Source organism: Acetatifactor aquisgranensis, from assembly GCF_943193215.1.
GTDB lineage: Bacteria > Bacillota > Clostridia > Lachnospirales > Lachnospiraceae > Acetatifactor > Acetatifactor aquisgranensis.
Window position 1 is genome coordinate 173,015 of the sequence record NZ_CALPDH010000002.1, and the last position, 57,671, is coordinate 230,685.

The 57,671-nt window shown below is 54.0% G+C and carries 49 protein-coding genes and 1 pseudogene (1 of these 50 cut by a window edge); 48 read left to right on the forward strand and 2 right to left on the reverse strand.

From position 1 onward, the window contains the following. Positions 1 to 646: 646 nt before the first annotated feature. From NFS35_RS02490 to recD2, 25 genes and pseudogenes are all read left to right on the forward strand, one after another. Entirely contained in the window at positions 647 to 2,863 is a 2,217-nt protein-coding gene (locus NFS35_RS02490) for an SEL1-like repeat protein (RefSeq protein WP_251205563.1), read from the forward strand. Positions 2,864 to 2,988: 125 nt separating this feature from the next. Further along, on the forward strand, positions 2,989 to 3,981 hold the full coding sequence (locus NFS35_RS02495) for an ADP-ribosylglycohydrolase family protein (protein ID WP_251205564.1): 993 nt from the start codon (positions 2,989 to 2,991) through the stop codon (positions 3,979 to 3,981). Between the two features lie 2 nt (positions 3,982 to 3,983). Further along, on the forward strand, positions 3,984 to 4,571 hold the full coding sequence (locus NFS35_RS02500; RefSeq protein ID WP_251205565.1) for a hypothetical protein: 588 nt from the start codon (positions 3,984 to 3,986) through the stop codon (positions 4,569 to 4,571). A gap of 197 nt (positions 4,572 to 4,768) precedes the next feature. Beyond that, complete coding sequence (locus NFS35_RS02505; protein ID WP_251205566.1) at positions 4,769 to 6,349, forward strand: glucose-6-phosphate isomerase; 1,581 nt, start codon at positions 4,769 to 4,771, stop codon at positions 6,347 to 6,349. A 101-nt stretch (positions 6,350 to 6,450) separates the two neighbouring features. Further along, complete coding sequence (locus tag NFS35_RS02510) at positions 6,451 to 6,642, forward strand: hypothetical protein (RefSeq protein ID WP_251205567.1); 192 nt, start codon at positions 6,451 to 6,453, stop codon at positions 6,640 to 6,642. Between the two features lie 200 nt (positions 6,643 to 6,842). Next, on the forward strand, positions 6,843 to 7,352 hold the full coding sequence (locus tag NFS35_RS02515) for a sigma-70 family RNA polymerase sigma factor (RefSeq protein WP_251205568.1): 510 nt from the start codon (positions 6,843 to 6,845) through the stop codon (positions 7,350 to 7,352). A 2-nt stretch (positions 7,353 to 7,354) separates the two neighbouring features. Further along, positions 7,355 to 8,587: a DUF4179 domain-containing protein gene (locus NFS35_RS02520; RefSeq protein ID WP_251205569.1), complete on the forward strand. Its 1,233-nt coding sequence runs from the start codon at positions 7,355 to 7,357 to the stop codon at positions 8,585 to 8,587. Positions 8,588 to 8,746: 159 nt separating this feature from the next. Further along, on the forward strand, positions 8,747 to 9,811 hold the full coding sequence (locus NFS35_RS02525; protein WP_251205570.1) for an acyltransferase family protein: 1,065 nt from the start codon (positions 8,747 to 8,749) through the stop codon (positions 9,809 to 9,811). 40 nt (positions 9,812 to 9,851) lie between these two features. Next, positions 9,852 to 10,841: a hypothetical protein gene (locus NFS35_RS02530; protein WP_251205571.1), complete on the forward strand. Its 990-nt coding sequence runs from the start codon at positions 9,852 to 9,854 to the stop codon at positions 10,839 to 10,841. A 198-nt stretch (positions 10,842 to 11,039) separates the two neighbouring features. Beyond that, the gene (locus NFS35_RS02535) at positions 11,040 to 12,431 is read left to right on the forward strand and encodes a hypothetical protein (RefSeq protein ID WP_251205572.1); all 1,392 of its coding nucleotides are present in this window, start codon (positions 11,040 to 11,042) and stop codon (positions 12,429 to 12,431) included. 109 nt (positions 12,432 to 12,540) lie between these two features. Next, positions 12,541 to 13,110 carry a putative ABC transporter permease gene (locus tag NFS35_RS02540; RefSeq protein WP_251205573.1) on the forward strand — a complete coding sequence of 190 codons (570 nt, stop codon included), beginning with the start codon at positions 12,541 to 12,543 and terminating at the stop codon, positions 13,108 to 13,110. A gap of 165 nt (positions 13,111 to 13,275) precedes the next feature. Continuing rightward, complete coding sequence (locus NFS35_RS02545; RefSeq protein WP_251205574.1) at positions 13,276 to 14,508, forward strand: helix-turn-helix domain-containing protein; 1,233 nt, start codon at positions 13,276 to 13,278, stop codon at positions 14,506 to 14,508. Between the two features lie 420 nt (positions 14,509 to 14,928). Next, positions 14,929 to 18,348, forward strand: a pseudogene (locus NFS35_RS29855) (UvrD-helicase domain-containing protein). A 66-nt stretch (positions 18,349 to 18,414) separates the two neighbouring features. After that, entirely contained in the window at positions 18,415 to 19,092 is a 678-nt protein-coding gene (locus tag NFS35_RS02555; protein ID WP_251205575.1) for an HD domain-containing protein, read from the forward strand. A 100-nt stretch (positions 19,093 to 19,192) separates the two neighbouring features. Further along, positions 19,193 to 19,777, forward strand: a complete 585-nt coding sequence (locus NFS35_RS02560) for an AAA family ATPase (protein ID WP_251205576.1) — start codon at positions 19,193 to 19,195, stop codon at positions 19,775 to 19,777. Next, positions 19,777 to 20,616, forward strand: coding sequence for an HAD-IIB family hydrolase (locus tag NFS35_RS02565; protein ID WP_251205577.1), 840 nt, complete (start codon positions 19,777 to 19,779; stop codon positions 20,614 to 20,616). The genes NFS35_RS02560 and NFS35_RS02565 overlap by 1 nt, the downstream gene beginning before the upstream one ends. 154 nt (positions 20,617 to 20,770) lie before the next feature. Next, positions 20,771 to 21,760, forward strand: coding sequence for an aromatic acid exporter family protein (locus NFS35_RS02570; RefSeq protein ID WP_251205578.1), 990 nt, complete (start codon positions 20,771 to 20,773; stop codon positions 21,758 to 21,760). 231 nt (positions 21,761 to 21,991) lie between these two features. Next, positions 21,992 to 23,380, forward strand: a complete 1,389-nt coding sequence (locus tag NFS35_RS02575) for a TrpB-like pyridoxal phosphate-dependent enzyme (RefSeq protein WP_251205579.1) — start codon at positions 21,992 to 21,994, stop codon at positions 23,378 to 23,380. Between the two features lie 149 nt (positions 23,381 to 23,529). Beyond that, positions 23,530 to 24,396: a DegV family protein gene (locus NFS35_RS02580; RefSeq protein ID WP_251205580.1), complete on the forward strand. Its 867-nt coding sequence runs from the start codon at positions 23,530 to 23,532 to the stop codon at positions 24,394 to 24,396. A 524-nt stretch (positions 24,397 to 24,920) separates the two neighbouring features. Beyond that, a complete protein-coding gene (locus tag NFS35_RS02585) occupies positions 24,921 to 25,607 on the forward strand; it encodes a PIN domain-containing protein (RefSeq protein ID WP_251205581.1) in 687 nt (228 codons plus the stop codon). A gap of 10 nt (positions 25,608 to 25,617) precedes the next feature. After that, a complete protein-coding gene (locus NFS35_RS02590; protein ID WP_251205582.1) occupies positions 25,618 to 26,427 on the forward strand; it encodes a hypothetical protein in 810 nt (269 codons plus the stop codon). Positions 26,428 to 26,625: 198 nt separating this feature from the next. Beyond that, positions 26,626 to 28,230, forward strand: coding sequence for a CTP synthase (locus NFS35_RS02595; protein WP_251205583.1), 1,605 nt, complete (start codon positions 26,626 to 26,628; stop codon positions 28,228 to 28,230). 182 nt (positions 28,231 to 28,412) lie between these two features. Next, the gene (purF, locus tag NFS35_RS02600; protein WP_251205584.1) at positions 28,413 to 29,837 is read left to right on the forward strand and encodes an amidophosphoribosyltransferase; all 1,425 of its coding nucleotides are present in this window, start codon (positions 28,413 to 28,415) and stop codon (positions 29,835 to 29,837) included. Between the two features lie 140 nt (positions 29,838 to 29,977). Further along, complete coding sequence (locus NFS35_RS29580) at positions 29,978 to 30,076, forward strand: DUF6219 family protein (protein ID WP_275564659.1); 99 nt, start codon at positions 29,978 to 29,980, stop codon at positions 30,074 to 30,076. Between the two features lie 36 nt (positions 30,077 to 30,112). After that, entirely contained in the window at positions 30,113 to 32,284 is a 2,172-nt protein-coding gene (gene recD2 / locus NFS35_RS02610) for an SF1B family DNA helicase RecD2 (protein ID WP_251205585.1), read from the forward strand. A gap of 29 nt (positions 32,285 to 32,313) precedes the next feature. On the opposite strand, the gene NFS35_RS02615 is transcribed toward recD2, so the two are convergent. After that, on the reverse strand, positions 32,314 to 32,514 hold the full coding sequence (locus tag NFS35_RS02615; protein WP_251205586.1) for a (2Fe-2S)-binding protein: 201 nt from the start codon (positions 32,512 to 32,514) through the stop codon (positions 32,314 to 32,316). Between the two features lie 163 nt (positions 32,515 to 32,677). Between NFS35_RS02615 and NFS35_RS02620 the strand changes: the two genes are divergently transcribed. The 4 genes from NFS35_RS02620 to NFS35_RS02630 are packed head-to-tail and all read left to right on the forward strand — an operon-like array spanning position 32,678 to position 36,769. Beyond that, positions 32,678 to 33,313 carry an endonuclease III domain-containing protein gene (locus NFS35_RS02620; protein WP_251205674.1) on the forward strand — a complete coding sequence of 212 codons (636 nt, stop codon included), beginning with the start codon at positions 32,678 to 32,680 and terminating at the stop codon, positions 33,311 to 33,313. Positions 33,314 to 33,372: 59 nt separating this feature from the next. After that, a complete protein-coding gene (locus tag NFS35_RS28945) occupies positions 33,373 to 33,504 on the forward strand; it encodes a hypothetical protein (protein WP_275564657.1) in 132 nt (43 codons plus the stop codon). Between the two features lie 32 nt (positions 33,505 to 33,536). After that, positions 33,537 to 35,576, forward strand: coding sequence for a glutaminase domain-containing protein (locus tag NFS35_RS02625; protein ID WP_251205587.1), 2,040 nt, complete (start codon positions 33,537 to 33,539; stop codon positions 35,574 to 35,576). A 56-nt stretch (positions 35,577 to 35,632) separates the two neighbouring features. Beyond that, positions 35,633 to 36,769, forward strand: coding sequence for a glycosyl hydrolase family 18 protein (locus NFS35_RS02630; protein ID WP_251205588.1), 1,137 nt, complete (start codon positions 35,633 to 35,635; stop codon positions 36,767 to 36,769). Positions 36,770 to 36,815: 46 nt separating this feature from the next. On the opposite strand, the gene NFS35_RS02635 is transcribed toward NFS35_RS02630, so the two are convergent. After that, the gene (locus tag NFS35_RS02635; RefSeq protein WP_251205589.1) at positions 36,816 to 37,118 is read right to left on the reverse strand and encodes a helix-turn-helix domain-containing protein; all 303 of its coding nucleotides are present in this window, start codon (positions 37,116 to 37,118) and stop codon (positions 36,816 to 36,818) included. Between the two features lie 83 nt (positions 37,119 to 37,201). On the opposite strand from NFS35_RS02635, the gene NFS35_RS02640 reads away from it, so the two are divergent. The 19 genes from NFS35_RS02640 to NFS35_RS02730 form a co-directional block, all read left to right on the forward strand. After that, positions 37,202 to 39,160 (forward strand): ADP-ribosylglycohydrolase family protein, encoded by a 1,959-nt coding sequence (locus tag NFS35_RS02640; protein WP_251205590.1) that lies wholly within the window; start codon positions 37,202 to 37,204, stop codon positions 39,158 to 39,160. 178 nt (positions 39,161 to 39,338) lie between these two features. Continuing rightward, a complete protein-coding gene (locus tag NFS35_RS02645) occupies positions 39,339 to 41,102 on the forward strand; it encodes a hypothetical protein (protein ID WP_251205591.1) in 1,764 nt (587 codons plus the stop codon). Continuing rightward, positions 41,102 to 41,617, forward strand: a complete 516-nt coding sequence (locus NFS35_RS02650; RefSeq protein ID WP_251205592.1) for a glycosylhydrolase-like jelly roll fold domain-containing protein — start codon at positions 41,102 to 41,104, stop codon at positions 41,615 to 41,617. The genes NFS35_RS02645 and NFS35_RS02650 overlap by 1 nt, the downstream gene beginning before the upstream one ends. Before the next feature lie 142 nt (positions 41,618 to 41,759). Beyond that, on the forward strand, positions 41,760 to 43,064 hold the full coding sequence (locus NFS35_RS02655; protein ID WP_251205675.1) for a pyrimidine-nucleoside phosphorylase: 1,305 nt from the start codon (positions 41,760 to 41,762) through the stop codon (positions 43,062 to 43,064). A 197-nt stretch (positions 43,065 to 43,261) separates the two neighbouring features. After that, on the forward strand, positions 43,262 to 43,555 hold the full coding sequence (locus NFS35_RS02660) for a YabP/YqfC family sporulation protein (protein WP_251205593.1): 294 nt from the start codon (positions 43,262 to 43,264) through the stop codon (positions 43,553 to 43,555). A gap of 78 nt (positions 43,556 to 43,633) precedes the next feature. Then, a complete protein-coding gene (locus NFS35_RS02665) occupies positions 43,634 to 44,857 on the forward strand; it encodes a sporulation protein YqfD (protein ID WP_251205594.1) in 1,224 nt (407 codons plus the stop codon). Next, complete coding sequence (locus NFS35_RS02670; protein ID WP_251205595.1) at positions 44,850 to 45,878, forward strand: PhoH family protein; 1,029 nt, start codon at positions 44,850 to 44,852, stop codon at positions 45,876 to 45,878. Before NFS35_RS02665 ends, NFS35_RS02670 begins: the two co-directional genes overlap by 8 nt. Before the next feature lie 91 nt (positions 45,879 to 45,969). Further along, positions 45,970 to 46,470, forward strand: a complete 501-nt coding sequence (gene ybeY, locus NFS35_RS02675; protein ID WP_251205596.1) for an rRNA maturation RNase YbeY — start codon at positions 45,970 to 45,972, stop codon at positions 46,468 to 46,470. 14 nt (positions 46,471 to 46,484) lie between these two features. Then, a complete protein-coding gene (locus NFS35_RS02680; protein WP_251205597.1) occupies positions 46,485 to 48,083 on the forward strand; it encodes an MATE family efflux transporter in 1,599 nt (532 codons plus the stop codon). Between the two features lie 119 nt (positions 48,084 to 48,202). Then, positions 48,203 to 48,937 (forward strand): hypothetical protein, encoded by a 735-nt coding sequence (locus NFS35_RS02685; RefSeq protein WP_251205598.1) that lies wholly within the window; start codon positions 48,203 to 48,205, stop codon positions 48,935 to 48,937. Positions 48,938 to 49,020: 83 nt separating this feature from the next. Beyond that, entirely contained in the window at positions 49,021 to 50,301 is a 1,281-nt protein-coding gene (locus NFS35_RS02690; RefSeq protein ID WP_251205599.1) for an aminoacetone oxidase family FAD-binding enzyme, read from the forward strand. Further along, on the forward strand, positions 50,301 to 52,109 hold the full coding sequence (locus NFS35_RS02695) for an NAD(P)/FAD-dependent oxidoreductase (RefSeq protein ID WP_408629621.1): 1,809 nt from the start codon (positions 50,301 to 50,303) through the stop codon (positions 52,107 to 52,109). Before NFS35_RS02690 ends, NFS35_RS02695 begins: the two co-directional genes overlap by 1 nt. A 196-nt stretch (positions 52,110 to 52,305) precedes the next feature. Then, a complete protein-coding gene (locus NFS35_RS02700; RefSeq protein ID WP_330639969.1) occupies positions 52,306 to 52,533 on the forward strand; it encodes a DUF896 domain-containing protein in 228 nt (75 codons plus the stop codon). Positions 52,534 to 52,600: 67 nt separating this feature from the next. Further along, the gene (locus NFS35_RS02705) at positions 52,601 to 53,206 is read left to right on the forward strand and encodes a 5-formyltetrahydrofolate cyclo-ligase (protein ID WP_251205601.1); all 606 of its coding nucleotides are present in this window, start codon (positions 52,601 to 52,603) and stop codon (positions 53,204 to 53,206) included. A gap of 225 nt (positions 53,207 to 53,431) precedes the next feature. After that, a complete protein-coding gene (gene larE / locus NFS35_RS02710; RefSeq protein ID WP_330639970.1) occupies positions 53,432 to 54,277 on the forward strand; it encodes an ATP-dependent sacrificial sulfur transferase LarE in 846 nt (281 codons plus the stop codon). Beyond that, positions 54,274 to 55,056 carry a nickel pincer cofactor biosynthesis protein LarB gene (gene larB, locus NFS35_RS02715; RefSeq protein WP_251205602.1) on the forward strand — a complete coding sequence of 261 codons (783 nt, stop codon included), beginning with the start codon at positions 54,274 to 54,276 and terminating at the stop codon, positions 55,054 to 55,056. Before larE ends, larB begins: the two co-directional genes overlap by 4 nt. 277 nt (positions 55,057 to 55,333) lie before the next feature. After that, the gene (gene larC / locus NFS35_RS02720) at positions 55,334 to 56,557 is read left to right on the forward strand and encodes a nickel pincer cofactor biosynthesis protein LarC (protein ID WP_251205603.1); all 1,224 of its coding nucleotides are present in this window, start codon (positions 55,334 to 55,336) and stop codon (positions 56,555 to 56,557) included. Between the two features lie 109 nt (positions 56,558 to 56,666). Continuing rightward, the gene (locus NFS35_RS02725) at positions 56,667 to 57,014 is read left to right on the forward strand and encodes a cupin domain-containing protein (RefSeq protein WP_251205604.1); all 348 of its coding nucleotides are present in this window, start codon (positions 56,667 to 56,669) and stop codon (positions 57,012 to 57,014) included. Between the two features lie 216 nt (positions 57,015 to 57,230). Next, positions 57,231 to 57,671 carry the 5' portion of a 4Fe-4S dicluster domain-containing protein gene (locus NFS35_RS02730; RefSeq protein ID WP_251205678.1) on the forward strand. It continues 1,056 nt past the right edge of the window, so the window shows 441 of its 1,497 coding nt (coding positions 1-441); it begins with the start codon at positions 57,231 to 57,233; the stop codon falls past the right edge of the window.

The window sequence follows — 57,671 nt, forward strand, 5'->3', positions numbered from 1 at the left end:
TAATATTATTAGGATTTCCAAAATGATTATTATCCGGGTTATCCATTGATAAAGAGGGGAATCTATTACTGCAGCCGGATGATTTCTGCCCAACATGGAACAGAATTTACAAATTCCCATTATGAGAATATCAAGAACACAGGATAAGTGCCAGATATTAGAGGAAGATTTTCGTATCAGAATGACTCGAAAAGTGAGGTGCCGCTTATGTGTAATTTAAGTAAGGGCGTGGAAGAGAAAGGAATCGAGAAGGGAAGACAGGAAGGAATAAGGGGTATGCATTCCCAATGCTTTCACTGGCTAAACCGACAGCGGCCAGGCTGACAACACCTGGGCGCGCAAGTGTTGTAAGCCCAGGTTTCAAACAACCATGGTTTACCTCGATATAACGACAGAACAGGAAAGGAAGGCACTGGCAATGTTTGAAGACGAATGTGACAAAGGAATAAGACCGAAATGGAAAGAAAAAGTGGTACACTTACTAGTTCCTGTGGTATACTACTTTTGGATTTTGTATCAATTTGGAAAGGCCGGGTAAGCGACAGGCCGGAGACACTTGAGTCAATATTGCAGTCGAGACATGGAATCGGAACATGATAAAGCATATGAAACACAAATCCGCAGTAGCGGACAAGGAGGTATCGGAATGAACGAGAACAGCAAATTGCCTGGCGGAAGCACGGACAGCGCCAGCTGCTTCTGCAGAGAAAGCGTCCTGGAAGACGGCTTTCACATAGAGGAGTGCCGCGCCGCCGCGGAGAGCGGCGACCCCGGCGCCCAGGGCGTATTGGGCGACTGCTATCAGTATGGCTGGCATGTGAAAAAGGACTACATAACTGCCGTTGCCTGGTATGAGAAAGCGGCAGCCCAGGGGAATCCTGCCGCGCAGCGCAGCCTGGGCTGGTGCTGGAGCCAGGGGAAGGGCGTGGGGCCAAGCCAGGAGAAGGCCATATACTGGTACACGAAAGCCGCAGAAGGCGGCGATGCGGACGCGCAGCACAATCTGGGAGTCTGCTATGACCACGGACAAGGGGTAGAGCGTGACCGGACAAAGGCCTGCGAGCTGTACAGGAAAGCGGCACAGCAGGGGCATGAGTGGGCCCAGTATAACCTGGGGGTCTTCTATATGTATGGATACGGCGGCCTGGAGCAGGACTGTGAGAAAGCGGCGGAATGGTACGCTAAGTCTGCCGAGCAGGGATTCTCCGACGCCCAGTGCGGCCTGGGAGCCTGCTATTATGAGGGGAGGGGCGTTCCGCAGGACTTCGGGAAGGCTGTGGAATGGTTCTGGAAAGCTGAGACACAGAAAAATCCGCAGGCGCTGAATTATCTGGGCATCTGTTTCGAAAAAGGGAATGGCGTGTGTCAGGACTGGGAAATGGCTATTGATTTCTATACCCGGGCAGCGGAGAAAGGCTATCGTTACGCCCAGTATAACCTGGCCCTGTGCTATTACCATGGGGGCGGCGTGAAACAGAATTACAGAAAAGCGTTTATATGGTTCCAAAAATCCGGACAGCAGGGCCTTGCCTCGGCCCAGTACCAGCTGGGGATCTGCTATGAGGAAGGAAAGGGTGTGGAACAGGATGAACGCAAGGCGGCGGAATGGTATCTAAAGGCGGCGGAGCAGGGGGACGCCGATGGAGAGTATGCTATAGGCCTGTGCTATGATTTTGGCACAGGGGTGGAGCAGGACAGCGCCCGGGCGTTCGCCTGGTATGAGAAAGCCGCCCTGCAGGGCCATGCGTACGCCCAGTGCAACCTTGCGTTCTGCTATAAGGACGGGGAAGGCGCGGAGCAGGACTACGGCAGGGCCGCAGAATGGTACCGGAAAGCGGCGGAGCAGGGACATGCCGGCGCCCAGACCAATCTGGCCTGGTGCTACGAAAAGGGGAAAGGCGTGGAGCAGAGCGATTCCCTGGCAGCGCTGTGGTGCCGGAAAGCCGCGGAACAGGGGAACCCCCAGGCCCAGTACAACCTTGCCATCTATTATGAGCGGGGGACGGGAGTGGAGCAGGACGATGCCCGGGCCGCCCTGTGGTATGGGAAAGCGGCGGAGCAGGGCCATGTGGCTGCCCAGTACGAGACGGCCTGCCGCTGCATGACCGGAAGAGGCATGCCCCAGGATGATGCCCGGGCTCTGGAATGGTTCCGGAAAGCGGCGGAACAGGGCCATGGGGAGGCGCAGTATGAACTGGCGCTTTGCTTCCACTTCGGAAAAGGGGTGGAGCAGGACTGTGAGGAGGCTGTCAAATGGTATCAGGAGGCGGCCGCCCAGGGCCATGTGAAAGCCCGGTACAATCTGGCCTGCTGTTATAAAAAAGGAGAAGGCGTAGGCCAGGACTACGCTGCCGCCAGGGAATGGTTTGAAAAGGCGGCGGAGCAGGGATATGCCGATGCTCAGTATAACCTGGGGATTCTCTACAGATACGGAGAGGGCGTGGAACAGGACAGCGCCCAGGCGGCCGAGTGGTACCGGAAAGCGGCACAGCAGGGGCATGCGGACGCCCAGAACAACCTGGGCTTCCTGTACAAAAAAGGGGAGGGCGTAGAACAGGATGTCACCCAGGCCGTCAAATGGTACGTCCATGCCGCCGTGCAGGGACATACGGAGGCGCAGCTGAATCTGGGCATCGCCTATATCACGGGGACAGGTATAGTTCAGGATGATGCAAAAGCCGCCATGTGGTTCGCCCGGGCTGCCAGCCAGGGATCCGACGTGGCCCAGTACAATCTGGGGCTATGTTACGAGATTGGCAGGGGAGTGGAACAGGATACGGACGAGGCGGCGGAATGGTACGAAAGGGCCGCCGGGCAGGGGAACGGGAAAGCCCAGGCAGCGCTGGAGCGGCTTGGGTACTGACGGCGAATCATAGGAAAAGCAACAGGCACTACAGCCATAGCCGCGTGGCGGACTGCCCGGTGGAGATATTGGATTTTTTGAAAAAATACATGGAGAACATTGCAAAATACCAGGAGGAAGACGGGATGGCAATTGAAATTCCGGGCGAAAGCTGTGCGGGAACATCTGCTCTTAATCCAAAAGATAGGATAAAATATGCAAAACGCGCGTTGGAGGGCATTGCTTTAGGGGATTGTTTCGGACAAACCTTTTTTGTGCCTGACGAGATAGCCTGCAAAAGGATAAATAACAGGGAGATTTTGAATGAACCGTGGCATTTTACGGATGACACCGTGATGGCGATAGGGATTTACCGTATCCTGGAAAAGTATGGAAAAATAAATCAGGATGAATTAGCCAAGGTTTTTGCCTCGAATTATGCGCTAGACTGGCATCGGGGATATGGAGGAACGGCGCATTCCATTTTGCGCAATATCGGGGAAGGGAAAGATTGGCGGGAAGCAGCCGCAGAAGTGTTTGACGGAATGGGCTCTATGGGAAATGGCGGAGCAATGCGCGTTGCGCCCATAGGCGCTTATTTTGCGGATGATTTGGACAAAGTTCTATACTATGCCAGGGCATCTGCAGAAGTCACGCATGCGCATATTGAGGGAATTGCAGGTGCGATGGCGGCTGCCGTGGCATCGGCGTTGCTCCTGAATAAAAAGCTGGGATGTTATTTCGGAGAAGGGGAAACTTTTGTGCGTGATATCGCAGATAAATTGCCGGAATGCGATACCAAATATAAAATATTGACTGCGGCTTCGGTTCCGAGGGAAAGCAGCATAGATTTTGCGGTTTCTGTGCTTGGAAACGGGATGATGCTGACGGCACAGGATACGGTTCCATTCTGTCTTTGGTGTGCGGCATATCATTATGATTCCATGGAGGAAGCATTGTGGACAGCCGTTTCCGCTTTGGGAGACAGGGACACGATATGTGCTATTGTGGGCGGGATGGTTTCTCTTTATGCAGATAAATTGCCGCAGCAATGGCTAAGTTACATGGAGCGTCCGGAAGACTCTCCGTTTTTCCCGCCAGAAAAGAATGGGTTTGTGCATCAAAACGAGGGCGGATGAAAATGAAAAAGGAAAGTTTTACATCGATATTGGTATTTGGCATGTTGTTTTTGGCAACGGGATGTGGAAGAAACGGCAAGGAACCGGAAGAATTGCTGGATGCGTTTCTTGCCGGTGAAATCCCGGCATTTTATGACGATAGCGGTGAAGCGTCCATAAATTTTGGCCAGCTGCCCATTGACGAGGAAGATTGGAACAGCTATTCTGTGGGAGAACGGATTGATTTGGACAATGACGGCGAGAATGAGCTGATTCTGGACGGCCCTTATGGAGGCATGTACATTGATGCAAGAGATGCGAAAGTATATGTATTAGCAGCCGGGGAGGGGATGGCAGGAGTTCTGTCCTACACTGAGTACGATAATGCCGTCTGGATTGTGCACAGTGATACTACCCATATGGGAAGGCGGATATATCGGCTGACGAGATATGATGGGGATGGCAATATAGCGGATGAATTTCAGCTGGGGGCAGAGTACTGGGATTCACCTGATGACAAATATGATGAAAACAGTGATTTTACCTATCGTGATGCGAAGATATCCATGGAAGAATATGAGACATTATTAAGTGAAATATTTAGTCGGTAATCGTGAAAAATCTGTATCCCCTGAGTTATTTGCATCTATTACTGCCGGCGGTTTGCGGAGATGATTTATGAAGTGGGCCAAATGATTTACCGGCTCCGCATGCAGATTTACCTACTTGAATTTATATCCATTTAATAGTATATTTTTGGTAGGGCATTTTGCTTTCAAATAAAAATGATAGGAGGAATAAGTCAATTATGATTACCTGGAAAAATTTAGATACCATTTCCGCGTATCAGAAGCTGCAGGAGGCGGCTCCTGTAAATCTTGCGGAGGTGATGGCTGGGGAGAAAGGCGCGGACCGCGTGAAGAAATACAGCGTTCCCATGGCTGCAGGACTTACGTTCAATTATGCCGCAAAGCAGGTGGATGACAAGATTCTGGAGGCCCTTGTGAAATTGGCGGAAGAGACGCAGCTTGCGGAGAAATTCGAGGCTCTCTACAATGGGGAGGTCATCAATACCGGAGAGAAGCGCAGGGTGCTCCACCATATGACCCGCGGACAGCTGGGCGGGGCTGTGGTGGCCGACGGCGTGGACAAGCGCGGCTTTTATGTGGATCAGCAGAAGAAAATCGCGGAACTGGCAGATAAGGTGCACAGCGGCGAGATTACCAATGGGGCAGGAGAGAAGTTCACTACTGTCGTACAGATTGGAATCGGCGGCAGCGACTTAGGCCCCCGGGCGATGTATCTGGCCCTGGAGAACTGGGCCAAGATGAACGGCACGTTCAAGATGGAAGCCAGATTCATCAGCAATGTGGATCCTGATGACGCTGCGGCCGTGCTGAATACGATTGACGTGGAGCATTCCCTTTTTGTGCTGGTATCCAAATCCGGCACTACCCTGGAGACGCTGACCAATGAGTCTTTTGTTAAGGATGCGCTGAAGAATGCGGGGCTGGACGCCTCCAGGCATATGATTGCCGTTACCAGTGAGACCTCTCCGCTGGCAAAGAGCGACGATTATCTGGCAGCGTTCTTTATGGACGATTATATCGGCGGCAGATTCTCCTCCACATCCGGCGTGGGCGGCGCGGTATTGTCTCTGGCGTTCGGCCCTGAAGTATTTGCGCAGTTTTTGGATGGCGCGGCAGAGGAGGACAAGCTTGCGGCAAAGAGAGATGTGCTGTCAAATCCTGCCATGCTGGACGCTTTGATCGGGGTTTATGAGCGCAATGTCCTGGGATATCAGAATACAGCGGTACTGCCTTATTCCCAGGCCTTGAGCCGTTTCCCCGCGCATCTGCAGCAGATGGATATGGAATCCAACGGAAAGTCGGTGAACCGCTTCGGCGAGCCTGTGGATTATTCTACCGGGCCTGTGATTTTCGGCGAGCCGGGCACCAACGGACAGCATTCTTTCTATCAGCTGCTGCATCAGGGCACAGACATCATCCCGCTGCAGTTCGTGGGCTTTAAGAAGAACCAGATGGGCAGGGATGTGGTGATTCAGGACAGCACAAGCCAGCAGAAGCTCTGCGCGAATGTGGCGGCACAGATTGTGGCGTTCGCATGCGGCAAGGCTGACGAGAACCGCAACAAGAACTTTGAGGGCGGAAGGCCCTCCAGCATCATCATCGGCGAGCAGCTGACCCCGCAGGCGCTGGGCGCTCTTTTGTCCCATTTTGAGAATAAGGTCATGTATCAGGGCTTTGTATGGAACGTCAACAGCTTCGACCAGGAGGGCGTACAGCTGGGCAAGGTCCTGGCGAAGAAAGTGCTTGCCCACGACACTGACGGCGCGCTGAAAGCATACAGTGATTTGCTGGATATTTAATACGAATGGGCCAATCGAATAAAGGCTTTACACTTTGGGCATAGATTGCTATAATGGTTATAGATGCTAATCAACAGCGTTTCTCAGAAAGAGGTGATTATATGCCATCAGGTATTGAGGTAACAAAGCAGGCCCTTGATGATTTCAAAAAGATTCAGGAATATATGTTATTGGCGAGAAAGGAAAATGCGACTGAGACATATGCAAAGCTTAAAAAAGAGTATCTGACAATAAAAGCATTGCTGAATGTATCAGGGGTGAACCTGACAGACATTGACGAAATCAAGGAATGACATTTCCCGCAACTGAATAGGGGTCACAGAACAAAGTGTAAAGTAAAAATCAGGGCTGCCCGGCAACGATGAAAGAAAAGCAATCGTTGCCGGGCAGTTTTTAAAAATATAGAGATAAGTGTAACCTTTTTTCTCCCGCATGCCTCTAACAGATGTAAACAAACATGTTTGGTACTTACAAAGCAAAGGCGGTGAAGACAATGGATTCTCTGGAAATCGGCCTGGTGAGGCAGGCACAGAAGGGAAATAGGGAAGCGATGGAACAGCTGTTCCTTATGGAAAAGGAATATCTGTACAAAATGGCTTTCCTGTACATGAAAAACAAGGAGGATAGTCTGGACCTGGTCCAGGAGTGCATCCTGCGCTGCATCGTATCGATAAAGGGCCTGAAGCAGCCGCAGTATTTCCGCACCTGGATGACCAGGATTCTAATCAACTGCGCTCACGAGGAGTGGGCCAGGCGAGGGAAGTATGACTGTGTGGAGGAAGAGGTATTTGCGGCAAGCGAACCGTTTCCCGGGGAAGAGAGGTTGGATTTGTATCAGGCAATCGACAGGTTGAATTTCCCATATCGGGATATCATTATCCAGCACTATTTTGCGGGGAATAAATTAAGCGAAATCGCGCAGATACTGAATATTCCCATAGGGACAGTGAAAGTGTACCATTCCCGGGCGAAGAGCAGATTAAAATGTATGTTGGAGGCATGAGTATGACGGAAAATAAGATTTGGGAAGAGATGGAGGTTCCACAGGAGCTTGACAGGATTATCCTGGAGGCGGTAGGAGAAGGGCACAGAAAGCTTGTGCAGAAAAGGAACAGAAAGCACCGGAGGGCAGCAGCCATATCCATGGCCACGGCAGCGGCCTGCTTCATAGCGGTGGCTATCGGATTCACCAACCCCGTGGTGGCGAGGGCTTACAGCAATATCCCGGTGCTTGGGAATATCTTCGCCTATCTTTATGATACTGCGGATTCCGGGATTCCCTATGCGCAGATTGGGGATGCCGCGGTGCCAGTAAAGGGGCAGGACGAGGTAGCTTGGGAGGATTCGGGGCAGAAAGAACCGAAACAGGAAGAGTCAGCGCAGGAAGAACCGGGACAGCAGGGGGGTGCTGTTCCTGAAGAGGAGGCGGACACAGAAAACCCTGTGCAGATTGCCATAAAGGAATATTTCTGCGACAGATACAGCCTTTATCTGTCATTTGAGGTGGTCAGCGAAGAGCCTTTTATGGAGGGCGTGCCAGACATGACAGGCAAAGAGGGCAGTATTTTTCTGTACGCTACGGAAAGCATTGCCATTGATGCGGGAGAACACTATGAGATTGGAAACGGGAGCTTGATTATAAAAGGTATTTTCACAGACGCACATACTTTTGTGGGAATCGGAAGAAGCGGAGATTCTTTGGGTGAATATCCTGTAGCGGACGGAATGGTCTATGAAATGGACTCCGCGTATATGAGAGTATTCACGGAAGAGATGGAAACGGATATCAGGGGAGAATGGAAAGCCTCAGCGGAAATCACCTGTACGGAAGAGAGCTTGATGACGGAAAGCCTGGAACAGGCAATCCGCGGCGATTGCGCCTTGAAAGAGGTGAGGGTACAGCCTTATGAGATTCAGGCAGTGATAGAAGAACCGAAAGGAACATCTCTGGCAGGGGAATATGTTGTCATAGAAGCTTTCGACGATAAGGGAAGACGCCTTGCTCCGGCTTCGTCCACCTATAACAGATTCGTGGAGGATGGAGAGAACAGTCAGGAGGTATGGATGTTCGAGAAGCCTGCGGATGCCCAGAAAGTGACGGTCTTCGCGGTGGACGAATTGAAGTGGATGGATGAATGGAAAGGCTATCTGTACTGCGATGAGCCCTGGAGCGGGGAGCAGATGGTCGAGTTTCTGAAAGAGAACAGTTTCGCCTATGGGGAGGTGGAACTGCCGTAAAGGAAAGGATGGACTCCGGCAGCCGGATTTGATAGAATCCGGTCTGTCGGAGTTTATTTTCATGATAATTGAAGACTCGCGAAGCGGGGACTCAATTGTTTGCCTCTGGTATCCGATGAAAGTAATAGGGCAGAGTATGCTGCGGATTGGAGAAAAGGCATGGAGAAAAAACGACTGGAATATATGGATATGGCAAAAGGGACAGGAATCATAGGAATCGTCATTATGCATTCCTCAACGATGCCGGAGAGTGTGGTCTATTGGATTTCCTCTTTTGCGCTGCCTTTCTTTTTCCTGATTTCCGGCATGACGATGAGCTGCAGCAGGGAAAAGGAAAGGGGCATGAAAGCGATTCTGTGCCGGAAAGGGCTTTCTTTGATGATTCCTTTTTTCTGTTTCAGCCTGATTTCTGTTTTGCTACTTCTCGGGCAATGGAAGAAAGGGCTTTCGGATTGGGAGACAGTGCGGGCTGGCCTGCTTTCCATTGTCACGCTTAAGGGATTTTCCGTGTTCTGGTTTTTGCCTGCGCTTTTTCTGTCGGAATGCTTTTTCCTTTTCCTGCTGAAGAGGTTTTCCATGATTGGCACTTGCCTCGTCAGCATTGTTCTGACAGTTGTGTCATATTTGGCGAATGAAGCTCTTTCAGAGCAGGAGGCATCTGTGGCAGCTTTTCCGGGGCTTTCGCTGCTGACAGATTTTTTGAGGACTTTCCTGCGGGCCGCCTATGCACTGCCCCTTATCTGCGCAGGCTATTATTTGTTTGAGAAGCACCGTGATTTCTGGGAAAGGGATGAAAAATTTTCCATTGGCCGTATGGCAGGCGGTTTGTGCCTGTTCCTTGCGGGGATTCCCCTGAGCGTTGTGAATGGCAGCGTTGACTTTCGCACCATGGCGATGGGACGGATTCCGCCTTTGGAATATCTGTCCGTGGCACTTTCTTCTGTGGGGCTATTGCTGATCTGTAAGAACTGCCGGCCTTTTAAACCGCTTCTTTTTTACGGAAAAAACAGCCTGATTGTAATGGCTACCCATATGGATTTTTCCTTTGTGTATTATGCCCACGTTGTGGCTTATATGGTGAATGATTACATTCCCAGATTGAACCGTGTCTGCTTCTTCGTGAATGTAGTAGGGATTGTTCTGCTTTTGGAAGTGCCCTGCATTCTGGTCATAAATCGGTTCTTTCCGTTTCTGCTGGGGCGGAGGAGGAAAGCTAAGACGTGAGCCGCGTGGAATATGCGTACCGGCGGATAGGGGGAGAGGGATGATTACAGTAGGTGAATTTCAAAAGCATGTGAAAGCGCTGCTTGATTTCTGCGAATATCCGGCGGTTCAGTATAAGGCGAAGTTCTCGCTTCTGGACACTCCCTATGAGGACGAGGCGCTGACCGCGCTGCGCCCGGAGTTTTTAAAGAGCGACATCGTGGAGGAGATGTACCAGACCCAGGACGAGAACGGCGGCTGGGGGAAACTGCGCTCCAAGGACTACTCTGTGAAAGCCAAGATTCCTACCTCCGGCGTAGGAATCGAGCGCTGCCTTTATATCGGTCTTACCATAGAGGACAGGGACATTCTCTTCCTGGCAGGCGAATATCTTCAGGATTTGCTGCTGGGCAGGGGCAGCGAGGGAGTTTTTGAGAAAAACGAGCGGGCCAATCTCTGGCAGAAAGCTATCGTCTGCAATTATCTGGAGGCCATATCCCCCTGGAATCCCCTCTGCGACGAGACTTACAGGCAGTGGCTGTATATCGCGGGCAGGGCGTATGAGGAGGGCGAGTATTCCTATGAAAAGGACAGGGCCGCCCAGCATGAGGTGTTCCTGACCAGGGAAAATCGCCTGGTGCCCATGCAGAGCAAACTGCTGCTGAAAAGGCGCCAGGAGATATCCGAAGCCCTGGAGGCGGCAATGCTAAGGCATCTGGGGCGGAAAGCCTGTGAAGACGGCTATTTTTGGGACAAGACGCCGGACAGGCTGCCGGAGGACTTCGTCCACAGGCAGACGAGGCGATGGTTCGACACATTCAACTATATCAACCAGTTCAGAGGTTCCGAAATCTATCTGGGGAATGCCGTGGAGTGGCTTCTGGAAAATGCCCGGGAGGACGGCCTGTGGGACTGGGGGCCGCAGATAAAGGATCCCTGGGGGTATTTCGGGTATTTTTCCTGCAACCGGCATTACAGATACAATCGTGTGGTGGACTGCACGATTGAAGTGCTGCATTTTTTGAAGAAATATATGGAAAACAATGGGTGATTTTTGACGGATATCATGGGCACAGGGCGTTTTCAGCCGGAACGGAATCCAGGATGTTGCGGAAAGCGGATGTGCATAGTTATGCCGGGCATGGCTGAGATAGTCTGGACGTATTAGGGAGTGGCTGAAGCCGATGCCTCTGTGAGATATTTAGTAGGGGATATAGGATATATGTATCATAGGCAAAAGCGAATTTTTTTGTGGATTTTAATTGGAACAGGAAGTATTTCTTTCACAAGCTGCGGGAGGGATGCTGCGCTATATCAGGAAAGCATTGGTGCGTCCTCGGAGGGGCTTCAAAGCGAGGCGGACGAAAAGCCAGAGCAGAAAGGAACCGGAAGCGGCGATGGAGAAGAAACTGCTCCCGGAGAGGTGCCGCAGCTGCCCGAGACAGCCAGTGAACTGACCGGTTTCGTGCCGGAGGGCTGGGAGATTTTGGACAGCGTGGAACTGGATTTCAATGAGGACGGAATCCCCGATTATATAGGCGTATTGCAGGCTGCCATGATAGATAAGGGAGGTTACCAGGCATACCAGGATGACCCCAGAATCCTGTTTGCCGCGGCGGGCGATGGAGCAGGAGGATACCGTCTGGACTTTCAGGATATCAATCTGATACGGACAAGAGGGGAAGGCGGCGTCTTCGGGGATCCCTATGAGCCGCTGACCGCGGAGGGGACATCTTTCACCACACACGCATACGGCGGCAGCGCATGGAGATGGGCGGAAGACTATACATATACCTGCCGCGGCGGCACCTGGCGTCTGACATCATCGGAGACTATCTACGGATACGGCAGCTATGTCACATCCTATAGCAGAAACGACTGGGATGCCGGCACGGGAATCCGGAAAGAGCGAAGCTCTGAATTCAGCGACATGGAGAAGAACTGGGAAAACGGGGAAGACTGGGACAGTGTAAAATACGACCTGGAATACGAGCTGTCGCTGGATGAGCCGCTGACACTGGAACAGGCCGGAAAGCGCTGGTGGCTTGCCAAAGACCGGGTGACGGACTGGAAAGTGGCATCCGTCACATGCGCGGCGGGAGTGGAACTTTCGGAAGAGAAGGCGAAGCGCCCGGATGAGGCATATCTGGAGTATTGTGACGAGGACTGTATCCTTTACTCTTTTTCCGAGGAGGACAGCGGTCTGTATTACCTGGCCATGTACCGCTGGGAGGACAGGGTGTTATCTGTGCTGGCACAGGATAGAGGTGCAATAGACTATCCGGAGATTTACAAGGGAAAAATCTATTATGCCACTGACATAGTGGAAAATGTCAGATATAAAATATGGCAGGACGGGAAGGAACAGACGGCGGAGGAAGAGGATACGGTGGGAGTCAGGCTTAACAGGATGTCGCCGGACGGAACCGGGAAAGAGACAGTCTTTGAATACCGCTATCCGGAGGAGGGGCAGGAAACCAGGGAGAACCGAATCCCATATCTGTCTCTTATCTATGAAATCTGCGGCGATGAGATAATAGCGGAAGTATATATAGGAGACGAGCCCCACCCGTTCTACCGTATGAACGTTGACGGCAGTGGAGTGAAGAAGATTGGACAGGTGCCGATGGCAGAGGAATAGAAAAATTGTAATAGCATGTTAGCACGGAATATGGTAAAATCATATGGCAGGGTTGAAATAGGATTCCGGGATGCCCGGGGCATCATGAAAGAAAAGGAGTAAGAGGAAAGTGTTGTTTGAGTATGGTTTTTACGATTTATTTTTGATATTTTTTTTCTGGGGTTTTGCCGGCTGGCTGGTGGAACTCATAGATATGCGGATTGAGGCGGGGGAATTTCAGAACAGGGGATTCTTACATATGCCGTTCTGCCCTATCTACGGCGTGGGAATGGCAGCCGGATCCGTGGCTTTGAGCAGCGTGAAAGATTCTTATGTGATTCTGTTTGTGTTCGGTGTGGTTTTCTGTTCCGTGGTGGAGTACATCGTGGGCGGAATCCTGGAGAAACTGTTCCATTCCAAATGGTGGGACTATTCTCATATGCGATTTAACATCAAGGGGAGGGTATGTCTGAGAAATGCTGTGCTGTTCGGTTTCGGCGCTATTGTGGTATTCCGTTTTGTCCAGCCCATGGTGGAGGATGTGACCGGCCGGATTCCTATAGAAATGAAAGCCGCCATAACCGCCATCTTCAGCATTGCCTTTTTTATTGATCTGGCAGCTTCTGCGAGACGGGCATGGGCATACCGCAATAGTCAGGAGGGCGACGGGCTGAGGTTACTGTTTAAGGCCCATAAGTAGAGGCGGAGAAAACAGTTTTGTGACTGCGGCATAAACTACAGGTTAAGTTTCCGCTTTCAGGCTCAACTTCCCACGTATTGTAAAATCGGCTTTTTTCATCTAAAATATAGCGTATCATGTGATGCTTCATCCATACTATTACAAGATTCAGAAAGGGAGATCAAAATGCTGGATTGTAAGAAAGCAGGAAGACAGATTGCGCTATTGAGGAAAAAGAAAGGGCTGACCCAGGAGGATGTGGCCGCGCGGCTGTGCATCAGCCCTCAGGCGGTGAGCAAATGGGAGAATGGACACACGATGCCGGAGTTGTCCCTGCTTGTGGAACTGGCACAGCTGCTTGACTGCACGATTGACGGGATTCTGTTCCCGGCGTCCCCGCCCGCCGCAGAGGCTGATTTCGAGCATATCCTGCTGCCTTATGCCCCGATTGCGGAGTTCACGGGCAGAAGCTGGCCCCGCAGCATGGCGGTACCGGCCCTGCTCTCGGCGCTGAAGCTTTTTATGGGCCTGGAGGGACACAGGGATTCCATGGGGCGGCAGATAAACGATGACACGGAATATATCCTTCAATCCGCGTTTTCCTCCATCTGTTTCGGCTATTCCTGGGGGGATGACAATGCTTTGGAGGACGGGCTGGGGATTTATGGGTTGACAGGGGAGGTTCATAGCAGGACGGATTGTCCGGAGGAAGATTTCATCGGTCTGGCTGTGAGGAACATTATGGGCGGATATCCTGTCATCATCGTTCCGAAAGAATACACCGATGTGATTTTGGCCACCGGTTTTTCCGGCCGGGGAAAGGTCTTAAAGGGCGTTTCGTTTCTGGACGGAGATGATGAAAAGAACTCGGTCATGTCTTTCCGGCAGCTGAAAAGCTTTCCGGAGTGGTATGCCAAGGAGTCTGACATGCTGCTGATAAAGCCGTGTGAAAGAAACGTCTCCACGGCGGCAAAGTGCAGGGAAGCTCTGCGGAAAGGCGTCCTGCTTCTGGGCAATCAGGTCAGCATATCGAACCAGCCTCTGGTAGGGTACGGCATGGTCATTTACGACAACTGGTGCAATGAACTCCGCAAAGAAAACAACAGGAACCTTGTGGAGATGGAGACTCTGAGTCCGCATATTTTCATACATTATGAGGGGAAACTGCGCATCCGGGAGTTCCTGGAACTTTGCCTGCATCTGCTGAAGGACATGGATCCCCGCCCTGTGGTGACGGCGATTTCCAAATACGATGAAATCATAGAGATGTGTGAAAGATGTATGAACCAGCTGCTGGCGCAGACGCCCGACAGCATAGAGGAAGCCAGGGCGAAGCGCCGGATGCTCATTGGGGTGCTGCGCAGGAGCAAGGAACTGGAAACGGAAGCGTTGAAAGAAATCGCGCTAATTGGTCTATAAAACCGTGTTAAACGAATCATAACAGTTTTACAGAAATATAGCTGTCCGGGCACAGTAGCTCAATAGGACAGAAAAGGGTTATTCTTGATGACAATGGCCAGCGTCCATGTTGCCGCCAGAGGCATAAAGAGCGTCCCGGATTTCGCCATGCCGGGGGATTGGGCATGCGGCCCGCCTGCTGCCGCTATATCGGAGAGGACTATAAGGGAGAGGAAAGGATTGAGATGCGCTCACGGCCACGCTGCCCCATTCGGGGGTGCTGTACCTTCTGGGCAGCGCTTCTGCGCCCGATAAGCTGAAGATAAGGATAAACAGTACCATCTGAGCCCGGAGGACTCCGGGAAATATCTGTAAAGAGAACAGAGGCTTAGAAGTTGAGTGGGAACCAGCCGCTTTTTGGACGGCAGAATGCGAGGAGAGATGTACATAGGAGATTTGCACATTCATTCCAGATATTCCAGGGCGACCAGCAGAGACTGCACGCCGGAATACCTGGACCTATGGGCAAGGAAAAAGGGGATCCACATCGTGGGCACAGGCGACTTCACCCACCCGGCCTGGCGGGAAGAACTGAAAGAAAAGCTGGAACCGGCAGAGGACGGCCTGTATGTACTGAAAAAAGAATACAGGCTGGAAGGGGCAGGGGACAGCGGCAGACAGCCCCGTTTCGTGGTTACCGGGGAAATCAGCTCCATTTACAAAAAAGGCGACCGGGTAAGAAAGGTGCACAGTCTGTTGCTTCTGCCCGGGCTGGAGGCGGCAGAGACGCTGGCAAGGCGGCTGGAACTGATAGGGAACATACATTCGGACGGAAGGCCTATCCTGGGGATTCCCTGCAGGGATCTGCTGGAGATCATGCTGGAGGCCGCTCCGGCGGGAGTCTATGTGCCCGCCCATATCTGGACGCCGCATTTTTCCCTGTTCGGAGCCTTTTCGGGGTTCGAGACCCTGGAAGAATGCTTTGAGGATTTGTCGCCCTATATCCATGCCCTGGAGACAGGCCTCTCCTCAGATCCGCCCATGAACTGGAGGGTGAGCGCCCTGGATCGTTTCCAGCTGATTTCCAATTCCGATGCCCATTCTCCGGCAAAGCTGGGGAGGGAGGCGAACCTCTTCGACATAGAACTATCTTTCCAGGGGCTGGCAGAGGCCATCCGGCAGGGAAAAGGCCTGGCTGGCACTATTGAATTTTTCCCGGAAGAGGGAAAGTACCACTTTGACGGCCACAGGAAATGCGGACTCTGCATCAGCCCCCGGGAGACGGCCGGATATGGCAACAGATGCCCCATATGCGGGAAGAAGATAACCATCGGGGTGCTGAACCGTGTGGAGCAGCTGGCGGACAGGCAGGAGGGCTTCGTCCTGCCCACAGGCCGCCCTTTCGAGAGCCTGGTGCCGCTTCCCGAAGTGATCGGCTCGTCCATGGGAATCTCTGCCACAGGGAAAAAAGCGGCGGAAAAGTATGAACAGATGATACAGGCCCTGGGGCCGGAATTCGCCATCCTGCGGGAGATTCCGGTGGAGGACATCCGAAAGGCCGCAGGTCCTCTGGTGGCGGAGGGCATCCTGCGGCTGCGCCAGGGCCAGGTGAAGCGCACTCCGGGCTACGATGGGGAATATGGAAAGATAGGGCTGCTCACCCCGGAGGACATCAGCCGCCTGGAAGGGCAGATGAGTTTTTTCACGGCGGAAGAACTGCGGGTGATGGAGAAAGGAAGAGCTGTAGCAGACACGGAGATTGCCGGTCAGAAGACAGGAGCCGGAAAAAACTCGGATATTGACTTGCAGAAAGCATGGATTGGTAATGATGTAGAGAACGGCCGCCAGAAGTCAGAAGCTGAAGATGACCAGGATACGCATATTCAAACCAACCGGCAGATATCAGATGTTTCGACAACAGACAACCTGAATGAGCGCCAGCGAGAAGCCGTGGAACGGGCAGGGCGCAGCGTGGCGGTCATTGCCGGGCCGGGAGCGGGCAAGACCAGGACGCTGATTGCCAGGCTCCGTTACCTTTTGGACAAGAGGGGGATCAGGCCGGAGGAAATCACGGCAGTGACTTTCACTAATAAGGCAGCGGAGGAGATGCGCGCCAGAATGGCGGACGACAGCCAAGAAGCCAGTCAAAAAGATTCGAAAGGCCAGAAGAGTCAGAAAAGCCGTAAGAATCAGAAAGACTGGGGCGGGGCAGAAGTCTGAATCGGAACTTTCCATGCCGTCTGTGCCCGTTTCCTTCAGGAGGCAGGGCACTCTTTCGTGGTGGCGGATGAGGGACTGCAGACGGAATTGGCGGAAAAGGCGCTTCGGGAATTTGAAAAGAAGGATTCACCGGGGAAATTTCTGCAGGAGCTGTCACGGATGAAGAACGGCCTGCAGGGAAACAATAGCTTTGTGGAACCGGTTTCTTCCAGGGCAGCAGCCCAAAAAAGGGAGGCTGGCTTAGGGGAAAACGCAGCCGCCGACGGAAAGAACTGGCGCGTGTATCAGTATTATCAAAGACTCCTCCGACAGGCAGGGGCATATGACTATGACGATTTACTGCTGGAGACATTGAAGCTGCTGGAAGAGATGCCGGAGGATGCGCCGCAGCGCCGCCGTTTCTCCTGCCTCCTCATCGACGAATTCCAGGACATCAACCCGCTCCAGTACCGACTGGTAAAGGAATGGGGGCGGGGCAGCATGGAAGAGGGGCATTCCAGGGAACTGTTCGTGATTGGCGACCCGGATCAGTCCATCTATGGTTTCCGGGGCTCCGATTCCAAAGCTTTCTCCAGATTGGGGGAGGAATATCCTGACCTGTCCCTCATACGCCTGGAGGAAAACTATCGCTCCGCCCCGGCCATCCTCCATGCCGCCCTGGGCGTGATTTCCCACAACGAAGGGGAACCACGCAGAATGAGGGCCATGGCCCCAAAAGCAGGACAGGGAGCCGGACTTCCCGTGCGCATAGTATCGGCGGAGGACGAGCGCGGGGAAGCGATTTTCGTGGCCAGGGAAATCATCCGCCAGATCGGCGGCATAGACATGCTGGATACGGACAGGGATGGGACACGGGAGGGCCGCCGGGCGCGCGGTTTTTCGGACATCGCGGTGCTCTACCGAACCCACAGGCAGGCGGCGCTGCTGGAAAAATGCCTGCGCCAGGAGGGAATCCCCTATCTGGTGGCAGGGCGGGAAGATTTTCTGCGGGAGCGGGAGGTACGGGCCGCGCTGTACTTTTTCCGCCATATCCTGTATCCGGAGGAGACGGCGTGGGGAGTGCTGTGCCAGAGACTCCTGGGGCCTTTTTTGGGAGAGAATCGGGAGGAGGGGCTTAACCTCCTGACTGAAAAGTACCGGAAAAAAGCAAAGAAAGGAAAGCCGGTGAAGCTCCTGGAGGAGTGGTGCGGCGAATTTCCTTTCGAGAACCAGGATGCCATGAAAAAACTGACAGACATGTCGGTTCTTTGCCCTACCATGGAAAGTTTCTTTCAGACCCTGTCTTTCGGCGAGGACGGTGACATCAGGAGGAACAGCGGCAGGAAATTCACGGCGGACGCGGTGACGCTGATGACTCTCCATGGCTCAAAAGGCCTGGAATTTCCGGTGGTATTCCTCTATGGGCTGGACAAGGGGCGGCTTCCTCTGGAGTTCGGCGGGGAAACGGATCTGGAGGAGGAGCGCCGCCTGTGCTACGTGGGCATGACCAGGGCCAGGGAGGAACTGATTCTGGTCTGCGGCAGGGAACCCTCTCTTTTCCTGGAGGAGATTCCGGCAGGGGACGCAAAATGGGAGCGGGCCGGGAAAGAAGAGGAGGAAGCGGTCCAAGCCGTCCAGATGAGCCTGTTCGATTTGATTTGAGGAGAAGAAGTACTGATAATCCAGGCCGTCTGACGTTGAGGAGAACGGTCTGACAAGGAGGATAGAATGACAAAAGATAACTATACTCTGCTGGAAAATTACATGCTGTCCTGCATGGAAGACAGCGCCCATGACAAGGAACATATCTACCGTGTCCTCTACACCGCCCTGGACATAGCCGGGACGGAAGAGGCCGTGGACATGGACGTGCTGATTACCGCCTGTCTGCTGCATGATATCGGCCGCCGGGAACAGTTCGAGGATTCCCGGGTATGCCATGCGAGGGCCGGAGCGGACAAGGCATACCATTTCCTGACAGAACACGGTTTCCCGGAAAGCTTTGCGGCGCATGTAAGGGATTGCATTTCCTCCCACCGCTACCGAAAGGACAACCAACCGGAAACCATAGAGGCGAAGATACTGTTCGATGCGGATAAGGTGGATGTGTCCGGCGTTATCGGCATTGCCAGGACGCTGATTTATAAAGGACAGATTTCGGAGCCTTTGTACACTGTGCTGCCAAATGGCCAGGTCCCCGATGGGACGGACGACAGGGATCCATCCTTTTTTCAGGAATACAAATACAAGCTGGAGGGGCTGTACGATAAATTTTATACTGCCCGGGGCGCAGAAATAGCGGCAGGGAGGAGACAGGCTGCAGCCGCATTTTACGACAGTCTTCTGCGGGAGGTGAGAGAGCCTTATGATACAGGAAGCGCGCTGCTTCAGACATATGTGGAGTGAACCTCGTTGGAGAGCCTGGAAGAATGCTAATCGAAAGTGGCTGAAATAGATTCTACATACGAATATCGAGTTGCCGTATTCGGAACAGGAAAGGAGCAGAATGGACAATAAGATTATCATCATAGAGGGCTGCCTGGCCGCGGGAAAGTCCTCTTTCGCGGAAAAGCTTTCACGAGCATTGAAGGTTCCATGCCTGATAAAGGATACCTTTAAAACAGCCCTGTGCAGTACGGTCGTAATGGAAGACCGAAAGCAGAGCAGCCGTTTTTCCGCCATCACTTTCGATGGGATGCTGTACGTGGCGGAAAGGCTGCTGGAAGTGGGATGCCCCCTCATCATGGAGGGGAACTTCGCGCCCGCGGGCGTGAAAGACAGGGACGAGTCGGATGCAATCCGAAGAGTGCTGGAAAAGCATCAGTGCGAACCCCTCACATTCAAGTTCATGGGAGATACCCGGGTGCTGCATCAGCGTTTCGTGGAGCAGGAGGAATCGCCTGAAAGAGGACAGGCCAACCGAATCGGCAGCGCGGTCTCATATGAGGATTTTGATATGTGGTGCCATAATCTGGATTCTTTTGACCTGGGAGGGAAAGTCATCCGGGTGGATACGACAGATTTTGACAGAGTTGATTACGAGGGGATGATAGAAACGGCCGAACGGTTCATGGAAGGGACGGAGAGATAATGAGGACACTGTATGTCACTGATTTGGACGGCACGCTGCTGAACACGAAGGACAGGATAAACCCGGAGAGCCTGAGAATCATCAATGAACTGGTTGGCCGGGGAATGCTTTTTACCTATGCCACAGCCAGGTCTCTGGAATCGGCCTGTGTGGTGGCGGACGGGCTGACGCTGACCATGCCTGTAATTGTATACAATGGTGCTTTCATCATGCGCCCCGATACGAAAGAAATCATATCATCCCTGTTTTTTACGGAGGAAGAAGCCGGATTCGTCAGGCGTATCCTGGAGCAGGCGCGTATCAGCCCGCTGGTGTATTCTTTTGTGCAGGGCAGGGAGAGGGTATCCTGGAATACTGTCCGGGAGAACGAGGGGATAAAGCGGTATCTCTCGAAGCGGAAAGGCGACCAGAGACTGAGGCCTCTGGAGGATGGAGAGGGACTGTACGGCGGAAATGTCTTCTACTACACCTGTATAGGGGAAAAAGAGGAACTGATGCCGCTGTATGAAATCTTTTCCGGGGACGAGAGATTTCGCTGCACGCTCCAACAGGAACTGTACCGGCCGGAGTACTGGTGCGAAGTCATGCCCCGGAAAGCCACAAAGGCGGAGGCCATCAGAACACTGAAAAATTTGTGGAACTGCGACAGGATAGTTTCGTTCGGGGATGCCATCAATGACATCCCCATGTTCCGGATATCCGACGAATGCTACGCTGTGGAGAACGCCGTGCCGGAACTGAAGCAGGCCGCCACAGGCATTGTGGACAGCAACGACAGGGACGGGGTGGCAAAGTGGCTTTGGGAGAATGCAGAATGTTCCCGGAAAGGAGAGATATGATTCTATGGATTAGCGGGGCCTGTGACGTGGGCAAATCGGCTCTGGCAAAAGCGCTGGCCGAAAAAGGCAACGGCAGAGAACCGATGGTTTTCGTTAGAATCACACAGGTCTCTGCCTGGCATAGACGGAATTGCGCTGCAAAAGGGAGGGCATTATGAGGGAGAGTCGGCGGCTGTGGAAACCGCGGCTGATAAAGAGCCTGAAGATGGCGGCAGCAGCCTTTGCCGCCATTGCGCTGGCGGAAGAACTGGGCCTGCGATATGCCGCCACGGCCGGCATTGTCACAGTGCTGAGCATCCAGAACACCAAGCGGGAAACTTTGAAAAGCGCCGGAAAGCGCTGGCTGGCCTTTCTGTGCGCTCTGGCTATTTCCCTTGTCTGCTTTTCCCTGATAGGATACCGTCTCTGGGCCTTTGGCGCATATCTTTTCCTGTTCGCCCTGCTGTGCTTCAGCGCTGGCTGGACCGAAGCCATCGCCATGGATTCGGTGCTGGTGTCCCACTTCCTCACGGAACAGGGCATGGGGCCTGAACTGATAGCCAACGAGGCAATGCTGCTTTTGATTGGCACAGGGGCCGGAATCGCGGTGAATCTGCATCTTCACAGGCAGCAGGCGGAATTTGAGCGGCTTGCGGGAAATGTGGACGGGCAGATGAAAGGCATTCTGCACAGAATGTCCCTGTGGCTGCCCAGGGAGGACAAGGACGGCTACAATGCGGACTGCTTTCTGGAACTGAAAAAAGGAATCAGCCGGGCGAAAGACTGCGCAGTCTCCAACTACGGAAATACCGTGCTCTCGAAAAGCGTATATGAGCTGGACTATGTGGCCATGCGGGAGCAGCAGGGTATCGTTCTGCGGGAAATCTACGACAATATATTAAGGATTCAATATCTGCCGAAACAGGCAGAGCAGGTGGCCGGGCTGCTGGGACAGATAGGGGAGGACTTCCACAGGGACAACACCGTGGAGGGACTGCTGGAGCAGAGAAAGGCCGTGCTGGACGAAATGAAGTCCCAGCCGCTGCCCGACAGCAGAGAGGAATTTGAAGCCAGGGCGGTTTTGTTTTACATCCTGATGCAGATAAAGCAGTTCCTGGAAATCAAGAAAGAATTCATGCGCGCCCACGGAGAATATCACGAATAAAAGAGAACGATATACCGGAATACAATGACAGACAAGGGGAAGAGCAGGATGTAAATGCGGAAAAATAATTGCAGGATTCTCTATTCTGTGCTAAGATGATACTTGATTTCTTTAGGGCGGGAGACGGACGCCTTGCCGTGGTCTGGAAAGCAGATATGCCGAAAAGCTGACGGCCATGGCTTCACGCAAATCTAATTGCCGTAAACGTCAGCGGCAGAATGGAGAACTGAAATGAGCGAAGAAAAAAAGATTCCCTACAAGATTTATCTGGAAGAAAATGAGATTCCCGCCGCATGGTACAATCTGCGCGCCGATATGAAGAATAAGCCGGCGCCGCTTCTGAATCCCGGTACGCTGCAGCCCATGACGGCTGAAGAGCTGAAAGGGGTCTTCTGTGACGAGCTGGTGGCGCAGGAACTGGACGATACCAATGCCTATATCTCCATTCCCCGGGAAATTCAGGATTTCTACAAAATGTACCGCCCGTCTCCTCTTGTCAGGGCCTATTGCCTGGAGGAAAAGCTGCAGACTCCGGCCAAAATCTACTATAAATTCGAGGGGAACAATACCAGCGGGAGCCATAAGCTCAATTCCGCCATCGCGCAGGCCTACTATGCGAAGAAGCAGGGGCTGAAAGGCGTCACCACAGAGACCGGAGCGGGACAGTGGGGTACGGCGCTTTCCATGGCATGCTCCTATTTTGGACTGGACTGCCTTGTATACATGGTGAAGGTCTCCTATGAGCAGAAGCCTTTCCGCCGGGAGGTCATGCGCACATACGGGGCGACTGTGACGCCCTCTCCCAGCGATACCACGGAAATCGGCAGAAAGATTCTGGCTGAGTATCCGGGCACCACGGGCAGCCTCGGCTGCGCCATCTCCGAAGCCGTGGAGGCGGAGGCCACAAGAGAGGGCTACCGCTATGTGCTGGGCAGTGTGCTGAACCAGGTGCTGCTGCATCAGACTATCATCGGCCTTGAGACAAAGGCGGCACTTGACAAATATGGAATCGTTCCGGATATCATCATAGGATGCGCGGGCGGCGGATCCAATTTGGGTGGACTGATTTCTCCCTTTGCGGGCGAGATGGTGCGCGGGGAGAAGAACTACAGAATCATTGCGGTGGAGCCCGCTTCCTGCCCCAGCTTTACCAGAGGCGTGTTCGCCTACGATTTCTGCGATACAGGAAAGGTCTGCCCGCTGGCGAAGATGTACACGCTGGGCAGCGGATTCATCCCTTCCGCCAACCATGCGGGAGGCCTGCGCTATCACGGCATGAGCCCGATTCTGTCACAGCTTTACCATGACGGCATCATGGAGGCGGTGAGCGTGGAGCAGACGGCTGTATTTGAGGCGGCGACGCAGTTTGCGAGGGTGGAGGGCATCCTCCCCGCGCCTGAGAGCAGCCATGCGATTCGTGTTGCCATCGATGAAGCCATGAAGTGCAAGGAAACCGGAGAGGAGAAGACGATTGTGTTCGGCCTGACCGGTACCGGTTATTTCGATATGGTGGCTTATGAAAAGTACAACAATGGGGAGATGGCGGACTATGTCCCCACGGATGAGGATTTGAAGCCGGGATTTGACGGGATTCCGAGATTTCCCGGAAATGAGTTTTAACAGAATGAATGAACATGGGTGATGCCGCAGGAACGCAGGATTCGGACAGCCGGTGCCGGGGAGCCGGGCTGTCCGCTGCTCTGCGGCTGTCCGGTTCCTGAGAATCGGGCGGCTGTGGTCTGCGTATCGTGCGGGGATGGAGGTTGGTCATGGAAGATTATGTGATCTGTATGGATGCGTCAGGAGACTTGCTCGGGGAAATCGCCAGGGAGAACGGGATTGACTTTGTGCCCATGGAATACTCCTTGGGAGAGGAGATGCGGACATCCCATGGAGGCGAGGATGAGGCGGTATTGAAGAAATTTTATGATGGGCAGCGCAAAGGGGATATGACAAGGACTTCCCAGATTTCTCCCTATATGTATGAGGAGTATTTCAAGAAATTTCTGGAAGCCGGCAAATCCGTGCTGTACTTCTGCCTGTCCAGCGGATTGTCGAACACCTATGAAAGCTCCATGCTGGCAGCAGGGAATCTGAAAGAAGAGTACCCAGAGCAGGAGATTCTTCCGGTGGATACGCTGGCGGCTACGGGAGGCATCGGCATTCTGGTGGAGCAGGCCATTGAAAATAAAAGGAAAGGCATGGACATCCGCAGGAATTACGAGGCTGTCAGGGCACTGGTTCCGAAGCTGCGCCATTTTTTCATGGTGCAGGATCTCATGTACCTGAAACGGGGAGGCCGGGTTGGCGCGGCTACGGCGATTGTGGGCTCCGCCCTCAACATCAAGCCGATACTTGAGATTGACGAGAACGGAAAACTGGTGACCATAGACAAAAAGCGCGGCAACAAGGCTGCCATGACGGCACTGTTCACATACTTCAAAGATAATTACAACCCGGAGCTGGGCAATACCATCTATATCTGTGACGCGGACACGCCGGAACTGGCGGAGGCGCTGGTGGAGAAAGTAAAAGCGGAAGCGCCGGATGCGGTCGTCAGGCGGATGATGCTCTCGCCCATTATCGGCGCCCATACAGGCCCGGGAATGCTCTCCATGATTCTGCTGGGGAAATAATCCTGACATGAAAACCGATACCAAAGAAAATGTTTTGTAGAAAAAAGTCTCGTTGGAAGTTTCAAGGGACTTTTTTTCGTGGGATTGTCTTTTTGGACTATCCGTCCAATGACAAATCAATAATCCTGTGTTACGCTGAATTCAGCCGGAGGGGATAGCGAGGGGCCGGGAAAGGAGTGGAGGCATGACGGATAATGATTATCTGTATATCGATTTAAAAAAGACGGGTATGCGTCTGGAAGGCCTGATAAGGCAAAAGGGATATTCGGTGAGGGATATCCAGAATATTCTGCATCTGTCTTGTCCGCAGCCGATATATCGCTGGATGCGGGGGCAGATCTTGCCGTCGGTGGACCATTTATATGTTTTGTCCAGGGTGCTTCAGGTACATATGGAAGAGCTGCTGGTTGCGGCGCATCGGATGCCGGAGACTGCTGCCGGGGCAGAGAGGTCCAGATGGAGGCGCATGTCGGAATATCAAAGGAGATTTTCGACTGAAAGCGGCATGATGTGGTGGAGCCTATATGTTTCATTTCATGATAGATTTGGAGAATACCAGGAGCAGGGGCCTGCAGGGCGCTGAATACCTGACCGCAGATGACTGCGTGACGATTTTCTATAGCCAGACCTGTGTAAAGTTGGAAAAAGGGAAACTGCAGCAGATTATCGACGCGGGGAGCGTTCTGGACATTCGCCGTCTGCGGAGGACTGGCAAGAACGCCCTGGATTTCTACATCGCATCCAGAATCGGCGAGCTGTTCGGCGGCGGATATTCGGGTATAGTGGCCATTGTGAGCAACGATAAGGGATATAATGCTGTGCAGGATTACTGGTCCAGTTGTGCGAAGCCTGCGCGGAAAGTGCTTTTGCAGTCCAATATCGAGCAGTGCATCGGCTGCTCCAATGAAAGCAGCGACAGGAAAAAGCTGATTCAGGGAAAACTGCAGGAGGTGAACCTGGAGACGGAATACCGTTTGTATGGAGAGCGGCTGAAGATGAGGAGAGCGCTGGAGGATATCTTTTCGGATACGTCTTACAGGAATCTGACAGGACAGATTTTCGGCGTGGTGGAGGGAAGAAAGGAGAGTGAGCCCAGGGGATTGTATCTTGATACGGTCAAGCGGTTCGGGAGAGAGGACGGGCTGGAGATATACAGGAGGATAAAGCAGGCATTTGGGGCGGAGCGGGAGAGGGCAGCGGACGAAAGCTAAGGAGGTAGCTATGAGGGACTGGATTGAGATTAATGGCAGACGGCTAATCTGGGAAGACTTTATAGGGATTCTGGACTACTACAGGTACAAGTCCATCATCAGGGGAAAAGGACGCGATGTCAGGAATCAGTACAATTACATGATATATGTGCTGCAGGAACTTGCTTATGATTATCACGAGGGGAGCGACTATGTGCTGGATCATCTGGAGGATTTCATCACGCGGCACTATATGAAGATGCCTGTGGAGCGGAGGCTGCCGGAGGCATTGGAAGAGCTGTTCAACCAGATGCAGACCCGTCTCCACATCAATCTGTCAGAGGTTCTTGATGAGTGCGTAAAGAATTCCCTGAAGACATATCAGCATATGCAGGATACGGAGAAAGCCGAGAGCGAGAGGGCAGCGCTGATTCGTTCCCTGCCGGTGAGGCATGGCGACATCGCCAGCAGGGATCCGATCAAAAAGGTGTATTATCTGATGAGCCTGCAGAAAGCGAAAATGAAATGCCCGGAGTACCAGGTGGGGAGGCAGGAGATTCAGGCCACCAGTATCTGGTGCGAGCTCCTGATACTGGGCATTTCCTCCGATATGATTACCAGCGGACTGCTGAAGCGGGCCGTGGAGGATGATGTCCTGTCAGAGATAGATGTATCAGGGCTGCTCAGGGACAGGCGCCATGTGGAGAAAGACTATGAAGAGTATCTGGAGGAAATCTCCGGGTTTGCCCTGGATGAGCCTACGGATATCCCGATACAGGATTTCCTTGGATTGTGCGAAGGACGTCTTCGGGAGATGCTTGGCATAAAAGGAAGCGAATAAGAGATGCCGGCAAGAGATGCTGGCAGGCGAATCGGGACTTGACAAAACTTCAAAGTAGGTGCATAATGCAAAGAGGAACAGACAAAGACGTCGTTCACTGAAAGGTGAGGTGTCTTTGTCTCTTTTTTATGTAATGGAATCTTTGCAGGACACAGATTTTGCTATCCATCAGGAAATGGAAAGGAAACGGGGGATTGTATGACGAAATACATATTCATCACCGGGGGAGTGGTCTCCGGTCTTGGAAAAGGAATCACTGCCGCATCTTTGGGAAGGCTTCTTAAGGCCAGAGGGCTGAAAGTGGCCGCGCAGAAGCTGGATCCGTACATTAATGTGGATCCCGGTACCATGAGCCCTTACCAGCACGGCGAAGTATACGTGACGGAGGACGGTACGGAGACGGATTTGGATCTTGGGCACTATGAGCGTTTCATTGACGAGGACCTTAACAAGTATTCCAATCTCACCACGGGCAAGGTGTACTGGAACGTACTGAACAAGGAGCGGCGGGGGGAGTATCTGGGTTCCACAGTGCAGGTCATCCCCCATATCACCAATGAAATCAAAGAATTCGTCTACCGGGTGGGGAAGAAGACGGATGCGGATGTCGTCATCACGGAAATCGGCGGCACCATTGGCGACATCGAGTCCCAGCCTTTCATTGAGGCGGTCCGGCAGATTTCTCTGGAGGCAGGCAGGGAGCACAGCCTGTTCATCCATGTGACGCTGGTACCTTTTTTAAGGGGATCGGACGAACATAAGTCGAAACCTACACAACATTCCGTCAAGGAACTGCAGGGGATGGGAATCAATCCCAATATCATCGTTCTGCGGTGCGACGAGCCCTTAGAGGATGCCATATTCAAGAAAATCTCTCTGTTCTGCAATGTGAAGCCGGATTGCGTGATAGAGAATATAACGCTGCCCAATCTTTACGAGGCGCCGCTGATGCTGGAGAAGTCCGATTTCTCTGCAGTGGTATGCCGTGAACTGGGACTGGAGACAGAAAGGCCCGATTTGACCGAATGGATCCGGATGGTGGAGCGGAGTAAAGTGAAAACCTGTACAGTCCATATCGGCCTGGTAGGAAAATATGTGGGGCTCCATGATGCATATCTCTCTGTGGCGGAGGCCCTGCGCCATGCCGGTTATGAGCATGAGGCCCAGGTGGAGATTCATTGGATCGACTCGGAGGAGCTTGTGCCGGAGAACTATGAAGAGCGGCTGGCAGGCCTGGATGGAATTCTTGTCCCGGGGGGCTTCGGCAGCCGTGGAATCGAGGGGATGATTCTGGCGGTCAGATATGCCAGAGAGAAAGGAAAGGCTTATTTCGGAATCTGTCTGGGCATGCAGGTGGCTGTGATTGAGTATGCGCGGAATGTGGCCGGGATTTCAAACGCGAATTCGGGGGAATTCGATGAGCAGTGTATGGACAAGGTCATTGATTTCATGCCGGGCCAGAGCGGCGATATCGACAAGGGCGGGACTCTGCGGCTGGGAGCCTATCCCTGTGCCGTCAAGGAGGGTACTGTCATGGAACGCTGCTATGGGAAGAATCTTATCAGCGAGCGGCACAGGCATCGTTATGAATTCAATAATGATTACAGAAATGTCTTACAGGACAAGGGTCTTGTCATCAGCGGTACGTCCCCGGACGGCAGGCTGGTGGAGACGGTGGAACTGGCAGGACGGGGCTTCTATGTGGGCGTACAGTACCACCCGGAGTTCAAGAGCCGTCCGAACCATCCCCATCCGCTGTTCAAGGGGTTTATCGGAGCGGCTAAGTGCGGGAGGAGCTTTTAGGCGCCCGGGAAATTCTGGACTGCGTGAACTGTGAAAGTAGTTCAATGCCAGGTCGCGAATTTGTACCGGGCAGGTCTTTCTGTCACGAATCGCTTGTGCTGCTGCGGATAGTACGACAGGAAACCGATGAAGAATTCCAAGCGGTTCAGGGAACGGCAAAAGGCAAAAAGGAGTGGAATATTATGGATTTGCATGAGGAATGCGGCGTGCTGGGAATCATCAGTCCCGCAACCGCAGACGTGGCAGGGATGGCATATTATGGGCTGTATGCCTTACAGCACCGCGGACAGGAGAGCTGCGGCATCGTGATAAATGATGACGGCGTGTTTTCCTCCTATAAGGATTTGGGGCTGGTCAGCGAGGTATTTTCCGCCGATTCGCTGTCCCGGCTGCCCAGGGGGAACATGGCGGTAGGTCATGTCCGCTACGGAACCACGGGCGGGACGAACCGGAATAACTGCCAGCCCATCGAGGTCAATCATCAAAAGGGAAAGATGGCGCTGGCCCACAACGGAAACCTGAGCAATGCGGCAGTGCTCCGCAATGCGCTGGAATTGTCAGGGGCCATCTTCCACACCACCAGCGACACGGAGACCATCGCCTATATCGTCACAAGAGAGCGCCTGCGCACGCCATCCATCGAGGACGCGCTCAGCGCCGCCATGGATACCCTGGACGGGGCTTATTCGCTGGTGCTGATGTCCTCCCGGAAGCTGATCTGCGCGAGAGATCCCTATGGGTTCCGGCCTCTCTGCTATGGGCGGACGGAAGACGGGATGTATGTAGCCGCCTCCGAGAGCTGTGCGCTGAAAGCAGTGGGGGCAGAGTTCGTGCGGGATTTGGAACCCGGTGAAATCCTTGTATTCGGCCCTGAGGGCATGGTCTCCCGCAGGGAACATTGCGAAAAAAAGTCGAAAAAACTCTGTATTTTTGAATACATCTATTTCGCGAGGCCGGATTCCGTGATTGACGGCGTATCGGTCCATGGAGCGAGGGTGCAGGCAGGACGGATTCTGGCGGAAACCCATCCGGCGCAGGCGGATATCGTAGTGGGCGTGCCGGATTCGGGGCTGGACGGAGCGCTGGGATTTTCCATGGAATCAGGAATTCCCTATGGAATCGGGCTGATAAAGAATAAGTATATCGGCAGGACATTCATTTCTCCCGGCCAGAGCGAAAGGCTGGATCAGGTGAAAATCAAGCTGAGCGCCATTGAGGAGAGCGTCAGGGGGAAGCGGGTAGTATTGATTGACGATTCCATCGTGAGAGGCACCACCAGCAGCCGCATCGTAAAACTTCTCAGAGAGGCGGGAGCGAAAGAAATCCATATGCGCATCTCCTCGCCGCCTTTTCTCCATCCCTGTTACTATGGGACGGACATTGACTCCGGAGAGCACCTGATTGCCTGCCGCCACAGCGTGGAGGAGACGGCGGATATCATCGGAGCGGACAGCCTGGGCTATCTGCCGGTAGGACAGTTGGGAGCGCTTATCGGAAACAGCGGATACTGCAGCGCCTGCTTTGACGGGGAGTATCCTACGCCGGTTCCCGCGGATACAAGGAAAGACCGGTTTGAACAGAAACTTTCCGAGAGGAGAAAGCAATGAATACAAGCAGTCGAATCAGGCTGCGCGGCAGGCATGGATGCCAAAGCCGCGCGGCTTTTATATTTTGGATAATTTAGTTGGCAGAAAAGGATGGATATGATAAAATGCAGTATAAGTCAAAAGCGGAGGTGCGTTGTGAAATGAAATCACATAAATACTGGACAATTGCTATGGTTTTCTGTATGATTATGGTAATTTATTCAGGCCATAAGCTGGCAGGCGGCCACCGTCCTGACTGATGCCTGGCATGTATGCGGAAAGGAGCAGAATGAGCGATGAACATCCGGTGCGTCATAGAGCGAATTACATACCAGAACCCGGAAAACGGCTATTCTGTCCTGAAAGCCCATGTAAAGGGCTATGACGACCTGGTCACCGTGGTGGGCAATCTACTGGATGCGAACGTAGGTTCGGTGCTTCTGGTGGAGGGGAACTGGAAGGTGGACTCCAAGTATGGCCGTCAGTTCATGGCGCAGAGCTGGGAGGAGACGCTTCCTGCCACTGTCTACGGCATGGAGAAATACTTGGGCAGCGGACTTATCAAAGGGGTAGGGCCGAAGTACGCGAAGAAAATCGTCCAGAGATTCGGCACGGATACCTTTACGGTCATTGAGGACAATATCGAAGTCCTGATAGAGATTCCGGGCATCGGACATAAGCGCATCCGGATGATAGCGGAGAGCTGGGAGCGGCAGAAAGAAGTGAAGAATATCATGCTTTTTCTGCAGGAGCATGGGGTCAGCACAGCCTTTGCCGCCAAGATATACAAGCAGTATGGAAATGAGAGCATTGCCAGGATGAAAGAGAATCCGTTCCAGCTGGCGGACGACATCTGGGGAATCGGATTCAAGACCGCGGACGGCATCGCCGGGAAGCTGGGCTTTGGGAAAGAAGCTTATGTCCGCCTGCGCAGCGGCATCATGTACACCTTGAGCGAACTTGCCGACGAAGGGCATGTGTACGCGCGGAAGGAACAGCTGACAGAGAAAGCCTCGGTCCTGCTGGAGGCGGAGGAGGGCTGTATCGTCATGACCATGGACCAGATGCTCCGGGACAGGGATCTGATACAAGAGGAGGATGCAGTCTACCTTCCACCCTTTTATTACGCGGAGACAGGCACGGCGAATAAACTGAAGCGCCTGGCGGAGGCTCCGGCGCAGGACAGGCTGTGGGAACAGCTGGCCAGGGCGAGGAGGGATACCGGGAATGAAAATCTCTCCGTGGATGTTGCCAGGATTGAGCAGTCCGTAGGCATGCATTATGATGAAATCCAGGCTGACGCTATCAGGCGCGCCGCCATGGCGAAGGTGATGGTCCTGACGGGAGGCCCCGGCACGGGCAAGACTACCACGACACAGGGAATCATCGCCGCCTACCGGGCTTACGGCCTTAACATACTGCTGGCTGCCCCTACCGGGAGAGCGGCAAAGCGGATGACGGAGGCCACGGGGCTGGAGGCGAAGACCATCCACAGGCTTCTGGAGTGCAAGCCTCCGGAAGGCTACCAGAAGGACGAGGAGAATCCTCTGGAGGGGGATGTGCTGATTGTGGACGAGTGCTCCATGATCGACATCGTGCTGATGAATTCTTTGCTGAAAGCGATTCCTGTGGGGATGCGCCTGATTCTGGTGGGCGATATCGACCAGCTGCCCTCCGTGGGGGCGGGAAATGTGCTCAGGGACATCATCGATTCAGGGCAGTTCGCGGTCATCAGGCTGACGCGGATTTTCCGGCAGGCCCGGGAGAGCCGGATCGTTATGAGCGCCCACAGGATAAATGCGGGGCAGATGCCGGACCTTTCCAACGGGAAAGGCACTGATTTCTTTTTTGTCCGGCGGGAGGAGCCTGAGGACGCGGCGGCGGAAATCGTGAAGCTGGTGAAAGAGAAGCTGCCGCGGTATTATCATGTGGAAGCTGCCGCGGTACAGGTGCTGACTCCCATGCAGAAAGGCGTGGTGGGAGCCACGAATCTGAACCTGGCCCTCCAGGAGGCGCTGAACCCGGAGGGAGAGGGACTGCGGCGCAGCGGCTTTGTGTTCCGCGCGAACGACAAGGTCATGCAGATAAAGAACAATTACGACAAAGAAGTCTTCAATGGGGATATCGGCATGGTAGAGGCGGTGGACATGACGAACAGGACGCTTACCGTGAATTTCGATAATCGGAGAATCGTTTATGACGCTACGGAGCTGGACGAGCTGGTCCACGCTTATGCCACCACCATCCATAAGGCCCAGGGTTCAGAGTACCCCATTGTGGTGATGCCGGTGCTGATGACCCATTTCGTGATGCTTCAGAGGAATCTGATCTATACCGGCATCACCAGAGCAAAGAGGATTCTTGTGATGGTGGGGACGAAGAAAGCGCTGGCCTATGCGGTGCGCAATGTGACCGTGACGGCGCGCAATACCATGCTGAAGGAACGGCTGGCGGGGGAGAGGACGTAGTGCTTTATGGGGAGCGCAGCGGCGGACAGTCAGGAAGACTGTCCCGCGTCCCGCTGTGCCATGAGGCTTTTCACCAGCTTCTCCACCTCTTCCAGGCAGGCTCCGCAGACCGTGCCGGCCCCGGTGATGCCCTGCACTTCTTCCACGGTATCGGCGCCGGAATCTACAGCCTCTTTGATTGCGCCGGCTGTGACGGCCTGACAGTTACAGATGATTCGATTTGGATCCATATATTTCACCATCCTTTCGGGGATAGTGTGTGCAGGATTTTGGATTTTATGTATGACCATACAGGAAAGAACGGCGCTCCGTCTACGTAAACAGAACGCGGAAGAAGGATGGATTCTGCGGCGGGGCGGAAAGCCGGATTTCACGGCAGATAAGGAGAAACAGATGACGAAAAAGCAGCGGGCGTTGAAAATCATTGAGAAACTAAAGGAAGAATACCCGAATGCGGACTGTACGCTGGAGTATGACCAGGCGTGGAAGCTCCTGGTGAGCGTAAGGCTGGCGGCCCAGTGCACGGACGCCCGGGTGAATGTGGTGGTAGAGAAACTGTACGAGAAGTTCCCGGATGTGGACGCCCTGGCGAACGCGCCGGTGGAGGAAATCGAGGAAATCGTCCATCCCTGCGGGCTGGGCAGGAGCAAGGCCAGGGACATCAGCGCCTGTATGCGCCAGCTGCGGGACGTATATGGCGGAAAGGTGCCGGACGATTTCGACAAGCTGCTGGCTCTGCCCGGTGTGGGTAGGAAGAGCGCTAACCTGATCATGGGCGATGTGTTCGGAAAACCTGCCATTGTCACGGACACCCACTGCATCCGTCTGGTGAACCGCATGGGCCTGGTGGACGGCATCAAGGAACCGGCAAAGGTGGAAAAGGAACTCTGGAAAATCATCCCGCCCGAAGAGGGGAACGATTTCTGCCATCGGCTGGTGGATCACGGCAGGGCGGTCTGCACAGCCCGGACAAAGCCATACTGCGAGAAGTGCTGCCTGCAGGATATCTGTAAGCAAGCGGGGGTGTGAGAAAGGATTCATTCCGGTGAGGCATGGAACTCCAAAGCGTTGGGGGAGGCACCGGGAGGATGAAAGGAAGAATGTCGGGGCGGCAGATGCCCAGCAAGGGAACCGGCGTGCTGGACTTAGCCGGATTTCCGGCAGGGCGTCTGCTGCCCATGAATATAAAAATAAGCGCTGCCAAGGGCTTATGCCCATAATGGGACAGCGCGGAAACGAGGAAAATATGAGAGTGAATCAAACAAAACGCATCGCTGCAGGGCGTCTCCCGGCTGTGCCGCTGATTACCTGCGACCCCTATTTCAGCCTCTGGTCAGGCAGCGACTGTCTCTATGAGACAGACACCTGTCACTGGACCGGCAGGAGGAAGCGTGTCACCGGAACGGCCCGGATAGACGGCGTGGATTACCGTTTCATGGGTCTGGGGAAAGCGCAGGCCATGGAGCAGACGAACCTTTCCGTGACGGCTACCTGCAGCGCCTACCGCTTTCAGGCTGCCGGGGTGGAGCTTTGCCTGGAGTTCTGGACGCCGCTTCTTCTGGAGGATCTGGACGTGATGTCCAGGCCCTGCTCCTATGTGGATATGGCTGTCCGCTCACTGGACGGGAAGAGCCATGAGGTGAAGCTTGCATGGGAGTTCTCGGGAGAACTCTGCTGCGACGGAGGACAGACGGAGAAAATCGGCGGCGGCAGCTACGCTCTGGAAATGGGAGAGGGACAGCAGGCCGGGCGCGCTGCGTGGATGGGGCTGCGTCAGCAGCATCCGCTGGGACAGAGCGGAGACAGCATCGCAATCGACTGGGGTTACCTGTACCTGGCTGCCCGTTATGGCAGTCCGCTGGAGGTGTCTTACCAGCAGGTGAACCGCAGCCTCTGGGCAAAGGCGGATCTGCATATACCGGAAAGCGGATGGGAGGAGGCTTCTCTTGTGGCAGCCTATGACGACATCGCTTCCATCAATTATTTCGGCAGGATGCTCCCCGGATATTGGGCCAGGGACGGCAAGAATATTCTGGATGCGATTTCGGAGGCGGTTTCCGGACATGACCGGCTGCTGCAAAGATGCGAGGCCTTTGACGAGAGACTGGAGAAAGAGGCCATGGAATTCGGCGAGGCGTACACAAAAGTGTGTATCGCCGCATACCGCCAGTCCATAGCGGCCCACAAGCTGATTGCCGACGAAAAGGGGGATGCGGTGTTCATCTCCAAGGAATGCCATTCCAATGGCTGCGCGGCTACCGTGGACGTGACCTATCCCTCCACTCCTCTGTTCTACTGCTACAACCCTGAGCTGGTGCGGGGAATGATGCGCCCGGTGATGCGTTTCGCGAAGCTGCCCGTGTGGGGCTATGATTTCGCGCCCCATGACGTGGGAAGGTATCCTTACGTGACAGGACAGGTCTATGGCCTGGCATCCTATCAGGAGGCGGCCCAGGACCTGCGGGACGGCGAAGAAGGGGGCTACATCTATCCGATGATCTGGCAGATGCCGGAGAGCGCTCAGATGTATAATACCAAAAACCAGATGCCCGTGGAGGAGAGCGGCAATCTGCTGATACTGGAGGCAGCGCTGATTCGGCAGAATCCGGAGGGAGAGATGGGGAATCTTCTGGAGAATCTTCCCTTATACGAAAAATGGGTGAAATATCTTCTGGAATACGGCAGCGATCCCGGAGAGCAGCTCTGTACCGATGACTTTGCCGGCCATCTGGCCCACAATGTGAATCTGGCGTTCAAGGCGATTATGGGCGTGGAGGCCTATTCCATCCTGATGCATGCCGTGGGAAGAGAGGAGGAGGCCGCACAGTACCATGAAAAGGCGCGGGCCATGGCAAAGGATGCCTGTGAAAGGGCCCTGGACGGCGACCATACCAGGCTTACCTTTGACGGCGACGGGGAGAGCTGGAGCTTAAAGTACAATGCCGTCTGGGACCTGGTATTCGGCTCAGGGTTCTGGGACGATGCTTTCTACAGCCGGGAAATCCGGCAGTACCGCAGGAAATATAACAGATACGGCGTACCCCTGGATTCCAGGGCAAGCTATACCAAGAGCGACTGGATGATGTGGGCGGCGGCCATGGATCCATCCGGCAGGGCCGTGGAGGAATTCGCGGAGCATATCCTGGCGTTTCTGGAGGAAAGCGGAGACAGGGTGCCGTTTTCCGACTGGTACATGACGGAGGACGGACGGCACTGCAATTTCCAGAACCGCACCGTACAGGGCGGACTCTTCATGCCGCTGCTCTTAAAGCGCGGGGAAATGCGTTCATAGGACTGGCCCGGCGCGAATATAGATTACTATACTGTTTTCGGATGTGAGGCATATATATGGAAATCTATGTGGTGAAACCGGGGGACAGCGTGGACAGCATTGCCAGGGCGCTGAACGCCAATGCAGAGCAGTTGATATATGACAATCAATTGGAGTATCCATATGAGCTTGCCGTAGGGCAAGCTCTTTTGGTGAGCGGCTATACCAGGGATGCGGACAGGGCGGTCTCGGTGAGCGGCTATGCCTATCCTTTCATCAGTCCGTGGGTACTGGAGCAGACCTTGCCATATCTTACGGAATTAAGAGTTTTTTCATACGGGTTTACAGACACTGGAGAGCTGCTTCCCCCTAATCTGGGAGATGACGGGTGGATGATAACGGAGGCTGTCCGCTTTGGCACAGAGCCTGTCCTGACGCTGACGCCCTTTGGGCCTGACGGGAATTTCAACAATCAGCTGATTCATTCTGTGGTGAACAATGAGGCGTATAAGGCTAATCTGATCCGCAACTTGCTGGACACCATGGAGGAGAAGGGGTATGTGGGCGTGGATATTGATTTTGAGTACATTCTTGCGGAAGACAGGGATGCCTTTTCGGATTTTGTATGGCAGGTGGCAGAGGCTATGCGGGCGGCAGGGTACAGGACTTCCGTGGCGCTGGCGCCCAAAACAAAAGCGGACCAGGCAGGGCTTCTGTATGAGGGAAAGGATTATCGGGCGCTGGGGGAGGCGGCGGATTCTGTGCTGCTGATGACTTATGAATGGGGTTATACTTACGGGCCGCCCATGGCTGTGGCCCCCATCAATCAGGTGCGCAGGGTGGTGGAATATGCGGTGACGGAGATCCCGGCCTCGAAGATTGATCTGGGAATCCCGAACTACGGGTACGACTGGCCGCTGCCCTATGAGAGGGGCACCACCAAAGCCGCTACCATAAACAACGTGCAGGCTGTCCGCATCGCTATAGAGCAGGGGGCGGAAATCCTTTTCGACAATGTGGCTGAGAGCCCTTACTTCACGTATACCGCTGACGATATCGAGCACGAAGTGTGGTTCGAGGACGTGCGCAGCCTCCTGGCCAAGTTCCGCCTGATGGAGGAGTACGGCCTGCGGGGATGCGGCTACTGGCAGATTATGCAGTGGTTCCGGGCGAACTGGCTGCTTTTGCAGGATCAGTTCTATATTTTGAAATAGCATTCGGAAAAGAGGCTGCCGGCGGGCGGCCTCTTTTCTTATTCAGTCATTTTTCCGCGTTTTTATCACAATGCCGCTTGCGCCATTCCCGGGGGCTGATGCCTGTATTCTGCTTGAAGGCATGGGAGAAAGCGAAAGGATCCCCATACCCCATCCATTGGGCAATGGTCTGGATGTCCATATCAGTAGTCTCCAGGAGAACCCTGGCTTCCTCCTTCTTTGCGTTCTGGATATATTGCTTCGGGGAAAACCAATCTGGACTGGGGCTGGTAGCATGCAGTTCCGGTAGACATAAGGGATAAACCAACAGCTGAATGCTTGGCTGGAGAGCAGATAGTAAACGCCGCATGCTGCATCAGGCGGAACAATCGGTTCTAGGGGTTGTTCCGCCGATTATATTGATATATACTATAAAAAAGAAAGGAGATTATCATGAGGACAATTTCTTATCAGGCTTATCTCGACAAGATATATGGATGTTACATCGGAAAAGCAGTTTCCGGGAACATCGGTGCCCCCTATGAGGGCGTGAAGATGCCCCTGGAACTTACTTTCCAGCCGGAGATGATAGACTGCTCCCTGCCCAATGACGACCTGGACCTGCAGGTATTATGGCTGGATGTGCTGGAGCAGAAAGGGGAACATTTCAGCGCCTTTGACCTGCTGGACCGGTTCGTGAACCGCTGTGCCTATTCTCCGGGGGAATATGCCGTCATGCGGAAGAACTATAAGCGGGGTATCTATCCGCCTTATTCCGGACGGTTCTGCAACGATTACTACAGGGAGGGGATGGGATGTCCGATTCGCTCCGAAATCTGGGGATGTGTGAGTGTGGGCAATATGGATCTTGCAAGCGAGTTCGCCTCCAGGGACGGGCAGATCGACCACTACGGTGAATCCATATGGGCGGAGCGCTTTCTGGCGGCGCTGGAGAGCGAGGCATTCTTTGAAGATGATATGAACCGCCTGCTGGACAAGGCTCTTGCTGTTTTGCCGCCGGATTCGAAATTCCGCAGTCTGGTATGCTATACCAGGGAATTGTGCGGGGTTTATGATGACATAAAGATAGTACTTACGAAGCTGCTGTTCCGATATGGGCACCCTGACTGCACCAATCTGTATCAGAACATGGGAATCACCATCGCCGCGCTCCTGCTGGGGGAGGGGGACATCATAAAGACCAGCCTCCTGGCCCTCAACTGCGGCTTTGACACGGACTGCACCTGTGCCACTGCCGGAGCGGTCATCGGCCTGCTGCGGGGGGCGGAGGAGCTGATAAAGGCATATGGGCTGACAGAGGTCACGTATGCGCTGGGCGTACAGAGTGACAGACGCAGTAACAGAATCTATGACCTGGCAGAGGATATTGCCAGGATAGGCGTACAGTTTTCAGGGACGGTGAATGACTGTGTGGAGATTATTGGCGCATCGAAGGCAGATCTTGCGTTCGATGCTCCTGCCCTGGTTGACATCGATGTCCGATATCCTGACATGGATCCTTCCATCGCGCTGGGAGAGAGCAAGACAGTCCTGATGGTATTTAGGAACAGGGGGAGCAGCGACAAGGTGCTGGACTGTTGTATTGAGACAGTCAATGGAATCTGCTGCTCCCTGCCAGAGTTCACGCTGGAGCTTCCGGCCAGCTGTGACAAGCAGATATCGGTCGTCTTCACGCTGCCTATTGAGGCGGATGCTGTATACGACAGGAATATCGTCAGGATATGTGTTTCCTCAAATGGGGAAGAGATGCTTCAAAAGGAGTTCGGTCTTGCAGGAGCGGTGCCGTGGAAGCTTTCCGGGCCTTTTTGGCGCACGGAACCAATCTGTACCACTGAGGCGCTTCTGGCCAACCCCTCCTATTTTGCATTGATGAAAGATTCACGGATACAGGGAAGCGAGACGGACAAGGTGCGCCACTTTCATCTGAATTTTGCCGTGGACAGGGACACGGAATTCATAGCAGAAAGAAAGCTTTTCGAGCCGCTTGGCAAAGGGGAGAGGAATGTTGTCTATGAACAGTGCCTGGCAAATGTGCGGGAGGACAGTTTCCGCCTGGAGGATTTCTTCGGATTCCAGGGTCCCTGCACGGCCTATTTCTCCCGGATACTGATTGCGCCGGAAGATATGGAAACCTGTATCCAGATAGGTCATACCTGTCCCTTTAGCCTGAGCATTAATGGAAGCATTGTGGCCAGACGGGATGGCTGCGACAATTGGACAGGGGAGAATGTCCACCTGGAGAACATCCGCCTGAACCGCGGAGAGAACAGGATTGTGCTGCGTGTCACCCGGGTGAACGGGGAGGCAAAGTTTAATCTTACATTCTCCAAAGAAGCGACCTGCGCTGAGCACATTGTCAGTTTCGCCTCCAGGAATCCTTATTGTTTTTAGGGAGTAAAGTGGAATACAGACAGGAATTTCAAGAAAAAGTATACAGCAAGGTAGACCTTGTGCCGGACTTAAGGTATAATAGGTCCATATTCGTGGCATGGAACGGCCGGATGGCCATCCATACCATGATTGCACTTTAATCATGGTATAATGTCCTTATTCAAAACAGGAGGGAATCATGGACAAACGGTTGAGTGAAATCCTGGAGGGGAAAGGCGGGAATTATCTGTTCCCCTTTATGTGGCTTCATGAAGGAGGAAGGGAGGGGCTGTCAGAGCGCATCCAGAGGATTCGGGACAGCGGCTGCAGGGCTTTCTGCGTGGAATCCAGACCCCATGAGGGGTTCGGAAAGCAGGAATGGTGGGACGACATGGAAGTCATCCTGGAAGAGGCCAGGAAGAGGGACATGAAGGTCTGGGTTCTGGACGACAAGCACTTTCCTACCGGCTATGCCAATGGTATTTTGAAGGAAAAGTACCCGGAACGCCGTCAATGGTTCCTCCGGGAACATCATGTGGATGTGGCAGGCCCGATGGAGGGAGCCTCTGTGCTGGTGCCTAAGCTGGACAGAGAGGATGACGAGGAGCTGCTGGCAGCAGTGGCCTACAGGCGCGGAGACGGAGCGGAGCTTTTGGCCGGGGAGGGAATCCTTCTGGAGAATATGGCAGAGGGACTTTTATTCTGGGATGTGCCGGAAGGTTTTTATCGGATTTTCTTCCTGATTAAGACCAGAAAAGGCGGAAGAGAATACATCAATTGTATTGACAGGGAATCGGTCCGGGCGTTGATTGAGGCGGTCTATGAGCCCCATTATGAGCATTTATCCCGGTATTTCGGCAATACGCTGACAGGATTCTTTTCGGACGAGCCCGGGCTTGGAAGTTCCCATGTGGGTCCCTGGGGACAGGATACAGGATTCCATTACCGTACGGTAGGACAGCCGGGTGTGGCGTTTCCCTGGAGCGATGATATCCTGGGAAAGATGGCAGAGCAGCGGCTGGGACAGAAGATGCAGCCGGAGCAAAAGCCAGGAGAGGGAGAAACGGATGAAGCGCGAAATCTGGCTATGCTGGGATGCCTGCCAGGCCTGTGGTATCCCATGGCAGATGAGGCATCGGCAAGGATACGGCTTTCCTATATGGATGCGGTCACGAGGCTCTGGGAGCGGAACTTCTCCCTGCAGCTGGGGGAATGGTGCCGGAATCACGGCGTGCTCTATACAGGCCATGTGATTGAGGACATGAATGCCCATATGAGATTGGGCTGTGCCGGAGGGCATTACTTCCGGTCTCTGGGAGGACAGGACATAAGCGGCATTGATATCGTGCTGCATCAGGTGATGCCTGGTTTTGCAGATATGGAGGTGTCGGCGCGGATTGCGAAAGGAAAAGCAGGGAATGCCTTTTTCCATTATGTGCTGCCAAAGCTCGGCACCTCTCTGGCCAGGACAGAGCCGCGGATGCAGGGCAGGGCCATGTGCGAGGTGTTCGGCGCTTACGGCTGGGCGGAGGATACGGCCTGCATGAAATGGCTTATGGATTTCCTGCTGGTTCGGGGAATCAATCGTTTTGTCCCGGAACGGTATCCGGAAGAATTATATCTTTTGGCGGAGCGCTTTTCAGGGAAAGGACTTCCGGTGTTCTGGCTGGCAGAGGATGGATGCAGGAAATCGGAGACTGGTGAGGCGATGGAACTGGAACGGCTGTCTGCTGCAGTCCGGGAACGGCAGCTTGCCCATTTATACGTAAAGGACGCACCGCATCTGCGCATTGGCCGTTTTGTCCGGGAAAAAGCTTTCTGGTTCATGCTCTTTTGGGAAGATGTGCAGACCGATGTGGATGAGACGATTGACCTTCCATGCCAGGGAGATTTCCTGCGTTTTGACCTGCTGGGAAAATCACCCGGGATTATACGGAGGACGGCAGAGTACGGGTACGGCTGATGCCTTACCAGTCTGAGCTGCTATTATTTGATGAAATCCCGGAGAATGTCCTGGATGGGATGCCGCAACAGGAGGAATGGGAGGAGATGGATGCCTCTCGGCTTTCGTGGGAGATTGCGCTTTTGGAGCAGGGGAAGGAGACGGAGTTCAGAACAGTCCGGGAGGACAGTGGATTATTCTCCATCACAGGCAGAGAGGGCTGGCCGCGTTTTTCGGGACGGATGCGATATCGAACCAGGCTTTCTCTGGAAAGCGTATCGAGATTGGGACTGGATTTGGGGCGTGTGGGCGGCACTGCCAGACTGACGGTAAACGGACAGAATCTCGGCATGCGCATCTGCCCGCCTTACCATTGGGATATTTCCGAAACTGTGAAAGAGGGGGATAACCTGATTGAAGTGGAGGTGGACAATACTTTGGTGCACAGAATCAGGGAGCGGTTCTCGGAATATATGCAGATTGGACCCAGCGGTCTGCTGGGGCCGGTGAAATTGTATGTCTTAAAGAAAGGATGAAGACGAGGGCAGCAAACTGCCGAAGCAGAGGGGACATTCTGGGAAGACGGCATAAGTAAATGGCTTGTCCTGGAAAGAATGACGGAGTTAAAAAGCAGATTCAGATTTGTCCCCAAAAGATAAATTTGAGGAGGTGGAAATGATGAGGATGTACGACATCATCATGAAAAAAAGAAACGGCGGCGAGCTTTCAAAAGAAGAGATAGACTTCTTCATAGAGGGCTACACGAAAGGGGAAATCCCGGATTATCAGGTATCCGCCCTGATGATGGCAATTTATTTCCAAAAGATGACGGAGCAGGAGACCTATAACCTGACCATGGCCATGGCGGACAGCGGGGACAGGCTGGATTTGTCGGCAATCCAGGGCATAAAGGTGGACAAACACAGCACAGGCGGCGTGGGAGACAAGACTTCGCTGGCCCTGACCCCCATGGTAGCGGCCTGCGGCATTCCTGTGGCGAAGATGAGCGGACGGGGGCTGGGACATACCGGCGGCACCATCGACAAGCTGGAAAGCTTCGACGGCTTTACCACCGGGCTTACCACGGAACGGTTCATAGAGAATGTGAACCGCATCGGCATCGCCATCATGGGGCAGACGGCGGATCTGGCCCCTGCGGACAAGAAGCTTTACGCCCTCAGGGACGTGACGGCTACGGTAGATAACCTGTCCCTGATTGCCAGCTCCATCATGAGCAAGAAGCTGGCCGCCGGGGCGGACGCCATCGTCCTGGATGTAAAGACGGGCAGCGGCGCGTTCATGAAGCGGGAATCGGAGGCAAAAGCCCTGGCGCAGGAGATGGTGAAAATCGGCAAAAATGCCGGACGGAAGACCATTGCCGTCATCTCCGACATGGACCAGCCTCTGGGATTTGCGGTGGGGAATGCGCTGGAGGTAAAGGAGGCCATTGAGACTTTAAAGGGAAATGGGCCTGCGGACTTCCTGGAGCTGTGCCTGACGCTGGGGAGCCAGATGCTGATAGCCGGAGGCAGGGCTGAGAGCAGCGCGGAGGCGGAAGAGATGCTGCGGGCAGTGATTGCGGACGGCAGCGCGCTGAAGAAGCTTGCGGCTTTCGTTGAGGCCCAGGGCGGAGACAGCAGTGCGGTGTACCATCCGGAACTGCTGCCGCAGGCATCTATCGTCCGGCCTGTGACAGCGCCGGAGAGCGGCTATCTGACCCATATCGTCTGCGATGAGGTGGGAATCTGTTCCCTGATTTTAGGCGGCGGCAGAGAGACCAAGGAGAGCGAAATCGATTTGTCGGTTGGTCTGATGCTGTGCAAAAAGGCGGGAGATTATGTGGAGGCAGGCGAGCCTCTGGCAATGATTCATGCCAATGACGAGGGCAAGGCGGCTGAGGCGGAGAGGCGCTATCTGGCGGCCTGTAGGATTTTGGCTGAAATGCCGGAAAAGACGCCTTTCATCAAAGGAATCATACAGTGATCTAAATTCCAAATATACAACAGAAAGCTCCGCTGGCATCGGCGGGGCTTTCTGTGCGCATGAGTATCTGATAGGTTCTCGGAATTTCAGACAGGTAAAATCAGGCTGCTGAGAAAGCATCAGGGCCTATTGGATAGCTGAAGAACAGGGAGGAGAAAGCGCGCATAGTTTCAGCGCGGTTATAATATAATGGGAACATGAGGAAAAACATTGACCGAATTCAAAGAAATGGGGAGAGGAAAGAATCCCTGATCGACTCCCTGCGGCTCCCCAAGGACATCTGCATGGGCGCCATGAAAGTGACCATGACAGGAAACCGGGAGGCGTGGATAGAAAATTACAGGGGGCTTCTGGAGTATACGGAAAGGCAGATACTGCTCCAGGGCAGGACCTGCCAGGTCTGTTTCGAGGGGACGAGGCTTTCCATTGATTATTATACCAACGAGGATATGAAAATCAGCGGATGCATCAGCTGCATCAGATATATCTAAGGCGAAAGGGCATGAAGAGGACGGCGCGCCGGAAATATGGACGCGCATGACAGAACCGGAATCAGAAAGGAACAGGCCATGATCAGATTTTTGAAATATATGAAAGGATATCTGCGCGTCCGAGTATGGGGATTCTCTCCGGAGCGGTTCATGAATCTCTGCAGCAATAAGGGCATACTGCTGTGGGACATCGTCAGGGAGGGGGATGTCTACTATATGAACATCACCCTGAAAGGGTTCTGGGAACTCCGCCCCATAGTAAAGAAGACAGGGACAAGGGTAGCCATACTGGAAAGATATGGGCTGCCCTTTTTTCTGCCAAAGCTTCTGAAACGCAAGATGTTCGTGGCAGGATTGTTTCTGACCATCGCTTTCTGGCTGGTATCCTCACTTTTTATCTGGGACATAAAATTGAATGGAAATTATCAGATTACCGAAGATGTGTTCCGGAGTTTTCTGAAACAGAATCAGGTAAGGATAGGCATGAGGCAGGATGAGCTGGACATAGAGGAGCTGGAAAAGCAGATACGCAGACAGTTTCCCCAGATTACATGGGCCTCCGCCCGGCTGGAGGGCACGAGGCTGCTGATAGACATCAAAGAGAACGACGCCCCCCTGACCACGGATAAGCCGGAAACCACGCCCGGGACGGATCTGGTGGCGGAATATGACGGCAGGATCGTATCGATTATCGTCAGGAACGGCGTTCCCAAGGTGGGAATCGACGATATGGTGGAGAAAGGGGCCATATTGGTGGAGGGAAAAGTACCTGTCTATAATGAGGACACCACCCTGCGGGAGTACCAGTATGTGGACGCGGACGCGGATATCCTGCTGGAGCACGGGATGGATTTTACGGCCAGCCTCCCCTTGAACCATACCGAAAAGAAGTACACCGGCAGGGAGAAGAGCAGCCATTACATAAAGCTGGGGGACAGGTCATGGTCCCTGCCGCAGGATCGCCCTTTTCTGGTCTATGACAGCGTCATCAGGGAGAGCAGGCCGCTGATGCTGGAGAGGCTGTCCGTGCCCGCGTTCTGGGGGACGGTGACCTACCGGGAGTATCAAAATGTCGAATATAAATATACGGAAGAAGAGGCAAAAGCCCATCTTAATCAAAAATTAATGGATTTTCTTGCAGAATTAGAGGAAAAAGGGGTACAAATTATTGAAAAAGATGTTAGAATAGAGAGGAACGCCGATGTGTGGGTGCTGACAGGAGAATTTCTGGTGCAGGAGCCGGTGGGAAAGAGCACTGAGACGGAAAGAATTGAGGCTGGAGAAACGGAAGGAAATGGATGAATTTTCGGTAAAAATGGATATGCCTACAGAGCATATGCAGAAAATATTCGGTATGCACGACGCGTACCTGAAAAAAGTGGAGCGGGACTTTGGCGTGGCCATCGTGGACCGCAACGGGCAGCTGACGATTACCGGGAAAGAAGAGATGGTAAAGCGGGCGGAGGGAGTCCTGCGGCAGCTTTCCATTATTTCCGGCAGGGGAAACGAAATAGAGGAGCAGAACGTGGATTACGCAATCGCATTAGGAATGGAAAAGAAAGAAGAGGCGCTGACGCAGATAGACGAGGACTGCATCTGTCACACGGTAAACGGCAAACCAATCAAGCCCAAGACCCTGGGGCAGAAAGCATATGTGGATGCCATCCGGAACAACATGCTGGTATTCGGCATAGGCCCTGCCGGCACGGGCAAGACTTATCTGGCCATGGCTATGGCCATCACGGCCTTTAAGAACGACGAGGTGGGCAGAATCATCCTGACCAGACCGGCCATCGAGGCGGGAGAGAAGCTGGGATTTCTGCCGGGAGATCTGCAGAGCAAGGTGGATCCGTACCTGCGGCCATTGTATGACGCGCTGTATCAGATCATGGGAGGGGAGAGCTTTGCCAAAAACATGGAGAAAGGCCTGATAGAGGTGGCGCCGCTGGCCTACATGAGAGGGCGGACGCTGGACAATGCCTATATCATCCTGGACGAAGCCCAGAACACCACCCCGGCCCAGATGAAGATGTTCCTGACCCGTATCGGGTTCGGCTCCAAGGTGGTGGTCACGGGAGACGACTCCCAGAAAGATTTGCCCGCGGATGCCAAATCGGGGCTTGACATTGCCCAGAAAGTGCTGCGGGGGATTGACGATATCGCTTTCTGCACCCTCACAAGCAAGGATGTGGTGCGCCATCCTCTGGTGCAGAAAATAGTTAAGGCATACGAGGATTTCGAGGGCAAAGAGGCAGCCAGGAACCGCAGGGACAAAGAGCGTAGTGTGAAAAGATATTCTAAGCGGCCAAAGGGCGCCCGCTAAGAATATCTAAGTTTCACACAGAAGAATGCCCAAAGTGCAGGCATTCTTCCAGACTTGCACCTGTGGAACGGGCGCGGAAGGAAGCATTAGCATGAACTTGTACATGGAAAATGAGACGGAGCGTGGATTTCCGTTTTCCGCGGAAGAGACCGCCAGAGAGGTGTGCGTGGCAGTCCTGGAGGAAGAGGGTTGTCCCTATGAGGCTCAGGTGAATATCGTGCTGACGGACAATGAGGGAATCCGTGAGCTGAATCGGGAATGCAGGAAGATAGACAGGGAGACGGATGTGCTCTCTTTTCCGAATGTGGATTTTGAAGAAGAGGGCGTCTTCGATATCGACGAGAACAGCGAGGCGGACTATTTCGACCCGGAGAGCGGGGAGCTTGTGCTGGGGGACATCATGATATCCGTGGACAGGGTATATGCCCAGGCGGAGGAGTATGGGCACAGCGTCAGGCGGGAATTCGCCTTTCTGGTGGCCCACAGCATGCTTCATCTGTGCGGATACGATCATATGGAAGAGGATGAGCGGGCGCGGATGGAGCGCAGGCAGGACGAGATATTGACGAGGCTTGGCATTACAAGAGATTGACCGAGGGACAGCGGATGAATCAGACAGAGGTAAAGAGACGGCAGGCGGAAAGACTATCCGACATCTTGATGTTTATTACGATATATGTCATGGGACGCCTGACAGGGGACAAAGGAATCGCTTACACAGCGGTGGCTGCGACAGTCTGCGCGCTGCTGTGGATCGCGGTCAGCGGGAGCCTGTCGGATGCCCTGGGCAGGCTTCTGCGGAGCAGAAAAAATAAAGGACAGTACAGGAATATCGCCAGGATGAGGGGCAGCGCCATGGTGTTCCAGATGGCGCTGGGGCTGGCCGGCAGCCTGTGCCTGGCAGCGCTGTCGGGAGTCGTTTCGGAGAAAGTCTTCCGGATTCCCTATAGCTGGCTGATATTGCTGGCGTTTTCCCCCATAGTGCTGCTTCGGACCATTTCCGCGGTGCTGACAGGGTATTTTCAGGGGGAGGGCTCGGAGCTTCCCAAGGCCATTGCAGGAATCCTGAGGCAGGTATTCCTGTTGGGATTCGTGATTCTTTTTTCCCATTTGGTGGGGGGATACGGAGAAAAGGTGAGCAGCCTGCTGCGGCAGGAGAATTACAGCGCCATGTACGGCGGCCTGGGGATTGCCCTGGCGGTCAATTCTGCGGAACTGTTCGTCCTCCTTTTCCTGGGGCTGATATATAAGGTGAGCCGCCGCTCTGAGAGGAAAGGGAAACAGGAGGCTATGTATGCCACGGATTCGCGGTGGGAGTGCGTCATGCACCTGTACAGCGTCAGATGGCCCCAGTTCCTGACAGCGGTGTGCGCGTTTCTGCCCTTTGCGCTGGGGCTGTTCTTCAGCTGCCTTGCCTCGGAGGATATAGAGCGGACAGCTGCGGAATACGGGCTGTATGCGGGGAAGTATCTGGTGGTGTGCGGGGTTGTATCATCGGTGATTACAATTGCGGCGCTGCCTGTCATCGGGAAGATATTCCAGTGCTTCAAGCGGGATGAGAACCGTTTTGCCAGGACAGTCTTCCAGAGCGGGGTCCACATAGGCCTGGTTCACGGCATCTTCCTCTCGGTATTCGTGGCGGTGATGGGAGAGCAGCTTGCGGATCTTCTGTGTCCGGCAAATGCGCAGACCGTGACCAGAATGCTGCAGTTCGGTTCGGCCCTGATTGGCTTCGGAGCACTTTCCGGGTATTTCAGCAGGCTGCTGCATTCCCTTGGGAAAAAATATCCTGTGCTGATAGCGGCGGGCGGAGCGGATATCCTTTTCGTGATAGTCGTCATGCCCGGCATCAGTAAAAGCGATGTGATGTCGCTGGTGTACGGCGGCGTGGCTGCTGTTGTCATGTTCTGTGTCCTGTCAGGCGTGTTCGCCTACAGACAGCTGCGGGTGAAGCCTGACTGGCTGGGCACTTTTGCGGTACCCATGGGAGTCGGAGGCGGAGCGGGGCTGATATGCCTGCTGATAAGAAAGCTGCTCTCCGCGCATCTGGGCAGTCTGATGACGCTGCTGGTGGCGTTTGCGCTGGCCGGGGCAGTGTACTGGATTGCGTTGCTTCTGCTGCGGAATTTCAAAGAACAGGAGCTGGAAGCGATTCCGGGCGGGCGGCTGATTGGCATGCTGGGACAGCTGCTGCGGGTTTTTTAGCGAAAAGTAATGTTATAATGTGAATAAACGGATGAAAAACAGCTGATACTGATTACAAATGGAAAAGAAGCATTCCATGGAAAAGGTGTCCATGGAAGATGGTTTCCAGGGAGAATGCTATGAAGTATGTAAAAAGTATCAGCTTATTCATTGTATATCCCCTGCTGGTGCTGGGGCTTGGTTTTTATGCGGGCGTGAAATCCTCCCATTACTTTTATCCGGGAGAGGAGACGGAAGAGGACGCCCGGATTCTTTCGGAGGTTTCTTCGGAAGAGGACGCGCAGAATGGACAGGCTCCCGGTACTGAGGGAGAGAGCGCCGGGGCACAGCCCGATCCGGGGCAGTCGGTGGTGATAAATGACCTGCCGGAATTGCCGGAGGAAGAGGCCGCGGAGGTCATGGTCTCTGCGGAGACCCTCTGCGTGGATACGAAATATGTGCTGGAGGAGACAGATGTGCTGTACCACACGGTGGTGGAGACCACATGGAGGCTGCCGGACAAGTATGTGGGCATGAACAGGGAGCAGTTCCTGCAGGCCATGGAGGTCTATGAGGCTTTTCCGCCCCTGTCCGAATTGGAGCGGGGATTCGTGGGTCTGGAGGTGCTCTCCTTTTCCAGGGAGCGGGTTGTGGTGCGGATGGACTATAAATTCGTACAGCCCAGCAGCAGCTTCTATCTGGCAGTATACGACAATGAAGTAGTAGTCTATCTGGAGGATATGCAGACGGTGTATATCGAGACGGACATCACCCTGGATTCCCTGCCGGCGCATCTGCAGCAGAATATCATCGATATGATGTGGATCAGGGATGAGGAGGAGCTGTACAGTTTCCTGGAAAATTATTCCAGCTGATCCGGTGGGAAGAATATGGCCCGTGCCGATTGCGCGGGCATGGCGGGAAGCGTGGAAGACAGAGGATATAGGGAGATTGGTTTATGGGAAATACGGTGGGCATCGTAGGCGGCGGAGCCGCCGGGATGATGGCGGCAATTACGGCGGCGAGGAATGGAGAAAGGGTCACGCTGCTGGAGAGGAACGACAGACTGGGAAAAAAGATACTTTCTACCGGTAACGGGAAGTGCAATCTGGGAAATGAGAGGCTGGAGGCAGAGGCGTATTATACGGGACGGCCGGATATGCTGGAGGATTTCCTCGGGCGGTTCGGCACGGAGGATACAATCTCCTTTTTCCAGAGCATTGGATTGCTGATAAAGAGCAGGAACGGCTATCTGTATCCGGCCAGTGAGCAGGCGGCGGCTGTGCTGGATGTGCTGCGCTATGAGGTAAAGGCCGCGGGGGTGGATGTGGTGACGGACTTTAAGGCGGAGTCCGTTGAGAGGGGCAGGCGGTCGAAACTTCTTCAAGTATATGGGAAAGAGGGCGTATATTCCTTTGACCGTGTCATTTTGGCCTGCGGGGGAAAAGCGGCGCCGAAGACAGGCTCTGACGGCAGCGGATACCGGCTCGCAGAACAGCTGGGACACAGCATGGTTCCCGTAGTTCCGGCGCTGGTGCAGCTCAGATGCAGAGAGGAATATCTGAAATCTGTATCAGGTGTCAGGGCGGACGCACAGATAAGCGTCTGGTTTCAGGGAAAGCGCGCGGCACAGGAGCGGGGAGAGCTGCAGCTGACAGAATACGGGATTTCCGGGATTCCGGTATTTCAGCTGAGCCGCAGGGTGAATTACATATTGGCAGGAGCCAAAAAGCCTGCGGAAGTGGAAGTGAATATTGATTTCCTGCCGGATTATACAGAAGAGGATTTCCGCATGCAGTGCACGGGCAGGAGGCTCCTGCAGGGACACCGCACGGTGGAGGAGTTTTTTACAGGGATGCTGCACAAGAAGCTGATGCTGCTTTTCATAAAGCTGGCCGGACTGAAGTCTGCAGAGGCCGTAAGCGGGGCGGACGAGAGGAAACTGGCAAGGGTTTACGAACTGTGCAGATGCTGGAAGCTTCATGTAATCGGGAGCAATTCCTATGACAATGCCCAGGTCTGCGCAGGCGGAGTGCCTCTTGACGAGGTGACGGAGTCGCTGGAGTCCAGGCTTGTGCCGGGAGTCTATTTCGCGGGTGAGATTCTGGATGTGGACGGCAGATGCGGGGGATACAATCTGCAGTGGGCGTGGTGCAGCGGGTTCATAGCGGGAAAGCATCACGGAGGGTCCGGCGTCATGCAGTCACGGGCTCCCCGGGGAAAGGGACAGGTGGTTTGATGATCCGGGTCAATCAGGTGAAATTGAGGACTGGACATTCACAGGAGGATTTAAGGAGACAGGCGGCTTCAATGCTTCGGATTCCCGAACAGAATATAACGGAATTAAGGATTGCACGGCAGTCTATTGACGCAAGGAAAAAGCCGGAGATTTTCTACAGCTATTCTCTGGATGTGGCAGTCAGGGATGAGGAGCACATTTTACATAGATTCCGCGGAAAGGAAAATCTGGTATGCCGGTCTGAGAGAACGGAAGGAGGGCATTCCGCGGAATATCATTTTCCGACATCGGGAAAGAGGGAGAGGACAGGGCCTGTCATCATTGTGGGAACAGGGCCTGCGGGCCTGTTCTGCGGCTATTTCCTTGCCATGCACGGCTACCGGCCGATACTGCTGGAGCGGGGCAGATGCGTGGAGGAGCGCCAGAAAGACGTGGAGCGTTTCTGGGAGACCGGGAAACTGGATACGGTTTCCAATGTGCAATTCGGCGAGGGCGGCGCGGGGACTTTTTCTGACGGAAAGCTGAATACGCTGGTGAAAGACAGGGATGGCAGGAACCGGGCGGTGCTGGAGACTTTTGTGAGGTTTGGCGCAAAGGAGAGCATCTGCTACGATGCCAAGCCCCATATAGGCACGGACGTGCTCTGCACCGTGGTAAAACGGATGAGGGAGGAAATCATCCGGCTGGGCGGTAAAGTGTATTTTGAGAGCCGGGTGACGGATATCTGCGTGGAGGCCGGGCGCGTGGCCGGAGTGACGGCGGCCGGGCCGGGTGGCAGCAGGCAGCTGAAATGCGGGCAGCTGGTGCTGGCAATCGGCCACAGCGCGAGGGATACTTTCTCCATGCTGGAGAGAAGGAGGGTGCCCATGGAGGCCAAGGCCTTTGCGGTAGGTCTGCGGGTGGAGCATCCTCAGGGGATGATAAACAAGAGCCAGTACGGCTTGGAGGAACCGGGAGATTTGGGGGCCGCGCCCTATAAGGTGACAGCCAGGGCCGGGAATGGCAGAGGCGTCTATTCTTTCTGCATGTGCCCCGGCGGATATGTGGTGAACGCGTCCTCCGAGGAGGGACGCACGGCAGTGAACGGCATGAGCTACAGCGGCCGGAACGGCAAAAATGCCAACAGCGCCATCATTGTGACTGTGACGCCGGAGGATTTCGGCTCAGAACATCCGCTGGCGGGAATCGAATTTCAGAGACGGCTGGAGGAAAAGGCCTATGCCCTGGGCGGAGGAAAGATTCCGGTGCAGCGATATGGTAATTTCAAGCGGTGCGTGGAGCAGGAGAGGTGCGGTATCGGGCAGGACTTGAGCATCGGACAAGCTGTGGCACATTGCGGCGACGCGGCATCTCGGAAGAAAGAAGTTATAAACGATGAAATTCTAAGCGGTGGAAAGCATCGGATGAATGCAGTAGAGGATGCAGGTTCCGTGGAAAACATGGATTGTATAGAAAGTATAGATAATGGGGTAAGTGCAAATGACGGCTTCGGGCCTCAGTGCAAGGGAATGTATACATGGGCAGATGTGAGCCGTATCCTCCCCGGAGCCTGTAACGAAGCCATAGTGGAGGGAATGGAGGCTTTCGGAAGGCAGATCGCGGGATTCAACAGGCCGGACGCGTGCCTGTCGGGAGTTGAGAGCCGGACGTCATCCCCTGTGAGAATCAGCCGGGATGAAAGCCTGCAGTCGCAGATACGGGGATTATATCCCTGTGGAGAGGGCGCAGGCTATGCGGGAGGAATCGTCTCGGCGGCCATGGACGGAATCCGGGTGGCAGAGGCTATTGCAAAGGAGTATGCGCCGTGACGGGAGATATTTATACTGCATAACGCTGAATACTGCCTAATGCAATTATGCAATCGAACCAGTCAGCGTTATGCAGTCTGGTTTCATGGCAAGTGAAATTGTTAAGCAGTATAAATTCTATGGAGCCGGACGTGCCGCTCTGCTTTTTAAGGCAATTGATTTCGGCAACAAATAAAAAGAAATGGAGATTGATACCATGAACATGGATGAAAGAATCGCGCGCATCAACGCGCTGTATCATAAGTCCCGGAATGAGGGGCTGACGGAGGAAGAAAAGGAGGAGCAGGCGCGCCTGCGCAAAGAATATGTGGCCAGCGTCAGGGCTAATTTAAGAGGCCAGCTGAACAACATCACCATCGAAAGGCCTGATGGCTCGAAAGAGAATCTGGGAGAGAAATTCGGAAACAAAAAACATCACACATGATCGGCCGGGGCAAACCTTATCTGACAAAGGAGTGCGGTGGAGGAAGCAAGAAAACGGAAAGTGAGATATGGAAATGGACGGATGCGGTAATGGAAAAGAAATATCCCATGGGAAAAAGCAGTCCATAAGAAAAAGCGTTTTGCGGGAAAGGGACAGCCTGAGCGCGGAAGCCCGGGAGAGGGGAGACATACTGCTCACAGAACGGATTCTGGGACACCAGTGGTTCTACCGTTCGGAATATTTCCTCTGCTATGTGAGTTATGGAAGCGAAATCTCCACCCGCAGCATCCTGACGGAGGCGCTGAAAGCCGGAAAGAAAGTATATGTGCCCAAGGTGCTGCAGGATAACGTGCCGGAGATGGATTTTTTCAGGATTGAATCCCTGCGGGAGCTGCTTACAGGATATAAGGGGATACCGGAGCCTGCGGGAGACACTGAACGGTATGCCTGTGCGCCTGAGACGGCTGAGCGCACATTGATGCTGATGCCCGGCGTAGCATTTGATTCGTTTCGGAACAGAATCGGATATGGCAAGGGATTCTATGACAGATACCTGGCGGATAATCCGCTTCTGCAGATGCGCGCCATAGCGGTGGGATATCGGTGCCAGCTGCTGAGAGAGCTGCCGTTTTCTGATACGGATATGAAGCCTTATCAGATTATCTGTGTCTGACGTTGGCTGAAGAATATTGGGATTTTTATTTCTAAAATGCGGTACGGAGGCATTGACTTTTTGCCTTTCCTGCCATAAACTTTAGGAAGCTGCCAGAATTCCAGACATAGAAAGCGATATCCGCAAAGGGAGCATATTTTCAGCGGCCAGGCTGTGGCAGTTGGAATCAATTATGACGCGGGGACGAAAAAACACAGCTGCATCATCAGGAGAGTATGGACGGTAATGAGAGGTATGAATTTAAAAGATTTTTTTTACGAAAATCCGAAGATCGCACTGGCGTTTTCGGGAGGCGTGGACTCGGCCTATCTGCTCTATGCGGCCATGGAAAACGGGGCGCAGGTTCGGGCCTATTATGTGAAGTCCGCCTTTCAGCCCCGGTTCGAGCAGGAGGATGCCAGACGGCTGGCACGGGAGTTGGATGCGGACATGCGGGAGCTGGAGGCGGATGTGCTTGCTTCTTCCGTGATAGCAGCAAATCCCGCTGACAGGTGTTACCATTGTAAGAGATTGATATTTGCCGCCATTGCCGGGGCTGCGGCAGCGGACGGATTCCCGATTCTGATGGACGGGACCAACGCTTCGGATGACGCTGGGGACCGCCCCGGCATGCGGGCCCTGCGGGAACTGTCGGTCCGCTCGCCGCTTCGGGAGTGCGGACTGACCAAGACGATGATTCGACAGCTGTCGAAAGAGGCAGGCCTGTTCACCTGGGACAAGCCTGCCTATGCCTGTCTTGCCACCCGGATTCCCGCGGGGACGGAGATTACGGAGGAGAAGCTCCAAAAGACAGAAGAGGCGGAAAAATATCTGTCCTCTTTGGGGCTGGCGGATTTTCGCGTAAGGATGATTCCCGCAGGCGGCGGGCAGGACGGTCCCGGCGCCCCTGCCGGCGGAGCGTCATGGGGGACGGAGTCCGGAGTGTATAGGAAGACGCCGGCGGAAGACACCGCGCGCCTGCAGGTAAGGGAGGGGGATATCCCGTTGCTGCTGGCAAGGCGGCAGGAAATTCTGACGGAACTGAAAAAATATTACGGCGCGGTGCTGCTGGATCTGGAGGTGCGGAAATGAATAACGAGGTAAAAAGGATACTGGAGGCCGTACAGTCCGGCGAAATGTCCGTGGAGGACGCGCTGCTGCGCATTAAGGCAGAGCCTTTTGAGGACATCGGCTACGCGAAGGTCGATCTGCACCGCAGGATACGCCAGGGAGCTGCGGAGGTCATCTACGGTGCGGGGAAGACGCCGGAGCAGATAAACGGCATCATTGACGTGATGGAGCGAAACGGCCAGAAGACGATACTGGTTACCCGCATGTCCCGGGAAGCGGCGGAGGCTGTCGGCCAAGAGCATGCTCTGGACTACCATGAAGATGCCGGTGTAGGCATCCTGGGGGAGCTGCCGGAAGCGGACGGCCTGGGCAGAATCGTGGTGGCCACAGGGGGGACCAGCGACATCCCGGTGGCAGAGGAGGCGGCCCTGACGGCGCAGGTGCTGGGAAATGAGGTGGTGCGTCTCTATGATGTGGGAGTCGCGGGCCTCCACCGGACCCTTGCACATCTGGATGACATCATGGGGGCCAGCGTCATCATCGCTATTGCCGGCATGGAGGGAGCCCTTGCCAGCGTCATCGGCGGCCTGGCGGACTGCCCTGTGATCGCGGTGCCCACCAGTGTGGGATACGGTGCGTCCTTTAACGGATTGTCGGCGCTTCTGTCCATGCTGAATTCCTGTGCCAGCGGCGTGTCCGTGGTGAATATAGACAACGGTTTCGGGGCCGGGTATCTGGCCAGCATGATCAATCATATGGCTGGGGCGGGCAGCGAATGTGCCTCGCGCAGAGTGGAATGAAGAAAATTCCGGTCATGCAAGGTGATATCCACGGAGGGAGGCTTCAATGGGAACATATCCGCCCCCCGGAAACAACGGATTTCGGGAAATCCTGCAGTCGGAATATGTAGATAAAGCAGGACTGACCGTATTGGTCAATGAGACAGTGGGAACCATGTTCCTGTGATTCATGTGACCTTTTTGACAGGAAAGAAATGGCGCGAACGAAAGAGTATCTGAGTCATCTGAACCGGTATCAAAGAGACGGGCAGGATAAGTTTGAGAGGAGTGGAATTCTATGAAGACATTATATTTAGACTGTGGAATGGGTGCTGCCGGGGACATGCTGGCAGCGGCATTGCTGGAACTTTTGCCGGACGGGGATGAGTTTCTGGGAGAGGTGAACGCCCTTGGGATACCGGGGGTGCATATCAAGCGAGAGGCTGCTGTAAAATGCGGGATTACCGGGACGCATATTTCGGTGACTGTCAATGGGGCGGAAGAGGAGAGCCTTGACCATGGACATGGGCATCTGCATGGACATCATGACGGCCACAGCCACCATCACAGCAGTCTGCACGATATAGAACATATCGTGCGAGATCATTTGCCTCTGCCGCAAAAGGTCAGGGACGACGTCATGGCTGTCTACGGACTGATCGCCGAGGCGGAGAGCCATGCCCACGGAATGCCTGTCACAGAGATTCATTTCCACGAAGTAGGAACAATGGATGCCATTGCGGACATCACGATGGTATGCCTGCTGATGGATAAGCTGTCCCCGGATGAGGTGGTAGTATCGCCTGTCCATGTAGGCAGCGGCCAGGTCAGATGCGCCCACGGCATCCTGCCTGTTCCGGCACCGGCCACGGCCCATATTCTGAAAGATGTGCCGATTTATGGAGGAAACGTGACAGGAGAGCTGTGCACGCCCACCGGGGCGGCGCTTCTGAAACATTTTGCCATCCGCTTCGGCAGCATGCCTGTGATGCGTACCCAGGGCATCGGCTACGGCATGGGCAGGAAAGATTTTGAAGCGGCAAACTGTGTGCGGGCGATTCTGGGGGAGACGGAAAGCGGGACGGATTCTGTCCTGGAGCTTTCCTGCAATGTGGACGATATGTCAGCGGAGCAGGCGGGCTTCGCCATGGAACGCCTCTTTGAGGGCGGGGCGCTGGATGTCTATACCGTTCCCACAGGCATGAAAAAGTCCCGCCCCGGCCTGCTGATCCGTGTCCTCTGCAGAGAGCGGGACAAGGAGAAGATGCTGGGCCTGATTTTCCGGCATACTACCACCATCGGCGTGCGCGAAGCGAAGATGCAGCGATATGTGTTGGACAGGAAGATGACGGCTGTAGAGACGCCATACGGGACTGTCCGCCGCAAGGAATCTGCGGGATACGGCGTAAAGCGGACGAAATATGAATATGAGGACATTGCCGCCATTGCCAGGGAGAAAGGAATCAGTCTGGAGGAAGTGGCAGCTTTGATAGAAAGTCTTCCCGGGAAAGTTGACGGATAATATTATATGCATATAATTCAAAGCGGATTTGAACGGCATTGAAACGCTTTGCATATCTGGCCAAGGCCCTGTGCGGCACCTGGCTTCGTTTGATTCGGAGGGAAAAGATATGGAATACAGCAAAGGAAACAACTGGTGCCTTCATGAGGAGGGAAAAAGGGAAGAAGCATCTCCGGGGGTCGAGCGGAGAGTGCTGGCCTACTGCGATGAGCTGATGTGCGTGGAGAATACGTTCCGCGCCGGGGCAATCGGCGCCATGCACCACCATCCCCACACGCAGATCACCTATGTGGCCGGCGGGAGATTCCGCTTTACAATCGGGGATGTGACGAAAGAGGTGAAAGCGGGGGACGCTCTGCTGAAACAGAATGACATCATACATGGCTGCGAATGCCTGGAGGACGGTATTTTAGTGGATTTCTTTACGCCTATGCGGGAAGATTTTGTAATAGATTAAACGTAGACGTGATTTTTTCAGTATGATATAATGAACTTGACCCGCTGATATTTTGCGCTTTGGGAGATGATACAATGCCGAACAGCGCAGGAATAAGGGGACAGGCCCATATGCTGAATGCCGGGAGAGAGAATACGGCAGACACGTATGAATGACTAAAAGACGATTTAGCTGTTAAGCAGTATAAGATGCAGAAAGGAGACAGCCATGAGCAGCATGAGAGGAATCGATACCCCTGTCCGCGAGCGCAGGAGAAGAGTCTTTAAGGAAGTGGCAAATCTGGCGTACCATTCAACGAACTTAAAGGACGACATGGAGGCGCTTCCCTACAAAATCGTAGATTACGAAGAGCCGCTGTACTGGGAGAGCGTATACCGCGACCGGGCCATCATCCGCGAGCGCATCCGCCTGGCCATGGGCATGAGTCTGCGGCCGGAGAACAGGGAGCATCCCGGCCACCTGACACAGGGGCTGGAGGAGAGCGACATCGATGAGAAATATTATGAGCCGCCCCTGATGCAGGTCATCCCTTCCGCCTGCAACGCCTGTCCCGAGGACCACTATGAGGTCACAAGCGCCTGTATGGGCTGCGTGGCCCATCCCTGCCACAGCGTATGCCCCAAAGGCGCTATCTCCATGGTGAACGGAAAATCCGTA

Bases quoted from the DNA above. Each gene is read 5' to 3' on its own strand.
- NFS35_RS02490 (WP_251205563.1), top strand. From the start codon at position 647: ATGAACGAGAACAGCAAATTGCCTGGCGGAAGCACGGACAGCGCCAGC.
- NFS35_RS02495 (WP_251205564.1), top strand. From the start codon at position 2,989: ATGGCAATTGAAATTCCGGGCGAAAGCTGTGCGGGAACATCTGCTCTT.
- NFS35_RS02500 (WP_251205565.1), top strand. From the start codon at position 3,984: ATGAAAAAGGAAAGTTTTACATCGATATTGGTATTTGGCATGTTGTTT.
- NFS35_RS02505 (WP_251205566.1), top strand. From the start codon at position 4,769: ATGATTACCTGGAAAAATTTAGATACCATTTCCGCGTATCAGAAGCTG.
- NFS35_RS02510 (WP_251205567.1), top strand. From the start codon at position 6,451: ATGCCATCAGGTATTGAGGTAACAAAGCAGGCCCTTGATGATTTCAAA.
- NFS35_RS02515 (WP_251205568.1), top strand. From the start codon at position 6,843: ATGGATTCTCTGGAAATCGGCCTGGTGAGGCAGGCACAGAAGGGAAAT.
- NFS35_RS02520 (WP_251205569.1), top strand. From the start codon at position 7,355: ATGACGGAAAATAAGATTTGGGAAGAGATGGAGGTTCCACAGGAGCTT.
- NFS35_RS02525 (WP_251205570.1), top strand. From the start codon at position 8,747: ATGGAGAAAAAACGACTGGAATATATGGATATGGCAAAAGGGACAGGA.
- NFS35_RS02530 (WP_251205571.1), top strand. From the start codon at position 9,852: ATGATTACAGTAGGTGAATTTCAAAAGCATGTGAAAGCGCTGCTTGAT.
- NFS35_RS02545 (WP_251205574.1), top strand. From the start codon at position 13,276: ATGCTGGATTGTAAGAAAGCAGGAAGACAGATTGCGCTATTGAGGAAA.
- NFS35_RS02555 (WP_251205575.1), top strand. From the start codon at position 18,415: ATGACAAAAGATAACTATACTCTGCTGGAAAATTACATGCTGTCCTGC.
- NFS35_RS02560 (WP_251205576.1), top strand. From the start codon at position 19,193: ATGGACAATAAGATTATCATCATAGAGGGCTGCCTGGCCGCGGGAAAG.
- NFS35_RS02565 (WP_251205577.1), top strand. From the start codon at position 19,777: ATGAGGACACTGTATGTCACTGATTTGGACGGCACGCTGCTGAACACG.
- NFS35_RS02570 (WP_251205578.1), top strand. From the start codon at position 20,771: ATGAGGGAGAGTCGGCGGCTGTGGAAACCGCGGCTGATAAAGAGCCTG.
- NFS35_RS02575 (WP_251205579.1), top strand. From the start codon at position 21,992: ATGAGCGAAGAAAAAAAGATTCCCTACAAGATTTATCTGGAAGAAAAT.
- NFS35_RS02580 (WP_251205580.1), top strand. From the start codon at position 23,530: ATGGAAGATTATGTGATCTGTATGGATGCGTCAGGAGACTTGCTCGGG.
- NFS35_RS02585 (WP_251205581.1), top strand. From the start codon at position 24,921: ATGTTTCATTTCATGATAGATTTGGAGAATACCAGGAGCAGGGGCCTG.
- NFS35_RS02590 (WP_251205582.1), top strand. From the start codon at position 25,618: ATGAGGGACTGGATTGAGATTAATGGCAGACGGCTAATCTGGGAAGAC.
- NFS35_RS02595 (WP_251205583.1), top strand. From the start codon at position 26,626: ATGACGAAATACATATTCATCACCGGGGGAGTGGTCTCCGGTCTTGGA.
- purF (WP_251205584.1), top strand. From the start codon at position 28,413: ATGGATTTGCATGAGGAATGCGGCGTGCTGGGAATCATCAGTCCCGCA.
- NFS35_RS29580 (WP_275564659.1), top strand. From the start codon at position 29,978: ATGAAATCACATAAATACTGGACAATTGCTATGGTTTTCTGTATGATT.
- recD2 (WP_251205585.1), top strand. From the start codon at position 30,113: ATGAACATCCGGTGCGTCATAGAGCGAATTACATACCAGAACCCGGAA.
- NFS35_RS02615 (WP_251205586.1), bottom strand. From the start codon at position 32,514: ATGGATCCAAATCGAATCATCTGTAACTGTCAGGCCGTCACAGCCGGC.
- NFS35_RS02620 (WP_251205674.1), top strand. From the start codon at position 32,678: ATGACGAAAAAGCAGCGGGCGTTGAAAATCATTGAGAAACTAAAGGAA.
- NFS35_RS28945 (WP_275564657.1), top strand. From the start codon at position 33,373: ATGAAAGGAAGAATGTCGGGGCGGCAGATGCCCAGCAAGGGAACCGGC.
- NFS35_RS02630 (WP_251205588.1), top strand. From the start codon at position 35,633: ATGGAAATCTATGTGGTGAAACCGGGGGACAGCGTGGACAGCATTGCC.
- NFS35_RS02635 (WP_251205589.1), bottom strand. From the start codon at position 37,118: ATGCGGCGTTTACTATCTGCTCTCCAGCCAAGCATTCAGCTGTTGGTT.
- NFS35_RS02640 (WP_251205590.1), top strand. From the start codon at position 37,202: ATGAGGACAATTTCTTATCAGGCTTATCTCGACAAGATATATGGATGT.
- NFS35_RS02645 (WP_251205591.1), top strand. From the start codon at position 39,339: ATGGACAAACGGTTGAGTGAAATCCTGGAGGGGAAAGGCGGGAATTAT.
- NFS35_RS02650 (WP_251205592.1), top strand. From the start codon at position 41,102: ATGCCTTACCAGTCTGAGCTGCTATTATTTGATGAAATCCCGGAGAAT.
- NFS35_RS02655 (WP_251205675.1), top strand. From the start codon at position 41,760: ATGAGGATGTACGACATCATCATGAAAAAAAGAAACGGCGGCGAGCTT.
- NFS35_RS02660 (WP_251205593.1), top strand. From the start codon at position 43,262: ATGAGGAAAAACATTGACCGAATTCAAAGAAATGGGGAGAGGAAAGAA.
- NFS35_RS02665 (WP_251205594.1), top strand. From the start codon at position 43,634: ATGATCAGATTTTTGAAATATATGAAAGGATATCTGCGCGTCCGAGTA.
- NFS35_RS02670 (WP_251205595.1), top strand. From the start codon at position 44,850: ATGGATGAATTTTCGGTAAAAATGGATATGCCTACAGAGCATATGCAG.
- ybeY (WP_251205596.1), top strand. From the start codon at position 45,970: ATGAACTTGTACATGGAAAATGAGACGGAGCGTGGATTTCCGTTTTCC.
- NFS35_RS02680 (WP_251205597.1), top strand. From the start codon at position 46,485: ATGAATCAGACAGAGGTAAAGAGACGGCAGGCGGAAAGACTATCCGAC.
- NFS35_RS02685 (WP_251205598.1), top strand. From the start codon at position 48,203: ATGAAGTATGTAAAAAGTATCAGCTTATTCATTGTATATCCCCTGCTG.
- NFS35_RS02690 (WP_251205599.1), top strand. From the start codon at position 49,021: ATGGGAAATACGGTGGGCATCGTAGGCGGCGGAGCCGCCGGGATGATG.
- NFS35_RS02695 (WP_408629621.1), top strand. From the start codon at position 50,301: ATGATCCGGGTCAATCAGGTGAAATTGAGGACTGGACATTCACAGGAG.
- NFS35_RS02700 (WP_330639969.1), top strand. From the start codon at position 52,306: ATGAACATGGATGAAAGAATCGCGCGCATCAACGCGCTGTATCATAAG.
- NFS35_RS02705 (WP_251205601.1), top strand. From the start codon at position 52,601: ATGGAAATGGACGGATGCGGTAATGGAAAAGAAATATCCCATGGGAAA.
- larE (WP_330639970.1), top strand. From the start codon at position 53,432: ATGAGAGGTATGAATTTAAAAGATTTTTTTTACGAAAATCCGAAGATC.
- larB (WP_251205602.1), top strand. From the start codon at position 54,274: ATGAATAACGAGGTAAAAAGGATACTGGAGGCCGTACAGTCCGGCGAA.
- larC (WP_251205603.1), top strand. From the start codon at position 55,334: ATGAAGACATTATATTTAGACTGTGGAATGGGTGCTGCCGGGGACATG.
- NFS35_RS02725 (WP_251205604.1), top strand. From the start codon at position 56,667: ATGGAATACAGCAAAGGAAACAACTGGTGCCTTCATGAGGAGGGAAAA.